The following is a 57,671-nucleotide window of genomic DNA, read 5'->3' as shown; positions in this document are numbered from 1 at the left end:
ATCAGCTCCATTCCCAGCTGGCGGATGCCGGAGCCGGCATCGAGGATAATTTCCGAATGATCCCCTGTTACCTCCACACAGGAGGTGTTGCCTCCGGTGGTGCTGCGCTGGAGGTAGGGCAGATTCTGCACATAGCGGACCACTTCCTCGTGGCTCGACAGCGACATATCTTTGGCGCCCACCAATGCCCTGATAATCTTGTCTTCGATATCTTGTGGTTGGATGGGAGCTGGGATAGACCCGCGAACTCCCCAGAATTTCACTCTCATCTGCGCTCCGCAAACAACAAGGAACCTTGCTGCCGCACTTCACAATTAAAAACCGTGGTAGTTTAACACATATCTTTTTTTTGAATCAATTTAAAAAAACTTGCCAACAAGTTGCCGAGTTCGTCGCTGTTATGCTGGCATCCCATTGAAAAAAGGCCTCAAGAATGTCCAATCAATATTTCATTAGACAGACTGGCAAAATAGTACCAGCAGCATCTTTGCCTCAAGCTGTCATCCACCCGAAGATTGCCAGTATGTCTCTTTCGATCCCCAGGCTTCTGTTTTGACGGCAATGAGCAAAGTCTGCTATGGCAGTAATTGTCTACCGGTTGGAGCACCAGGCTGGGGCGCCAAGGCTGTACACAGCTACCAGAGAGGCAAACAGTAAATTGTCAACCAGTGTTGAATCCGGAGATGCTCTGGTCCCTGGGGGGGACTTGTCGGCGGATTGGCAGGAGCTCGAGGCCCTTTCGCAGACGCTGGCCAGGAGAGTCAGCAGCTGTTGTGGTTCTGTGCCCGTGGCTCAGGGTATGGAGTGGCCGGGCATTCGGCCGCTCCAGGGAAAGATGTTCAAATTAATCAGTTCATGTTTGTTATTTACGCCGGCCAAGAAATCTGAGCAGTTCTTCACCGAATAATTCCTGCCCCTGTGCTCTGGGGGGTTGTTTTGGAGGAACCCTTTGCGTGCTGCGACTACGGACTGCCTGATCGTCCCTTGCCTTCTTCAGGAGGCGCTCCTTGCGGCCAAATAGTTCTTGCAATTCTCGATCAATTTTTTTCCGTTCTCTGGCCATTGTTTCCTTGAGAGTTTCTGGGGTGAAACTGGCAGATTCTCCTAGGGGCCGAATCTTCGGTTTCAATACGGCTGCTTCTGGTTTGCCTGCCGCAGGACGCTTGCGTTTGCGTATGAATAGAATAAAGAGCAAGGGAAGGGCAAGGTAGAAAATATTTCCCAGCAACTCACGCCGCTTGGGGTCTGAAAGCCATTCAGCCACCTTCTGCAAGAATTTTTCTGTGTCCATCCGTAATTGCCTTCCGTCCTGACTATGGCAAACTCCTACACACCAGCCTGGAGCTACTCGGAGATCCAGGTTCTCTCAGGCAGACGCATCAGGAGTTTGCCACCAGCCAGAGTCAGGAGAGTACAACAAAATCTACGTTGCCGATCTGCTTTCAATTCTAGGCCCTGGCGAACAGACTGTCAAGTTGAAGAGGACTGAACTGGCCTGGTCCTGTAAACACTGCAGTCTGGGCTGTCGGCTGATGTGGAGCTATTCAAGGTTGTGCAACAAATAGTTCAGCACATTCTCAGTTGTCGGGAAGGGCCTTCTTTTCTGGACTAGGTCCAGCTTCTTCGTGTACAAGTTGGACTCCAGGGGGAATACGCAGAGTGAATAGAGAGGGGTCGGTGAGGTTGTTCAATTTGATGTTGCTGAAAGTCATATCATTGTTGTTTCCCAGATGGTCCTCTGTATGTATCCGCATGATCAAGTAGGAGTTGGGGTCGATCCAGGTTTTCACCAGCGATACCGGAAGATCTTTTCTGGATGGCCGCAGTTCCAGCACATAGTAGTTGCCGTTGCTTGCCTGAGGGAGCAGCGATATGTGAAAGGTCTCAGCCACTTTGTCGAAGCCGGAAAAGAAGTTGAGCAGCACAGGAGAACGAATAAGGCGCTCATAGATGGAGCCGTCTTCGGGAACATAATGCCAGGTATGGTCACCCACCACCAGAAACCACTGTTCCGGTTCCTGGTATTGCCAGCGCATCGACCGAGGCTTCATGAAATAGAATCGCCCTCGTGCCGTAGTGCCCAGGCTGGTGGCGCTCGATCTGGTCTCCTGGACAAAATCGGCTTGCAGGGAGGCAATGCTCTGGTATCGGCTCTGAACAGCAGCGACGATTTCGGCGGCCGATCTGGCTGCTACAGACCCACTGGGCAACAAAAAGAAAAGCAGCCATAGAACAATGCCCCAGAGAAAGTTGGCTGAAGTGGAGCTCTTTGTACACTTCATTTGTCGAATCCCATGCGTAGAACAAGGCTGTGGCAAAGCAGATCAACCCGGTGGCAAGACTTCGCGGGGTTTACTGCCGTCTGGGGGGGATACCAGTCCTTCTCGCTCCATCATTTCGATCATGCGGGCGGCCCGGTTGTAGCCAACTCGCAAACGCCTCTGGATCATAGAGATGGAGGCCTGCCGGGTTTTTAAAACCAGCTGCACTGCCTCTTCATATTTCTCATCACGGTCCTCTTCCTCTGGTCCATTTTGATAATCTTCTCGATATTCCAGAATAGAATCATCGTAGTCAGGCTTCCGTTGTTTTCGCAAGAAGTCAGTAATCCTCCTCACCTCGGGCTCAGACACATAGGCTCCGTGGATACGCTGCAGTTTTGCAGTTCCGGGAGGCAGCAAGAGCATATCGCCGGCCCCCAGGAGTGATTCGGCGCCATTGGCATCCAGGATGGTGCGCGAATCGGTGCGAGAGGAAACCTGGAAAGAAATCCTGGCCGGTATATTTGCTTTGATTATTCCCGTCAACACATCCACCGACGGACGTTGGGTGGCAAGAATAAGGTGTATGCCGGCGGCTCGGGCCATCTGGGCCAGGCGAATGATGGACTCTTCAACCTCGCGCGAGGCAATCATCATGAGATCGGCGAGCTCATCAATAATGAGGACCAGATAGGGAAGTATTTCAGCCTCCTGTTCATCGGGCTGGTCGCGCAGCGCTCGCCCCAGGGCTTTGTAGCGCCGCCGCTGTTCCCTTTCCACCAGCTGATTGTATCTTTGGATACTGCGCACTCCTTTGAGCTTGAGCAGTTCGTAGCGCCTTTCCATTTCGCCCACAGCCCACTTGAGAGCAATGTTTGCCTTCTTGGGATCAGTAACCACCGGGTGGAGTAAGTGGGGAATACCCTCGTATGAAGAAAGCTCGATCCTCTTTGGATCAATGAGAAGAAGCCGCACATCGTCAGGCGTTGCCCTGTAGAGTAAACTCACTATGATGGCATTGAGACAGACACTCTTGCCCGTACCAGTGGCGCCGGCAATGAGCAAGTGCGGCATCCTGGCCAGATTGGTCACCACCGGGTTGCCGGTAATATCTTTGCCAAGGGCTATTACCAGTTTTCCTTTGGCTTCACTGAATTCGCGGCTTACCACAACCTCACGAATGCTCACCGGCACCCTGCTCAGATTGGGGATCTCTATGCCGAGAGTGCCTTTTCCCGGGATGGGGGCAACGACACGGATGCTCGGTGCCCGCAGGGCCATTGCCAGGTCATCGGAGAGCCCCACTATTTTGCTGATTTTCACACCGGGGGCTGGCTCGAATTCATACATGGTGATTACCGGACCCGGACAGACCTCCGTTACTTTGCCATCTACACCGAAGTCTGAGAGTTTCTTTTCCAGTATCCTGGAGTTCATCAAGAGGCTGCCGTGGTCCGGTGTTACAGCTTCTTCGTCAATCTTGTCCAATAGGGCAATGCTGGGAAGTCGGAACTCGCCCTGTTCGGCCATAAAGTTGAACTGTTCCTGCTGCGGTGGTTCAACAGGTTTAGGCTTGTCTTCTACTTTGACAATGGCGGGTTCTCGCTTGGGTGCTCGTGGCCGCTTTCGCTGTGCTCTAGGCCTTTTCGAGGCAGTTCTCAACAGGCTTGTGGCAGCCTGGAGAGCGGCCAGCGACAACTGACCCAGCCGCCTCAAAGACAGAGAAGTAACCATGAGCAGGGATGCCGCCACCAGAAAACACAACAGAAGATAAGCGCCTGCCGGTTTGAAATAATAGAGCAGAGAAGACTTGAGCAGCAAGCCAACCATGCCGCCGCTTCCTGGCAATACCTCATGCCAGAGCCGCAACACTGGCCAATGGAGCGCCGCCAAACCGCTGGTACCGATAATGAGAAGCAGGCTGCCTACGGTGAAAAGTATGGGATGCGACCATGGTTGTTTGCGCAGCAGTCCTATGGCCGCCAGCACTAGAAACAATGGCAGCCAGTAAGCGCTGATCCCCACTGCCACCAGGAGCAGAGCTGCCAGATTGGCTCCGACAATACCCACGCTGTTGTGCACCGCTTGCTGGTTGCCGGAGCTGGTAAGCAAAGTGGGGTCGCCGCTGTCGTAGCTTACTAGACTCAGAATAAACAACAGGGCGAGAGCCAACAGGCAGAGGGCGGCAATTTCTTTGCCCACCCGTCGAACACCTGAATCTTGCTTCTTCATGGCCACACTCCATGCAGGCGCTGCCGCCCTGTTCCGGGCAAGATTTGCTGGATGCCAGACAGTAGTCTGGACAGGAACCTCAGGCCATACATGTTTTTGGAAAGAACACTGCCCTGTGGCTTTCCTACATACTAAAGGCGGCAGGGGGTGTCAACTTCAAGATCATTATAATCATGCCGATCTCGACGAAACCGCCGAAAAGTATGGTTCTTGTCGCTCCTAGCTTCGTTTTTTCCTGCCTTCATGTGGTCTCTGGGGCTGCTTCTGGTTGCACTTCGACTGGTGGTTCTGGCTCTCCCTGTTCATCTAGCGGAAGATTTTCCTGGATGCGCCGGCGGATCTCTGGTATGAGCCATTCCCTGTCCTGCGGGTTGAGAGATGCGGTGGCAATAGGTTTGCCTATTTTGATGGTAATGGTGCCGCTGTGGACCCGAAAACTGCCCTTGGCCAGTATCTTGTGGCTGCCGCTTATACTGATGGGTACGATGGGACGCTTCGATTTGATTGCCAGGAAAAATCCCCCCTTCTTGAAGGACCTGAGCTTACCGTCCACGCTCCGCGTGCCCTCCGGGAATATCACAATGGAAGTTCCGCGGCGCACCTGAGCTGCCGCAACATCAATACTCTTGAAAGCGGCCTTGCGGTCACTGCGGTCGATTGGTATGTAGCCTGCTCCCTTCATGGCGCTGCCAAAGATCGGGATGCGGAACAGCTCTGCCTTGGCAAGCCATCTGAATTGCACCGGCAAGGAGACCAGCAGGGCGAAAATGTCAAATTGACTCTGATGATTCGCTGCAAATACATAAGATTGCTGCGGATCAATGTTTTCCAGCCCCTCGACTTCTAGCCGTATGCCGCTGGCCAGGAGGAGACAGCGGCTCCAGAATCTGGCAATGAGATGGGGTATTCGGCCACTTTTGGTCACAAAGGCAATGGGAATAGTGATGAGACTCAAACTTGGGGTGAGCACTATCAGTGAGATGTAAAAAAGAAGAGTTCGCAGCATTCGTTACCTGAAGTTTAGGAAAAAATCGAGATGCTATTTTAGAGGCAACAAGGTTGTCAGTCAAGGTAAACTCTGATTCTTTCCTTGATTTGCCGCCATAGAATTGCTAGTCTGAAATGACTTGCGAAAGAGGCGGAAGGGTGCGCTATTATCCAGTTTTTCTCAGAGTAGAGAACCGTTCGTGTTTGGTAGTAGGTGGCGGACAGGTGGGGGCGAGAAAAGTGCAGACCCTGGTGGATGCCGGTGCCAGGGTCAGCCTGATATCTGCGGAGCTCGTTCCCGAACTCGAGCAGAGAGTACGCAATGGTGAGGTGAAGCTTCTGGGCAGCCGCTACGAGTCCCACCATTTGCAGGGTTGCCTGCTTGTCATTGCAGCAACCAATGACAACAATCTCAACAAGAGAATAGCACGCGATGCAGAACAGCGAGGAGTTCTCTGCAATGTGGTGGACCTTCCTGAACATTGCAGCTTTATACTTCCTGCTTTCGTGCAAAGAGGCTCTCTGACTTTGGCTGTGTCTACGGCAGGCCAGAGCCCTGCGCTGGCTCGCAAGATCCGCCTGGAACTCGAGGAGAAATTCGGTGAGGAATATGGCTTCTTTCTGGAACTGATGGGAGCGGTCAGGCAGAAGCTGCTTGCTGTCAGCAGCGATTCGGCCGCCAACAAGAAGACTTTTGAAGACCTTGTGAACTCTGAACTCCTGCAGCTTGTCAAACGCAAAGAATGGCGCAGCGTCGATGCCCTGCTCAGATCAATCCTGGGAGAGCAATACTCGCTCAAAGAGCTGGAGATTGACTGGTGACGAACTCGGTGATCCTCCTGACTTTTCTTGCTGTTCTTCTTTATGCAATAGGCACTGTGGGCTATCTCATTTACGTGGTCAGACCGCTGACCACGGTGCACCGGGCTGCGACGATATTTCTGCTGCTTGGATTTGCAGTTCATTCTATTGAATTGTTTCTGACCGTAAGTCAAACAGGTCTTATGCCGGTGAGCACGCTCCAACAAACATTTTCCCTGTTTTCCTGGGCGATTGTCGGCAGTTATCTTCTCTTTCAATTGCGCTTTTCTATTATGATCTTGGGTAGTTTTGTCTCGCCTCTGGCGGTGATCTTTCTATTGATAGGCTCCGCTCTTCCCACGCACATTGTGGCAAGCGGTAAATTATTGAAAAGTTTCTGGTTGACTCTGCACATCAGTGCCATGTTTGTGGGCAATGCCATATTTGCCCTGGCATTCTGCGGCGGCATCATGTACCTGCTGCAAGAACACCAGATAAAGAAAAAAAGATTTGGCCTGCTCTACCGTCGCCTTCCCTCTTTGCAGCTGCTCGATTCTTTGAACCACGTCTGCGTTACCTTGGGGTTTCCTCTGATAACGATCGGTCTCATCTCTGGATTCGTCTATGCCGGAGCGGTCTGGCGTTCTTACTGGAACTGGGACCCGAAGGAAATTCTCTCGGTTATTACCTGGCTCATCTATGCAGTACTCCTCCATGAACGTCTGGCTGTGGGCTGGCGCGGCAGAAGAGCCGCCATTATGGCTATTGTCGGCTTTAGCGCCATTCTGATAACATTTGTAGGGGCAAATCTCGGCCTCAAGAGCCATCACAGTTTTCTGGTGGACTGAGTCAAGGAATTATGGCTGGCTTCCCCTGGCAATAATGGAATTGTTATGGATCGGATCGTTCTCATAGGCTTGAATCACACAACGGCACCTGTAGAAATCAGGGAAAAATTCGCCGCTGTCTGTCTGGACCGCCAGACTCCTCTCCAGGGACTGGCCAGACTGCCTCAGATCAAAGAGGCCTTTTACCTTTCCACCTGCAACCGAATGGAAGTGCTCTTTACAACTCCTAATTTTGATCAAGGCACAGCAGCGGTGGTGGGTTTGCTGGCAGATATTTATGGTCAGACCAGTGGCGCTCTCAAGCCGTATCTCTACACTTACATAGACCAGGAAGCGGTGAAGCACCTTTTCCGGGTAACATGCAGCCTCGATTCCATGGTGGTGGGAGAACCGCAGATTCTGGGGCAGGTGAAACAGGCATACAGGGAAGCGGTGACAGCCAAGACAACGGGCGTTATCCTCAACCGGCTCCTTCACAAGTCTTTTTCGGTGGCGAAGCAGGTGCGTACTGAGACCAGGATAGGCAGGAGTGCGGTCTCCATAAGTTACGCTGCGGTGGAACTTGCCAAGAAGATATTCAATGAGCTTGCCGGCAAGAAGGTCTTGCTCATTGGTGCAGGCGAGATGGCGGAACTGGCGGCAGAACACCTGCTCACCAATGGAGTAGAACAGGTGGTGGTGGCCAACCGCACTCTGGAAAGAGCATTAGCTCTAGCCCGGAGATTTGGCGGAACCACTGTGGCACTCGAGGAAGTGGTCGAGCAACTGCAGCGGGTAGATATAATTATCAGCTCTACTGGCTCTCTGGAGCCCATTCTTACCGCAGAACAAGTAAAGAGCAGGATGAGGGGGCGGCGCAACCGACCGTTGTTTTTCATAGATATTGCGGTGCCAAGAGACATTGACCCAGCGATAAACGATCTTGACAATGTCTATCTCTACAATATTGATGATTTACAGGGCATAGTGGAGCTGAACAAAGCTGACCGCTTGAAAGAAGCGGGCAGGGCCGAGCACATCATTGCCGCGGAAGCGTTGAAATTCGAAGGGTGGCTGCGAACTCTCGAAGTGGTGCCGACTATAGTGTCGCTGAGAAATAAAGCTGAACAGATCAGGGAGTGCGAACTCCAGAAAACCCTGCATCACTTTGGCGCCCTGTCCCAGGAGCAGATTAATTCTCTCGAAGTCCTTACGCGGGCTATCGTCAACAAGGTACTTCATGATCCTATTTTGTTTCTGAAGCGAACCAGCCACCGAACGCACAAGGATATCTATATTGATATGGCGCGCAAAATATTCAACCTCGACGGTGACCTGTCGGCCTCCTTCGAAGAGGATGAAGTCTCTCTTGATTCGGAGAAAACGCTGTGCTAGGGTGAAATCAACAATGACATTGGCGTGCACCATGGTTTTCAACACATATGGAGGACAGGAGTGGCGGAGATCATAGATCTGGAAAAGAGACGTCAGCACTCCATGAGTGGGGACGATAGAACCGGCCGCCAAGAGAAGATAGAGGTGCTCAGGAGGGTGCTACATTGTTCGCGTTGCGCCATGAGATGTGCACGGTGCGGAGTGCAGATAGAGGAATTCGGCAGCAAGACAGCAAACCAGTGCCCATATCCCCTGTGCTCGGGCTGCCGACAGGAGTATGAGATTTATCTCAAGAGGAGCGATGGCAAGCCGACAAGCGGGAACTACTGGTACAATGATGCCTGGATGGCTGTCTGGCGAACATGGCTGGAGCATCAGCAGGCACTTGATCGATACCGCTCTTCCGAGGAATTTCTCAAGCTGTTAGAAGAATTCGACGAGTTGTGCTAGCAGCCTGCCGCCAGTTTTTCTGACGATGACACGTGGCAGCAACGAGATCTTTTGGTTGGTGGTGTTGCGGGCGTTGGCCTAAAGACCTCAAGGTCATGCGAGGTGAAAGTTATGTTTGGAATAGGCATGCCGGAATTGCTGGTGATTCTGGTAATTATCCTGATTATTTTTGGTGCGGGCAAGCTGCCGGAAATAGGTTCAGGACTCGGCAAAGGAATCAGGAACTTCAAGAAGGCTACTTCTGACGAAGCCGACGAGCTGGAAACTGATCAGGAGAAGAAGAAAATCGAAGAGAAGCAAGAAAGTTAAGGCTAATAGGCATACTGCCCGGAAAATTTTCTATAGCCAGGCACTACTCACCGCTTTACTCCAGGATTGACCAACAATAATAACAGCCGCCTTATTGCCGACTAGCAGCAAGCTTACCAGCCAATGTGAGGCGGCGCCAGCCACACAGAAGCCTGTCTGTCGCACACCAGGCAAAAGCCCTGTCCGTTGTTGGCAGGCCAATTCCGCCCTGTAGCCCCGGTGGTTTATTATGCGGCCGGCTAAAAAGGGATGTCGTCTTCCGGTGGCGGCGCGTCTTCTACGGCATCATCCACCGGAGGCACAGCTGAGTCATCCTGGCTCTGACGAGGACTGCCCAACATCTGCATACCGGAGGCAACTATTTCGGTTATCCAGCGCCTGTTGCCTTCTCGATCTTCCCATGAACGGGTTTGCAATCGCCCTTCGATGAAAACCTGGCGGCCTTTGGCAAGATACTGGCCGCAAATCTCTGCCAGTCTTCCCCACGCCACCACGCGATGCCACTCGGTACGTTCGCCTTTTTCACCTTCTCTGTTGGTCCACGTCTCATGAGTGGCCAATCTCATGGTAGCCTTTGCTGTTCCATTTGGGGTATAGGTAAGTTCTGGATCAGCGCCGAGATTTCCGATGAGCATTACCTTGTTGAGTGCTGCCATGGTCCCCCTCCAAGAAAGATATGGAGGGCATTGTATCACAGCCAGCCGCAAGCACAAGGTGCTTTTTTCTGGATAGCTATTTTGCTAGGGGAGTCTCAGTCTTATGGCTGTTGGCATGACTTCGAATGTAGCGGGTAGCATGCCTATAGTTTCTCCGTCGACTTCCACGGGCACCGACTGCAGGGGTACTGACAGGCGGCTGCTAGCCTGGATGGTGGCTGCCCTGAACAGGTTGACTCTGGGGTGTTCCAGATGCCTGCCTTTATAGAAGCGGGATCCCCACACAAGAAAGTCTAACAACCCCACCTTGCCAATCACTACAATGTCCAACAAGCCGTCATCCAGGCTCGCCTGGGGCGCAACCTGCATGCCCCCGCCGAAAAAACGTCCGTTGGCAACTGCAATAGTCTTGACGAACTGGTCAAGACGTTCTTTTCTGTCAATCTCGAGGCGCACTGGTACGTGTTTTGAGAACAGCAATGCTTGCACGGTGGCCAGGAGGAATCTGCCAGTACCGCCCAAGAAAGAAGGCTGCTTCGATAGCAGACGATTTACCTCGGCCGGCACGCCTATGCTGGCCACATTGACAAAGAACCTCTGGGCTCGAGTAGCGGGGTCAGGGTGATAGTGTATGCTGCCGAGGTCTATGTCGATTACCTTATCAGATGTTACTGCTGCCAGGGCATCCAGGGGGCAGGCGCCAATTTCCAGGGATCTGCGGAAGTCTCCTCCTGAGCCACAGGCAACTACCACGAGGCTGGCGCTGGGATTTATTGCGCTGTTATGCCAGAAAAAACCGTTGACCACCTCGTTGAGGGTACCGTCACCCCCGACACAGATGATGAGGTTGTGGTCCTGTTTCAGGGCGCGGCGCACAAGTCGACATGCCTCCATTGGTTCCCTGGTCCAATCCCATGGGAAGGGACCGATTCGCCGCTGGAGACGTTCGACAAGGGAGAGCCACATTCTCCGCGTTTCACCGAGAGCGGCGGCCGGGTTCACAACAGCGTATGGACGGTGACGGTGATTTGCCAAGGTCTTCGTTATCTTCCTGTTCAGATTTTCTTTGAGCTTCTACCATAAAGATGGCATTACAATCAACGCAGCCGGAGCACTGGCAAAAATCTTGCTTGCCTAATACCTGGACATTCAGTAAATATCCTTTTTGAGCGCAAGACATGGACTAGGATCCTTAAATGTTTGTTCGTCTCAAGAAATTTTTCAGCAATGATCTCTGGCTGCTCGAAGAAGATTCTTCTTCCAGGCTGAGAGCAGGTTTATACCGTCAGCTGCAACTCACTGTCTATGTCTGGCGGGAATTTTGGCGCGACAACTGTTTGCTGCGCGCCTCCGGTCTCACTTACACAACCCTTTTGACTCTGGTGCCGCTTCTAGCCCTCATGTTTGCCATCTTGAAAGGTCTGGGAATTCAGAGAGCGTTGCAGCCATTTATACTCGAGCGCTTGACTGGAGGTTCCCATGCCATTGCTGAACGTATTCTCGTCTACGTGGACCGCATCAATGTAGGTTCTCTGGGTACTCTGGGCATTACCTTTCTCTTTATTACTATGATCCTGGTGCTTACCAATGTGGAAATGGCCTTCAATCAAATTTGGAAGGTGGGGCGAGGTAGACCATGGCTGCGCAAATGCAGCGATTATCTGGGCCTCCTGGTGATCCTGCCCGTGTCGATCTTTGCTACCATGAGCTTGACCACCTTTGTCAAGAATCACTCTGTGACGCGGGAACTCATAAGCATAGGCGTCTTCGGTCATCTATATGTCTATTTGTTGAAGTTTGCTCCCTTTCTGGTCATGTGGCTTGCCTTTTCATTCATCTATCTTTTTATGCCAAACACCAGGGTAAACCCGGTGTCCGCCTCTACTGGCGGCATCATTGGCGGCACCCTCTGGCAGTTGTCTCAATGGGCCTATATCCACTACCAGTTTGCTTTTCACAATTGGAGTGCCGTTTATGGAGCCCTGTCGCAGCTGCCTATGCTGCTCATCTGGATTTTCTTGAGCTGGGTGATCCTGCTGCTAGGTGCTGAGGTAGCGTTTGCCCATCAAAACTTTGCTACCTTCAGACTGCAGCAGCGTTGGAGTTCCGAACCCTTGACGAATAAGACCTACTGGGGCCTGAGACTACTGTTGTGTGTGGGAGAAAGATTTCAACAGGGCAAAAGTCCGCTCACCGATCTAGAACTGGCTGAAACTCTTCATCTGCCGCCACAAGAGGCCCGCTCTCTGGTGGAGACCCTGGAGCATCTGGGAGCCTTGAGTTGTAGCGGAGAAAATGGCAGGGTGGTGCTGCCGGCGAAAGATATGAGACATTTGAAACTCTTTGAACTGGTGGAAGGACTGGAGGGCAAAGGTGGCAGTCCTGCTCCAGCAGCAGCGGACGGTCATGGCAAGGTGGTGGCAGATATTCTCAACCGTATTCGTGATCAAGGCAGGAGAGGGGTGGAGGGTTTGTCCGTGGCAGACTTGTTGGATTTGCGCAACAGTTCCGCAGAAAGGGAAGGCCTGGCAGCAAAGAAGACCCCCCTCTGAGTTAAACCGGCCATCTCCAGCATAGCATCACAGGGTGAGTGGCACCATGGACATGGCAGTGGCATCATGGCTCGCCGATTTGCAGGCAAACTCCTGCTTTTTCGCCAGCAACTGGCTCCTTTCCCCCGTTTTTCCCAGCAGCTGCGAACTTGCCTGAACACTGTGGTTAACTGGTTCATCCCCCCTCAAGCCAGTCAATAGGAAAAGCTGCCATCTGGGACAGCCTGATATAGTGCTTCGCTGTTATCTCCAGGCATCCTCCATTGAGGCAAACAATAGCAAAACTCTTGCTGAGCGGATTGTCCTTTGACAGACAGGGAGGTGGATGATACTTTACATCTTTTCTGAAAAGGAAACCTGGAGAATTCTGTTTGTGAAACAGTAATGGCAAATAAGATGAAGGCCTTTGATTTATTGGGAGACAAGCTCCAGCAGCGGATCACTCTGGTGGCCAGTGTTGCGGTGCTGTTGTTGCTGGAGGTATTGATTTATCTGGTTGCGGCCAGTCAGGCAGGCGACAGTACCAGGCTGATTGTCTCTGATGCCCAGGGAAGAGTGGTATACGAGGCTCCAGGAAATGCCCTGACCAGATATGAAAAGATGCTGTTCGAGGAAACTCACGGGCCTCTGGCAAACTACCAGATTCATGTTCAGCGTGAGTCGCGGCCATTCCCGACGAGAATCTGGTTGGCAGCCGCCGTGGGCATACCCATAGGTCTCATACTGCTCCTTGCCTTTCTCATCCGAGTGTATCTGGCTCTGATCTATGGGGAGTCGAGCACAGGAGATTCCAGGGAAGAAGAAGGCAGCAGAACTGGACGGTTGAGTTCCTTGCAACTGTCTCTGCAGCGCTTTTCGATATTTCACCTGGGAGCACTGCTTGTGGCAGGAGCAGTCCTTTTCTGGCTGGTGCCGGACTTTCTTGTGAATGCGGGAAAAGTGGTGCTGGCAATGATGAAGGAGTTCCCGTGGCTGCTGCCAGCACTGGCGATCTTTTTTGCGCTGCTGGTTGTCTGGGTCATCTATTTGCGTTATCGTCTATCACAGCAGATGCTCAAAAACCAGTTCGATCTGGAAAAGTATCGTCTGGACAGGGAACTGCTGGAACATAAAGATTCTTTGCTGTTGACAGATCACTGCGAGACAGCAGCGGCAGAGGCAGATGAGGGAAGGAATCGATCTGATGTGGAAAGGTCGGATATTGAGGGGTAGGAAGAGTGCAGTGAACTCGGGCGGGGGCCGCGAGACAACCATAGGCAAAGGGATATTCTATTTCCACCTGATTGTGGTAGCGCAAGTTTTGCTACTTCTTGGCATCATTGGCACTATTGTGGTAATGGGCACAGTGTTGACGACTCCGCTTTGGCTGCTGTTGGTTATGTTTGTGCTGTCAGCCAGCGGCCTGGTGTTCGTCTACCGCAAAATCAGAGAACAAGTCAGGGATCTACGGCACACTGTGGGACAGCTGAATCTTGCTGAACGCAATCACGAGATAAGCATCCTGGGGGGTGTCTTTACCATGCGCGTCGGAGACAACCCCAAAAAAATGCTGGGCTCATCTTCGCAAGGTAATTCGGAACAGCTGGACGAATGAGAGGCCAGAGCCTGCCGGCTGCCTCGAACCAGCAGGCTCAGGGCAGCGAAACATGCAGACCCTGAATTATTGAACAGCCTCTATTCCTCTTGCAGTTTGAAATAAGAGCGCACCTCCTGTAGATCTGCCAATGGCGCAGGATGCAAGTAGGATTCCCTGAGCAGTTCCAGCCTTTGCAGTGACTTCTGAAGCTCCTCGTAGGAGAGAGTCCCTTTCCTGAGTGCCTCACTAATTGCTGCTGCAACAACTCTCATTTTAGCGAGATCATTGCACACCAGCAGCAGATCAGCACCGGCTCGAAGAGCAGCTACAGCTGCCTCCTTCAGAGAATATTGGCCGCCGACTGCCCCCATTTCCAGGTCATCTGTGATTACCACCCCGGCAAAACCAAGCTCCTGGCGAAGCAGCACCTTGAGTATGGTCGGGGAAAACGTTCCTGGAAACCTGGCATCGACTGAAGGGTAGAGGGCATGGGAAGTCATGATGCAAGCCACCGAGCATTGCACAGCTGCCAGAAAAGGTTTTATGTGATTAGAGCGCAGATCTCTGCTGCTGGCAGCCACCGCAGGCAGCACATGATGTGGATCTTGCTGGGCAGCGCCGAGTCCAGGAAAATGTTTTGCGGTGGCAATGATTCCACTACTCTGGGTGGCCTCGATGGCAGCGACGCCGCACTTGGTTACCAACTCAGGATCGTTGCCGTATGAACGGCGGTACATGAAACCGGTGTCGTCACTGATGTCAAGGACTGGTGCCAGATTCGTGTTCAACCCCACGAGACGCAGTTCAGTGGCTGTGAGCTGGGCATATTTGCTCACCTCGTGCACCCCCTTCCTGCCAAGCGCCACAGCATCCGGCAAGCGGGCAAAAGGGGAAGGCAGCCGGCTCACTGGCCCTCCTTCCTGGTCGATGGCAAGCAGCAGTGGCCGGCCAAGCTCCTCCAGAGCCAGATTCTGGATGCTGCACGTGAGTCGAGCCAGCTGCAAGGGAGAAATCACATTTCTCTTGAAAAAGATCAGACCAGCTGGCCTGAACTCCCGGATGTGGGCAACCAGGGCCTCGTCCAGTTGCTGCCCGAAAAATCCGACCATCAACAGTTCACCCAGGCGATCTTCAGTGATCATTGTTGCCTCGTCCTGTTGGGGAGTCGTCCTATATTCAGGCAGAATAATTGCCCGACCGCACAACTTCTGCTAAAAGATAATCGACTGTACGGGGGGTGAATGCTGGGGCATTGTCTCCGCTTGGGCTGCCTGCGGTTGTGAAAGTTTATTCCCTAAATATTGGCCCGCGGCAGCCCTCGCTGTCCCGCCACAGCGGGACTTCGACAATGTCCCAGCATTCACAATGCCTAACTAGCGGATGAGACCAGTTACATAAAAGATCTTGATACAGGATGCGACTTTTGTCCAGTGGAGATGTGGCTGGCAGTGTTGTTGGCCAATGATTTGCAGAATAGCTGACATGATATAGGCAAATATGTTGTGCTTTAGCAGGCGGGGAAAATGCTGCTCGATGCCAGGGCAAACGTCTTCTAGAAGAGGGCTCATTAAAGGTGACAGATGACTCCTTTCAAAGCGATGATTCTTTGTGCTGGTCTGGGGACTCGACTTCGGCCGCTTACTTTCAGCCGGCCAAAGGTGCTGGTGCCAGTTTGCAACAGACCACTTCTCCATACATTGCTTGATTATCTCGAGGATTGGGGCGCCGAGTCAGTGATCCTCAATGCTTATCATCTCAGCGAAGTGCTCTGCAGACACCTGAGTCGCCATGACTTCGGTATTCCTGTGGAGGTCCGAGTGGAAAAAAAGCTGCTTGGCACAGGAGGCGGTATTCGCAATGTGAAAGACTTTTGGGATGAGCGTCCCTTCGTGGTCATCAACGGCGACATTCTCAGTTGCATCGATCTCCAGGAAGTACTGCGATACCATAAAGACTCTGGCGCCAGCGTTACTATGGTACTTGTTGATGAGCCGAAGTTCAACAATGTAGCTGTTGGTGCTGACGGGCGAATTGTTGCCTTCAGGCGCGAGGCAGGCAGCAAGAATCTAGCTTTTACTGGCATACAGGTAATAGATCCCCAGATCCTTGCTCATATCCCGGATGGCGCTGTTTCTATAATCGATTGCTACCGCAGTCTTATCTCGACGGGTGAGAGAATTATCGGCCTGGTAGTAGACAAACGTTGCTGGCGCGAATTGGGCAGCCTGGCAGCCTATGTGCAGGTGCACAGGGAGTTCGCCAATGGCACAGCAGACCAAGAGTTGACCGGGAGGCACTGCCGCACTGCCGCGGTAGACAGCACCGCGAAGCTGGGAGCTGGAGTAGAGTTGCGGGGTATGGTCTGGATAGGAAAAGGTTGTCGAATAGAGGACCGGGTGACTATTGTGGACAGCATACTATGGGACGGGGTCCAGGTGAAGGTGGGCTGTACAGTAAGGCGCAGTATCGTTGCCGATGGGGTGGCGGTAAACCAGTCGGTTGTCGGGGCGGTCCTGGCGCAAGGCATTAGTTCAGATGGAGCTGAGCAGGGAAAGACGCGGGAGGCATTGCAGGAGAAGCTGCCGGGGCAATGAATATCGAGCAGCTGAGGAGTACTCTGCCGCAAACAGGGTAACACTCAGGAGAAGCCAGTGGCTGCAGAGGTCAAACTGCCAGAAAAGAAGGCCGAAGCCTGGATCCGAAAGAAAACGAAGCTGACAGGGATTCTCCGCTGGCAGGCCCTGCACGGAGATGGTTCAGATCGGCTCTTCTACCGGGTTGCCGACGGCAGACACACCGTGGTTCTGTGTTGGTGCCCTTCCCGGGATCAGACATTCCCGAACGAGAATGATTCCTTTGTTTACATGGGGAACCATCTCTTGGCGAAAGGCATTCCTGTGCCCCGCATACTGTTTTATGCCCAGGCAGACCGCATGATACTCCTCGAAGATCTGGGCTCACTTCATTTACAGGAGGCAGTTGCCGCCGGCCGCCGAGACATGGCGCTCTATTATGAGCAGGCCGTGGAGCTCCTGGTGAAGATGCAAGTTTTGGCCGCCCACAACCTCGATACAACATACTGCTTTGATACTCCCAGCTACGACAGGCACTTCATTGTTGAACGGGAGCTGAAATATTTTCACAACAGCTGCCTTTGCAAGGTGCTCGGCATGAAGGTCCCCTGGGAAGAGGTGGCTCCTGAATATACGCTTCTGGCCTCACGCGCAGGAGACGAGAGGCTCGGGAGATTTTTCCTCCATCGGGATTTTCAGTCGCGCAATCTGATGATCAACAGAGGCCGCGTATACGTCATTGATTTTCAAGGCGGTCGTTTGGGGCCGCCTCAATATGATCTGGCTGCACTGCTCGAAGATGCCTATGTCGAGATTCCAGAAGATCTCAAAGCTAGCCTGTTAAGAAAGTATACCGAACACTTTGCCGAGTTTACCGGCACCAGTCAGAGAAAATATCTTCGGGGATACCCCCACGTGGCACTATGCCGGATCTTGCAAATGCTGGCCGCTTTTTCCTTTCTCAGTCTGGTCAAAGGGAAAACACATTTCGCTGCTTCCCTGCCAGTCGCCTGGCAGCGGTTCTCAGAAATTGCCAGCAGGCGTTCCTGCGAGGAGTACGTCTTTTTGAGAAGTCTGACCAAAACATATCACCAGGGAGACATTGCCGCCATCGCCGAGGGTCTTACCCACAGGTCGCGATATAGGTCCTGACAAGGGGATTGATTGGTGCTCTACTGGTCTTTGGAACTCCAGGATGACGATAATAGAAGATGACAACTACAGGGGTGTGCCTATTGTAGCCATTGTTGGTCGTCCCAATGTGGGCAAATCGACCCTGTTCAATCGACTGTGCCGCCAGCGCCGGGCGCTGGTAGACGAAGCTCCCGGTGTCACTAGGGATCGGATCATTGCGCAGACAACCTGGGAGGATCGGACATTTTGCCTGGTGGATACAGGGGGCATAGAAGAGATCGAGGCAGAAGATTCTGTACAGGCCCAGGTCCGTCAGCAGGCCCAGGCAGCGGTAGAAGAGGCGGATCTCATTATCTTTCTCGCCGACGGCAAGCAGGGATTTCATCCGGGAGACAGTCAAGTGGTGGACTTGCTTCGCCGTTCCGGCAAGCCAGTTCTCTACGCGGTCAACAAGATAGACGGCGTTGAGAAAGAGGCCAATGTTCTGGAGTTCTATCAGTTGGGGGTGGAAAAGCTTTTCCCTATATCCGCTGCACATGGCTATGGGGTTCGAGATTTTATGGACTCCCTGGTAGCATCGCTTCCGCAGCTACCCGAGGAGGAACATGGCACTGGAAAGGACATCAGGGTGGCCATACTTGGACGTCCCAACGTGGGAAAGTCATCTTTGTTGAACAGAATATTGGGAACGGATCGCGTGGTGGTGAGTGAAGTTCCCGGCACCACCAGAGACATCATCGATGTGGTTGTGGAGGCGGAGAGCGAACAGTTCGTCTTGATTGATACCCCCGGTATTCGCCGACGAAGCAAGACCCGTGAAAAGTTAGAAAAATTCAGTGTCATAAAGGCATTGAGAAGTATTCAGCGCTGCGATGTAGCTGTGTTGCTCATTGATGCGACCCAGGGACTGGCAGCACAGGATATTCGCATTGCAGGGTATGTCCATGAAAACCGCAGAGGCGCGGTACTGGTTATCAACAAATGGGACATGATCCACAACCGCGAGCAGCAGCAGCAAGTGTGTGGCCGGGTCAAAGAGGGCCTGAGATTCATGCCCTATGCGCCAATTCTTCGACTGTCCGCTCTCACGGGCAAGGGTGTTTCAAGGCTGCTGCCTGCGATTGCCTCGGTTTTTCAGCAATATTCCTTGCGGGTACCCACTGCCGCGCTCAACGAGGTTCTTGCCACGGCGTTGAAGAAACATCAGCCTCCCAGATACAAGGGCACTCGCTTAAAAATTTATTATGGGACTCAGGCTGCCATCAGGCCGCCCACATTTGTGCTTTTCGTCAATCGTCCGGAAGGGATCCACTTTTCCTACCGGAGATATCTCACCAATCAGATTCGGCAGGCTTTCAAAATGGATCGAACTCCCATAAGGTTGGTATTCCGCGGCAGGCAGGAGAGCCGAGGTCAGTAGTTGAAGAGGAAGGCCGGCAAGAGCTGATTTTTCCAGGAAAAGGAAAAAGCTTCCAGACTATTCAATTGACATCAGAACTGCTCTTGTGATAGCGTTGGCAAACTCGAAGTCCATACAAAAAGGGTCCTCCCCTAAACCATTTCTTTCAGGCCATACACATTGGGTAAGGGATATTCAAACTTTGGGCGAGTGAGGAATGTCTTGAGAGGATTCGGCTGCTGCTGCCGAAATTCTCCAATGTAAGGAAGTCTTTATCAAAAAACGGAGGGATAGAGCATGAAGAGAGTGATGACAGTTCTACTGGTGATGGCAATGGTCTGTGTGCTCGGGGCGCCGGCGATGTCTGCTGAGCCGATTCGCATTGGCGTCTACCTGCCGATGACAGGTGCTGTGGCAGCCTATGGCCAGATGGAATGGGACGGCATCAAGGCGGCCCATGACATGATGCCGAAGGTGCTCGGACGAGAAGTCAAGCTATTCCTGGTTGATACCAAGAGTGACAAAATCGAAGCTGCCAATGCCGTGGACAGACTGATCAAAAAGGAAAAGGTGGTGGGAATTATTGGTGAGGCCATCAGCGGCAATACCCTGGCTGGCGGGCCCATTGCTGAAAAGAACCAGATACCGATGATTTCTCCCACAGCCACAAATCCCCTGGTAACACAGGGGAAAAAGTATGTGTTCCGGGCCTGCTTTATCGATCCCTTCCAGGGTGAAGTGGCGGCCAAGCTGGCCATGAACACTCTTCATGCAAAGACTGCGGCAGTGATCATCGATATTGCCCAGGACTATTGTGTTGGCCTGGCAAATTTCTTTGTCAAAGCGTTTGTCAAGATGGGTGGGAAAATACTGACCACCACCTATATCCAGACTGGCGATCAGGATTTCAGCGCCCAGCTTTCCGCAGTACAGGCAACAAATCCAGATATTATCTATGCTCCCAACTATTACACCGAGGATGCCTTGATGGCCAAACAAGCGCGAGATCTCGGCATCAATGTACCGATTCTTACCGGGGATGGCGCCCAGGCTGACGAGATCATCCAGATTGGTGGCAAGGCAGTCGAAGACACCTATTTTACCGCCCATTTCAACGTGGAAGCGGTAACCACCAAGCTGGGCCGCGACTTTGTCGCCTACTATCAGAAAAAATACAACAAGGAAGCCGATGCCTTCGGAGCCCTCGGCGCTGATGCCTACTTTATTCTTCTGGATGCCATCAAGAGAGCGGGTACCACTGATGGCCCCAAGGTTCGCGCAACGCTGGCAAGCACCAAGAACTTCCAGGGGGTATCCGGCAACATCAATATTGGTGAAGACGGCAATGCGGTAAAAAGTGTGGTGATCAACAAGGTGAAAAACGGCAAGTTCACCTATGTGACCACCATCAATCCATAGCTGCCCGGGTTCCGGGATACTGCAGAGCCCCTCGCTCGAGAAGATGGTGGCCCGACTTCTGCCTGCCCAGGGAAGACATTGCCGACTCGTGTTCGGTAAGTGTCCCCGGCTGGGCAGGAATTCCACACCCTATGCTCTTTCACTTGCTTTTAGACAGGGAAGAGCAGGGTAAGGACGCTGGCCACATCTTCCTGGCAGGGGTTTTTTTGGGCTGTGCCTGTTTATGGCAGGATGCTGGAATGGTATATGAGGACAAGAGCGCCCCTGTTGTAAAAATTTCTGGAATTGACTTTGGTGCTCTTTCATGTTAGCTGAATTCTCTTAAATTGAGCATATCGAGACAACAATATTTGCAGCTGCCTGCAAGTGGGTGATAGGTGAACTTCCAACTATTCTGTCAGCAGCTCATCAACGGCATCTCCCTCGGGAGCCTCTACGGCCTGATTGCTGTGGGCTACACCATGGTCTACGGCATCATACGGCTCATCAATTTTGCCCATGGGGACGTGGTCATGATGAGCTGTTACTTCGCCTACTTTGGCATTCTGATGTTCAGAATGCCCTGGTGGCTGTCTTTTCTGGTAGCAACGATATTGACCACCTTGCTTGGCGTGGTCATTGATCGTGGTGCCTATCGTCCCGTTCGCAACGCTCCGCGAATTTCTGCACTCATTACTGCAATTGGCGTCTCTTTTCTGCTCGAAAATCTTGCCCTGGTGATGTGGGGAGGGCGGCCCAAACCTTTTACCAGGCCAGAAATGTTCGCCAAAGTTTATACGGTGGGCGATGTGCGCATTCTGGCCCTGAGCATCTGGACGCCGGCTATTACGCTGCTGCTGCTGTTGGGCATGCTTTTTGTCATTCATCGTACCAGGGCAGGCTTGGCCATGCGCTCGGTATCACGGGATATGGAGACCACCCGACTCATGGGAATAAATGTGGATCGCATTATCGCTCTGACCTTTGCGCTGGGCTCCACTTTGGCGGCTGCGGGAGGCATGATGTGGGCTATGAAGTATCCGCAGGTCAATCCATTTCTCGGGGTAATTCCTGGCCTGAAGGCCTTTGTGGCAGCAGTACTCGGGGGCATTGGCAATGTGGTGGGCGCGGTGCTCGGCGGCTTTATTCTGGGGGTAGCCGAGATTCTGCTGGTAGCGATTGCCCCACAACTGGCAGGTTATAGAGATGCCATAGCCTTCGTCATCCTAATCGGCATACTCATATTCAGGCCAACGGGCATAATGGGCGAGCCTTTGCCAGAATAGACTGTGCCTGACCCGCTGACTCCTGGGCCTACAGAGACGAAGCATGGAAAAGCATCATCGCAGAAATCAACTGCTCACCCTGGCTGCAGTGGCACTGCTTTTTACTCTGCTCTATCTGGCAAGCAGATACCTGAGCGACTATCAGGTCCGCATTCTCAATAACACCGCCATATTTGTTGTTTTGGCAGTCAGCTACAATCTGATCAATGGCATCACCGGGCAGTTCTCTTTGGAGCCCAATGCCTTTGTGGCCATTGGCGCCTACACCTCAGCGCTCTTGACGCTGAGTCCTGCCGAAAAGCAGCTCTCTTTCATTATTGAGCCAATCATCTGGCCACTGAGTGTCATTCAGGTGTCGTTCATCTGGTCTCTTTTGGCTGCCGGCATTGTCACGGCCTTTTTTGGCTTTCTCATGGGATTTCCTGTCTTCCGGGTTCGCGGTGACTATCTGGCCATTGTCACCCTGGGATTTGGAGAAGTGGTGCGGGTGGTAGCCAACAATCTGCAGCGCATTACCAATGGTCCACTGGGTCTGAAGGCTTTGCACAACTACACCAATTTGTGGTGGGCCTGGGGTTTTGCCGTGGTTACCCTCTTCTTTATCATCCGACTGGTGGCCAGTTCCTATGGCCTAGCCATGAAGGCAGTGAGAGAAGACGAGGTGGCTGCGGAAGCCATGGGCATAAATGCTTTCCGAACCAAACTGCTTGCCTTTACCACCAGTGCTTTTTTTGAAGGGGTTGCCGGCGGCCTGCTGGCCCATCTCATCACCACTATTTCTCCCACACTTTTTACTTTTTTCCTGACCTTCAACTTGTTGATCATTATCGTGGCTGGTGGTCTCGGCAGCACCACGGGGGCGGTAATTGGCGCCGCTCTTTTCTCTTTCGGGGGCGAATGGCTTCGTGCTGTCGAGGAGCCAATGACTATCGGTTCTCTGCATATTCCCGGAATTCCCGGGATGCGTATGGTTGTGTTTTCCATCATTCTGATTCTACTCATGATATTTGCTAGAAACGGTATCATGGGCAGAAAAGAGTTTTCCTGGGACTGGCTCATTGACCGCTGCAGACTGGCGCGGGTCATTAGGGGTGGTGGCAAGTGAGTGGGCTGCTGGTTATCGACAACCTCACCATGGAATTTGGCGGACTTACCGCGGTCAATGAATTTTCCCTCGCACTGACTCCTGGTGAGCTTGTGGGGCTAATCGGGCCCAATGGTGCAGGCAAGACAACCGTCTTCAACATGATTACCGGCAGTCTCGTTCCCACCCGAGGCAAGGTCCTCTTCGACGGCCATGATATCACTGGCCGCAAAGCCCACCAGATAACAGCTCGAGGGATAGCACGAACGTTCCAGAACATCCGACTTTTCAATGACCTGACGGTATTTGAAAACCTGATGGTAAGTTTTCATTTTCAGACCAAATCCTCCTTTCTGGGAGCTGTATTCAGATTGCCGCGTTACAGGAGGGAGACTGAGGCGGCTCGCAGTATGGCAAGCCATCTTCTCGAGGAAGTTGGCTTGCAGGAGTTGACCTGGGAGAAGGCAGGGGCACTGGCTTACGGCCAACAAAGACGTCTCGAAATCGCCCGCGCCCTGGCTACCCGGCCCAAGCTAATCCTGTTAGACGAACCTGCAGCAGGCATGAACCCGCGAGAAACAGAAGCCCTGATGGATCTGATTCAAAAAATCAGAAGAGACTACAATCTCACTGTCCTTCTCATTGAACACGACATGACCTTTGTTATGGGCATCTGTGAACGACTCAAGGTACTCGATTATGGCATCACTATTGCTGAAGGGTTGCCAGAGGAAATCCAGAATAATGAACGGGTAATTCAGGCGTATTTGGGAGAGCGGCGTTTTGCTTGAAATAGAAAATCTGCATATATATTACGGCGGCATCCACGCTCTCAAAGGTATATCCCTTACCGTCCCCGAGAAGAGCATCGTGACTCTGGTCGGCTCCAACGGAGCTGGCAAGAGTACCACCCTGCGAACAGTGTGCGGCCTGGTCAGGGCAAAAACAGGCAAGATTACTTTCCTGGGGCAAGACATTACCCGAGCCGCGGTCAACGATGTGGTGCGCAGCGGCGTGGTTATGGTTCCCGAAGGCAGGCGAGTGTTTGTCAATCTGACGGTGTGGGAGAACCTGCGTATTGGAGCCTATAACCGCAAGAATATGCGGGAGATAAAGAAAGACATCGAATGGGTCTATTCGATTTTTCCTCGCCTGGAAGAGCGTCACAAGCAGCTGGCAGGAACTCTCTCTGGGGGGGAGCAACAGATGCTGGCCCTTGGGCGGGCCCTCATGTCGCGGCCCAAGTTGATAATGATGGATGAACCGTCTCTAGGATTGGCTCCCATACTTATCGAGGAGGTTTTTCGCATCATAGCAGAAATTCATGGCCAGGGAACTACTATTCTTCTGGTTGAACAGAACGCCATGGCAGCGCTGGAGATTGCCGATTATGGCTATGTTTTGGAGACAGGAAAGATAACACTTGAAGGCAAGGGCTCTGAACTATTGGAAAACGAACAGATCAAAGATGCCTATCTCGGCCAGGCTGTTGGCCGTCGGCTGAACCACTGAAATCACAGGATTTTACACTCTTTGCCTGTAATAGCCGTGCAGGCCCCACAAGCAAGCAATAGAGCGAACCCTCCCTGCGCACTTCGAGCGAACACCTGGAACTTGCAACTCTTGAAGTGATGAGAGTTGCCACCAACGTCATCTTCATGTTGCCAATCTGTGACACTCCTGTGAAAGAGTCTGTCTGCTACACCTCACACCTTGCTTGCTGGAGAGATGTTGACTCAGGCCGAATTGACAAACTCCGGGCCTTCAGGTAGAGTTTTGCTGAAAAATCCCGAAATTAGCGGTTGTACCTGGAATGGATCACTTGAAGCAGACAAATCTTTTTCCTCCCAGTTCAGAAAAAATCAGAGCGCCTCTGGCTGAGCGGCTGCGGCCCCAGCGGCTGGCAGACTTCATGGGCCAGAATCATATTCTAGCCCCAGACAAGCTCATCGGCAGATTGCTCAGACACCGACATCTCCAATCTCTGATATTGTGGGGGCCGCCAGGATGCGGCAAGACTACTCTGGCGCGGCTTATGGCCAGTGAAACTGGCGCCCATTTCATCTCCCTTTCAGCAGTGAGTGCTGGAGTCAAAGAAGTCAGGAGCGCGGTGGCCGAAGCTGCCCAGCAGTGGAACGCCCACCAGAGGCGCACCATCCTGTTCATTGACGAGATTCATCGTTTCAACAAAGCTCAGCAGGATCTGTTGCTGCCCTATGTGGAGGCAGGTACTCTTGTGTTTATCGGTGCTACTACTGAAAATCCCTCATTCGAAGTAATTGCTCCCCTGTTGTCGCGAGCGCCGGTGGTGGTGCTCGAACCCTTGTCTACGGAAGAGCTGAAAAACATAGTCAGACGAGCTCTGCAGGATGAGGAGAGAGGGTTGGGAAGCATACCGACCAACATGGATGAGGATGTCCTCCACTATCTGGTAGAAGCGGCAAAAGGGGATGCCAGGCTGGCGCTCAGCAGTCTGGAGGCAGCAGTAATGACCACGCCTCCCAGTGCAGACGGCAAACGTTATATCACCAAGGAAATTGTCAGCTCTACGGTTCAGAACAAACCCCTGCTGTACGACAAGAATGGGGAGGAGCACTACAATCTCATCTCGGCTCTCCATAAGAGCCTGCGGGGGAGTGACCCTGACGCAGCGCTTTACTGGCTTGCCCGCATGCTGGCGGCAGGTGAGGATCCTCTATTCCTGGCCCGCCGAATGGTCCGCTTTGCTGCTGAAGATGTTGGCCTGGCAGATCCCAGAGCACTGATAGTGGCTGTTGCAGCCCAGCAGGCCTTCCAACTGGTAGGTCATCCCGAAGGAGAACTGGCGCTGGCCGAGGCTGCCGTCTATCTCGCCACTGCTCCCAAGAGCAATGCACTGTATCGGGCCTATGGAGAAGCCCACAAGGCGGCAGTAGAAAAGGGCAGTTTGCCAGTGCCTTTGAAGCTGCGAAACGCCCCCACCGCCCTCATGGAAAAACTTGGCTATGGCAGGGACTACCAGTATCCCCACGATTTCCCGGGAGCATTTGTAGAGGACAATTATTTGCCCGAAGCACTGGAGAAAATACAATTTTATCGACCCACAGAGCGAGGCTACGAAGCAACAATTGCTGAGAGATTAAGGCAGTGGCGGCAGCAGCTGCGGGCAAGAGAGAGACGTTGAAACAGGAGGACGGCAATGGTCCATAGCCGGGCAGCAAATGCTGCTGACAACTGGGGTCTGCTCGGATTGCTGTTGCACAAAAAAGGAGTCTGACAACTCGCTGGCGCAGGGCGGCACTCGCTTCGACTGTGTTCGATCCCGAGCTCTGATCGAAGGGATGACTTCGAGTGAGACTCCCTTCGAGCCGGACTCCTCTCGTTGCAGGCGGCAGCCGCCAAACGAACTGGGCCTATTCGGCTGAATGTGAACGCAAGAGCTACAGGACAGGCGGAAAATTGAAGCAGATAGCTTTGCTCAGGGCTGTACGCTTGCTGTTGGGTGATCACGGTTTAGCTGTTGATTTCTGCATGTCACTACTCCTTTTGTTCACAGTGCTCCAGCCGCAGTCGGCATTCTCTCAGGAGAGCGCCGATGAGATGTGGCGATTTGCCGAGCATCTTTTTCAGAGCAAAGAATACTATCGGGCCCTGGGAGAGTATGAACGCTTCATATTCATGTTCCCCCAGAATCCCAGGGTTAATGAGGCTGAGTTGCAGGCGGCCCGCTGTTACCGCTACGGTGGCAAAGCTGACAAGGCATTCGACCTTTTTCTGAAAATTTTCAATCAGAAAGCTGCCGAAGCCGCTGGCAGGTCAGCCCTGAAGGAAATGATTGCAGTACGACTAGACCAGGGGCTTTATGCGGAGGCTATCTACTGGGCCCAGAGATACTTGCAGCTTTATCCAGAATCTCCTGAAAAAGAGGAAATAAGGCGTCAGCTCAGCTGGTTATACATAGAGGTTGGCAACTATCCCCAGGCGGCGGCAACTTTGAAAGAAATTGTCGGAGATTATGACAACGGTGCTGAGCTTCGAGCTCTTATAGAGGCCTTGCAGGAAGGAGCACCACCGCCAGTGAAATCGCCGCGAGTGGCAGGTACATTAGCTGCTATTCTGCCTGGAGCTGGTCACTTCTACGTGGGCCAACCAGGCCGGGGGGTCACCTCCTTTCTGCTCAATGGTCTGTTCATTGGGGCAGCTGTGCTGGCGTTCAAGAATGACAGTCCTGTGCTCGGCAGCATCCTTGTCTTTCTGGAGTTGGGCTGGTACCAGGGTGGGATTCGGAGCGCTTCGGTTGCGGCCCGCAAAGTGAATGCCAGAGAGCAGATGAAGTTTCGTCGTCATTTGAAAGAAAACTTCAAGGTGTCGTTTGGCCTGGCGCCCGGGCCGTTGTTGGCCGTGCAGCTTGCCTTCTAGCTGGACCACTGACGTGCTATACTGATCTTTAATATGCCTGCTGCGAGTAGCCTCCCGGGGGAGAGCTCTCGAGGCAAGATTATCGGCAAGTATTCTGCTTATTGACTTGTATTGATGCCACTTCAGGTTAGATGACATAGGACAATTCCAGGATGAAACTCCAGAAAGGAGAGCCCATTGTTCCCTTCAGACTGGTCAAGTTTTTCTCTCTGACCAGTCTCGTGGTGATTCTTGTCTCGACCCTGATTCTCATTGTTTTCATTTCTAACAGGGCCAAGACAGAGCTATTGCGCAAGAGCGAACAGTATGCCAGGCTGGTGGCCGACAACCTGAACCACCAGGTTTTTCTCCAGTTTGTCCTGCCCACTTTGATTCAATTCGAGAAAATCCAGCTCAGCAATCCAGTGCAGTTCGAACGAATGGACAAGGTGATCCGCAACACCATTCATGGCTTCAAGATTGACAAGGTAGATGTCTATGACAACAAAGGAATAATTGCCTACAGTACAGACCGCTCCCTTGTGGGTCTCAAAGGACATGCTGGGAGAAATTTCCAGCTGGCTCTGCAAGGGAAATCGTCTTCTGCTCTATTTTCTCGGGGTAATTTTCTGGGATTCGAGTTGAGCGGTCTGGCCAAACAGCGGACGCTGAAAACCTATATTCCTTTGCGCCTGGAAAAACCTCTGTCATCAGAATATGGTCCTATTCTGGGGGTTTTTGAGATCACCCAGGACATATCTGATGACTATGAGGCTATTACCCGACTGCAGTATATTATTATCGGCAGTTCCGTGGGCATCATGAGTCTGCTTTTTGTTATTCTCAGACTCATCGTCAAGAGGGCTGAACGGATCATTGTCAGGCGCACAGAGGAACGTCGGCGTCTGGAGGAACAGCTGCACCAGGCAGAGCGCATGGCCTCACTGGGAGAGATGGTGGCAGCTGTCAGTCATGAAATTCGTAATCCCCTTGGCATTATTCACTCCACCTCTGAACTTCTTTTGCAAAAGATGGATGACCAGGACCCCAAGAAGCGTCTGGGGAGCATCATCATGGAGGAGACCTCCCGTCTTGCTACCATTGTTACGGATTTTCTCGACTTTGCACGTCCGATGAAGCCGAATCTGTCTGACTGTCAAGTTGATGAAATAATAGAAAAAAATCTTACCTTTCTGGAAGTAGAGTTCAGCCGGCGGAGAATTCGAGTGGAGAGACAATTGGCAACCAACGGTACGGTTGTTCAGGCCGATGCGGATCTGTTGTACCGCGCCTTTCTCAACGTATTCGTCAATGCCATGGAGGCTGTGCCCGACGGAGGCCTGATACGGGTGGTCACCCACTATGGGAGCTCGGCTGAAAACAATCTGGAGGTAGTCATCAGCGACAATGGACCGGGGATCCCGGAAGAGTTGCAGAGGAAAGTGTTTGACCCCTTTTTTACCACACGCGTGAAAGGATCCGGGCTGGGTCTGAGTATTGTTCGTAATATCGTGGAGACGCACGGTGGCAGCGTGCGCCTGGAGAGCCCCGTACAGGGCAACAGTGAAGGAAACGGGCCGGGGGGCACTGCTGTGATCATTGCCTTGCCGCTGCCAACAACCAAATCCAGATGATGCCCGGGCCTCAGGAGTCTAGCTTTGATAATCTGATAATAAGAGGATCGTATGGAGACAATTCTCATAGTTGATGATGAAAAGAACTACCTGCAGGTTCTGGAAGCCCTGCTATTGGATGAGGGTTATGAAGTACATACTGCAGAGAGTGCCGAGGGGGGGCTGGACATTGTTGCCAGCCACGATCTTGATGTGGTGATCACTGATATGAAAATGCCTGGTATAGACGGTATAGAATTTCTCTCGGAGGTGCGAACTCGACAGCCCGATTTGCCGGTCATCATGATGACAGCTTATGCCACTGTGGAAAAGGCAGTGGAGGCCATGAAGAAAGGGGCCTTCGATTACATTACCAAACCATTCAAGAACGAAGAGCTCAAAGTCACCATCAGGAAAGCTCTGGACATGCATCGTCTTGCCCGTGAAAAGCGTTTTCTCAGCCGGGAACTCGAAGAACGTTTCAAATTTGGCAACATAATCGGCAAAAGCAAAGCCATGCGGCAGGTCTATGACATAATAGAAAAGGTTGGCCAGACTCGCGCTACAGTCCTCATTACCGGAGAGTCGGGCACTGGCAAGGAACTCATTGCCAGAGCAATCCATTTCAACAGCCCTCGTAAAGACAAGCCCTTTATTTCAATAAACTGTTCCGCCTTGCCAGAGACCTTGCTGGAAAGTGAACTTTTTGGACATGAACGTGGGGCCTTTACCGGGGCATACACGCAGAGAAAGGGTCGTTTCGAACTGGCCCACGGCGGCACCCTGTTTCTAGACGAAGTGGGCGAGATGACCAAAGCGCTGCAGGTGAAACTTCTGAGAGTTCTCCAAGAAATGTCCTTCGAGCGAGTGGGAGGCACCAGAACGTTGCGGGTAGACGTGAGAATACTTGCTGCCTCGAACCGAAACCTGGAAGAAGAAGTAATGAGCGGTCGGTTCAGAGAGGATCTGTTCTACCGTCTCAAGGTGGTGCACATCAAGGTCCCACCATTGAGGGAACGACGCGATGACATACCGTTGCTCGTGCAGCACTTTCTGAAAAAGACCGCTAGAGAGCACGGGGTAAACAGAAAGCGGTTGAGCCAGGAGGCGCTTCGTCATCTGTACAATTATAAGTGGGCAGGAAATGTTCGAGAATTGGAAAATGTCATAGAGCGGGCTGTAATTCTTTCAGACAGCGAGGTAATCAACCCTGAAGATCTCCCTGAGGAGATATTGCACCAGGCCATCTCGGGAACGTATGAAAAAGTCGACGAGCAAGCTTCTCCAGAACCCCAGTTCCGGCACGGGAGCCTGAATAATCGGCAGGTGCGTGCCCTGAATTTCATGCGAGAAAATGGCTACATCACCAATGAGTATTACAGCCAGATAAACAGCATCTCAGGCAGGCATGCCCGCAGAGATCTGGGACAGTTGATAGAAATGGGACTGGTGCGGAGAATAGGGGGAGGACGAAGCATTCGCTATGTGCTCAAGTAGGCCGGTTTGTGTCCGGTATATGTCCTGTTTATGTCCGGAAAAAAACAAAAGGCACTAGATTTCGCCTGCGGCTCGAAAGTCTATTACCAAATATATCCTTACATTTTAAGCAGTTGAAAAAAGTTCCAGAATAACCTTCTCCTTGGCAAAGTAATTGCACAACAAAGAATTGAAGTCAGAATGAGCCTGTGCAATACACGCCACCCTGCCTTCTTGTTTTTAACTCTTTTCTCCTTTTTCTGACCGACTAGAACCGGCCCCTCTAGTCGGTCTTTAGTTTTTTCAAACTTTAGACACGGACAATAGTCTGCCCATCCCACCGAGGCCTGCATCAAGATTCCTCCAGGCTCCAGATAAATGCTGTAACTAGTAGCTGGTTAATGGCAGAATGAAAGTACGCCTGATAGTCAATATCGTCAACCGGGCGTGACGGGGGATTGGAGGCACGGCAGCCAGTTGGCAGCCGCTGGCTCTGCTTCCAGGTTAGCCGCCAGCAATCGGGCGGTGAAACGGGCGCTTTCATTTTGCCATAAACCAGTAGCGATTAGGCTCTTGACAATTTACTCAGCGATTGCTACTTTCTTTAGCACTCATTAGTATTGAGTGCTAATAGGGGCGGCATCATGGAAGAACTCCTGCATGGAGAGAGAACAAGGCAGGTACTCGAGGCTGTCATTATCGAGTACATCAAGACCGGAACCCCTGTGGGTTCCAGGGCCATAGCCAAGAAATATGGTCTCAATGTCAGTCCGGCTACCATTCGCAATGTGATGTCTGACCTGGAGGATCTGGGCCTTTTATCTCAGCCGCATACATCTGCAGGGCGGGTTCCCACTGAGCTTGGCCTGCGCATATATGTGGACTCCATTGTCAAGGTCAAAGCACTCAGTAGTTCAGAAAGAGAGCGAATCAAACGTTCCTACACTGGTAAAGTAAGGAAGGTAGAAAGTTTGCTCAAGGATACCTCTCGAGTGCTGTCCTCCTTTAGCAAACAGACCAGTATGGTGCTCACTCCTCGCCTTTCTACCACCGTATTCAAGAGAATAGAATTCATCAGGCTCAGGCCCAATGTCGTCCTGGTAATACTCGTTTCCACAGCAGGCACTGTGCATAACACGGTGATAGAGACAGAAGAGGACATCCCCCAGAATGAACTGGAACGCTACACTCGTTTTCTCAATGATATGCTCAAGAATCTGACTCTGCAGCAGGTAAAAGAGCGGTTGCTGTCAGAAATGAAGCGAGAGAAAACGCTCTTTGACAACCTTCTTGCTCAGGCGGTCAAATTGAGCAAGCAGGTTCTGGAAAAAGATCTCGCCAGCAGTGAACTCATCATTGATGGCAGGATGAATCTGCTGGAATATCCAGAGCTTGCTGATCTGGAACAGATGCGGAGAATATTTGCTGCCTTTGAGGAGAAGGGCAAGATTATTGAACTCCTGGACAAGAGTACTGCTGCTGAGGGGGTCCACATCTTCATCGGTTCGGAAAGCGAATTGCAGGACATGGAAAGAGTGAGCTTTGTCACCTCCCCCTACACCAGCGGCGAGGACGTTCTCGGCACTCTGGGTGTGGTCGGTCCTATTCGGATGGATTATGCCCGAATTATTCCTCTGGTGGATTACACAGCAAAACTCCTGAGCAAGATGTTGGAGGAGACTTTCTGATTTAACTATTTGCTGCGACTGCTGAAAAAAATGATCACATGCCAGTACTTGTTCTGCATGTGTTTTTTTGTGAGAAATGACAGGGAAATTAAGCCAACTGAGGGGCTGGGGTCTTGACTAGCTGACAATCGGTATTAATTAAAAAGAATAAAAAGGGTAGGGGAGGCTGGTAGTGGAATCCAGAGAAGAGGAGAAACTAGAGAGCCAGAGTGACGAAAAAATGAGCCCCGAGACAAACTCTGCCGAACCACACAGTGACGGCAGGTCTGCAACTGCCGATCAGCAGCCTTTCGATCCAGAGACGGCTGATCGGGAGGCGCTTCTCCGTCACTACAGGGAGCTGGAAGAGAAACTGCAGGGAGCAGAAGAAAAAGTTTTGCGGGTAGCAGCCGATGCGGAAAACTTCAAAAAGAGACTGGAGCGCGAGAAGCAAGAGTATGCTCGCTACGCCAACGAGAAGTTTATCCGGGAGTTGCTGCCGGTGCTGGACAATCTGGAGCGTGCCCTTGAACACGCCACCGCTGGCGCCAACCAGGAGGGACTGGTGCAAGGCCTGCAGATGACAATCAAGGCCTTCACTGAAGCTTTAGAGAGATTTGGTTGTACTGTGGTCGAGGCGTTGGGAAAGAGTTTCGATCCCAATTTCCACGAAGCAGTGTGTCAGGAGGAAAGCACGGAACACCCGGCCAATACCGTACTGCGGGAGTTGCAGAAAGGCTACATGCTCAATGATCGTCTACTGCGACCGGCAATGGTAGCGGTGGCAAGATCGCCAGACAAGGATTCTACGACTGGCGAAGACAAAAGTACAACCGATGCCGAAAGAAAAAGTAACAACACAGTTAAGGTCAAAGTGAGCCAGGCTTGAGACTTTGTGCATCATGTTCCTGTTTGACAAATAAATATCGTAACATAGCGGGAAAAAGGAGGAAAGTATGGCAAAGGTCATCGGCATTGACTTGGGGACCACAAACTCCGTCGTTGCAGTGATGGAGGGCAAGGAACCCAAGGTTTTGACAAATAGTGAAGGAAGCCGAACAACACCTTCAATCGTGGCCTTTACGGAAAGTGGAGAGCGACTGGTGGGCCAGGTGGCGAAAAGGCAGGCCATCACCAATCCAGAAAACACCGTTTACGCTGTGAAGCGACTCATAGGCCGCAAGTTTGATGATCCCGAGGTTCAAAAGGATGTGACTATCTGCCCGTTTAAAATCGTCAAAGCAGCCAATGGCGACGCTCACGTGCTGGTAAGGGGGAAAGAGTACAGCCCGGCGGAGATTTCTGCCATGGTTTTGCAGAAAATGAAGCAGACTGCCGAGGATTATCTGGGAGAAAAAGTGGAGGAGGCTGTAATCACAGTGCCCGCCTATTTCAACGACAGTCAGCGACAGGCTACCAAGGATGCAGGCCGGATAGCGGGACTCAAGGTGTTGCGGATTATCAACGAGCCAACTGCAGCCTCGCTTGCCTACGGGTTGGATAAGAAAAAGGACGAGAAAATAGCGGTCTTTGATCTTGGCGGCGGCACCTATGACATTTCCATTCTGGAGATCGGCGATGGAGTGTTTGAGGTGAAGGCCACCAATGGTGACACTCACCTGGGTGGCGAAGACTTTGATCAGCGGATCATAGATTGGCTGGCCGACGAGTTCAAAAAGGATCAGGGAATCGACTTGCGCACGGACAAAATGGCCCTGCAGCGTTTGAAGGAGGCTGCAGAAAAGGCCAAAATGGAGCTGTCAACCTCCATGGAGACGGATATCAATCTGCCTTTCATTACTGCTGACGCCACTGGGCCCAAACATCTCAACATCAAGTTGAGCAGGGCCAAAATGGAGAGTTTAGTGGCAGACCTCATTGACAAGCTGGTGCCCCCCGTTCATACAGCGTTGAGAGATGCCGGCATCAGTGCAACAGACGTGGATGAGGTTATTCTTGTTGGCGGGATGACCCGCATGCCTCGCGTGCAGGAAAAGGTAAAGGAGATCTTCCAGAAAGATCCCCATCGCGGTGTTAATCCGGATGAGGTGGTAGGCATTGGTGCTGCCATTCAGGCCGGTGTGCTCAAAGGTGATGTGAAGGATGTGCTCCTGCTGGATGTGACACCTCTCTCTCTGGGCATCGAGACCCTTGGCGGCGTCATGACCAAACTCATTGAAAAGAACACCACCATACCGACGCGCAAGAGCCAGATATTCTCGACTGCAGCGGACAATCAGCCGGCGGTCTCCATACATGTGCTTCAGGGTGAACGAGAGATGGCGGCTGACAACAAGACCCTGGGTCGTTTTGAACTGGTCGGCATTCCCCCGGCGCCCCGGGGAGTGCCGCAGATAGAGGTCACCTTTGACATAGACGCCAACGGCATAGTGAATGTCTCGGCAAAGGACCTGGGCACTGGCAAGGAGCAGTCAATTAGGATCACTGCTTCCAGCGGCCTGAGTGAAGAGGAAATTCAACAGGCCATCAAAGACGCGGAAATGCACGCAGAAGAAGACAGGAAGAGACGTGAGTTGGTCGAGGCCAGAAATAATGCTGATTCGCTCATCTATCAGACCGAGAAGACTCTTGGAGAGATGGGCGACAAGGTGGATGCTGAAACCAGGAAAAACATCGAAGATCACATCCAGCAACTCAAACAGGCCATGGAAGGCAATGACAAGGATGCCATTAACAAGGCTGCCGAGGAGCTCATGCAGGCGTCTCACAAACTGGCGGAAACCATGTACAAATCTGCCTCTGAGCAACAAGCCGCTGCCGGAGGTGCTGCTGACCAGCAAGGCGCCTCCACAGGTGCGGCAGGTGGAGACGAAGAGGTGGTGGAAGCGGAGTTTGAAGAGGTGAGTGACGACAAGAAGTAACTATTATTGCCGCTTGCGACATGAAGAGAAGGGTGCTACAAGTAAGGCCTTCAAGGTCTGAACTAGCACCCTGTTTTTTTGTTGATTGGCTTCTGTGAGGAGGGGCCAGTTTTTCCATGAAAAGGGAAGATTGCCCTGTTTCAGGACGTTGGACCTTGCAAAAGGATGGCGGCTGCAAACTGCCAAAACCATAAAGTGGAGAAAAGAAATCATGGTGACAAGGCGAATCGCTGCTTTGCTGGCAGTGGTTTTTCTGGTTGGATGCGCTGTTGCTCCGGAGAGGCGAAAGGAAGGCGAACGACTTCCAGCTGAAGTTAGCAGACAGGCTGAAGCTGCCCGCCAGCTGGCTCAGGCAGAAGAGGCCTACAAACAGGGGGATCTTGCCGAGGCCAGTACGCGCTACCAGCAGTTGGCCATGTCTTTTCCCCACACTCCTGAAGCTGTAAAGGCCCTCCTGCGCCAGGGTCAAATAGCTTTCCAGCAAAGCCGCTATTCAGAGGCCCTCGCTCAGTTCAAGAAAGTTATCGAGCTGGCGCCGCCAGGAGAAGAAAGCAAAGAGGCCCGTTTGGGTGCCCTCCGGTGCTACCTGAAACTCGAGCGGTTTGAAGAGGCCAGACAGGTGGGCAAGCCTCTCTTCGACCATCTGGTAGAGACTACCAGGAGGGAGGAGGTTGCAGAATCGATGGGGGACGCCAGCGCAGCCCTCGATGACCCTGAGGCTGCAGTGTCCTGGTACGGCAAGGCCTACGATCTTGCCGATGAAGAGATACGGACTGAGCTGGCAGAAAATACCAAGACACAGGTGGAAAAACTCAGCAGTGATTCACTGCAAGCATTGCTCGAAGAGTATCCAGCACAGTTTCCCAGCCTGCTCCTGCAGACCAGGCTGGCGAGAGTGGAGATGGAAAGTGGCGAACTCGGCAGGGCCCGGGACAGATTAGAGCAGCTGATGAAAGACAACCCCCAGGAAGCAATGCTGCCAGAATGGCAGGGAATGCTGGCGACGATTCAGGAGTGGCTGCAAGTGGATATGCACAGGGTGGGATGCCTGCTTCCCCTCAGTGGACCATACCAGAGCTATGGTGATCAGGTGCTCAGGGGCATCAGTATGGCTTACCAGGAAGTAAACTCTTCGGCGGCTGCTGACCACCAGGGCATCGAGGTGGTGGTGTACGACAGCGGCCGTGATGCCTCTGCAGTGGCTGCGGCTGTGCACGAACTGGTCATGACCCACAGGGTTGCCGCTATATTGGGTCCACTTAGCAGAAAATCGGCGGAAACAGCTGCTGAAGAAGCGCAGCGTCTTAAAGTTCCCATTATTACTCTGACTCAGAAGGAAGGCATAAGCAAGATAGGTGAATATGTATTCAGAGATGCCCTCACCAATGAGGATCAGGCCAGAGCCCTGGCCCGCTATGCTATACTGGGACTGGGATATAAACGTTTTGCCATTCTCTATCCCCGCGACAATTACGGCAACCGTCTGATGAATTTGTTTTGGGATGAACTCGATAACCTGGGCGCCGAGGTGAGGGGGGTCGAGTCCTACGAGCCCTCCCAGACGGACTTTGCCGACCAGATAAAAAAATTGGTGGGCCTCTATTATCCTCGCCCGGAAATTGAAGCGACGGAGCCTGATGCCGTACTCCAGGAAAAAACAATTGCTGGAGAAGCTGAAAAAGCAAAGTCTGAGGGGGAGCAGGCAGAAGAGCCCCTGCCAATTGTCGACTTTGAAGCCGTTTTTATTCCGGACAGCTATGACAAAGTCGGTCTTATCGCACCCCAGCTGGTCTATTATGACGTAACTGGCGTGAAATTGCTTGGCACCAATCTGTGGAACTCACCGAAGTTGCTGGAGATGGCCGGGCCGTACGTCCAGGGGGCGGTTTTTGTAGACGGCTTTTTTGCAGACAGCAGATTGCCACTCAGCCGTGAATTCAGTAAGAATTATCAAGAAATCTTTGGTGTCAAACCTGGCTATCCAGCAGCCCAGGGCTATGATGCCTTCCGCTTGCTGATGGAGGCCCTCAACAGACCCGGCGTGGTTTCTCGGCCACAGCTGCGCAATAGTATTGCCTCCATACGAGGCTTCTTTGGAGTGGAGGGAAATGGTTCAGTATCTCCTTCAGGTGTGGTGGAAAAACCGCCCACTTTTATTACCATAAAGAAAAATCATATGGAGCAGCTGCCGGTAGACATTGATGCCCTGAGCAAAGTGCCCCTGTCCCAGCCAACGGCGGGCACTCTGGCACCAGAGAATTCTGTGGCAGATATCTCCCCTAGCATGGAATGAGGCACCCCTTTGCGGCCATGAATGGCTCCAGATGGTGTCCGGAGCATATGCAGGAGTGGTCCTGCTGGAAGCGCCTTTTTGGAACAATGCTGATCTGCTTGGTAGGTGGAGGAAGAGAATGAAGATTAGCCGGGAAGAGATCGAGCATATCGCAGAACTGGCCAGACTGGAGATAAGCGATAGAGAGAAGGATGAGCTGACCGGCCAGATGAACCGAATTCTGCAGTACATGGAAAAACTGAATGAATTGGATACCACTGGAGTGGCGGCCACCTCTCATGCCATTGATCTCCAGAATGCCTTCAGGGAGGATACAGTGCAGCAGTCTCTTCCCAGGGAGGAGTGCCTGGCAAATGCCCCGGAGTCAAATGGGGTGGAATTTGTGGTGCCGAGAGTTATCTGAGCCTGAATGGTGGCCAGGCAGCCCTCTGAACGAGGATGATGACCACAAAGAGTGCAAGCCTGCAAGATGGCCTTGTTTATGACAGTTTCCCTGTGGGTATGAGCAGCGAATGAGGAGAGGTAGTCCATGGAACCATTTGCCCTTACCATTCACCAGTTGCGCGGCCTGTTGGATCGAGGGGAGATAACTTCTGAAGAGGTGACCGCTTCCATCTTTGCCAGAATTCGGACCTTGGAGCCCAAGATTGCCGCCTATATTACCCTGTTTGAAGAAGAAGCCCTGGAGCAAGCTCGCGAGCAAGACCGCCTGGGATACCACCAAGCAGGAATTCTGGCCGGTATACCTCTGGCACTCAAGGACGTGCTGTGCACCAGAGGTGCAAGAACCACCTGTGGTTCAAAGATCCTGAATAACTACATCCCTCCCTTTGATGCCACTGTAGTGGAGCGAATAAGACTGGCGGGTGGCATACTTCTGGGCAAAACAAATATGGATGAATTCGCCATGGGCTCTTCCAATGAGAACTCGGCCTTTTATGCAACCCACAATCCCTGGAACACTCAGATGATTCCCGGCGGTTCCAGCGGCGGCTCAGCTGCCGCCGTGGCAGCTGACGAATGCATTGCTGCCCTCGGCTCGGACACGGGCGGCTCTATTCGGCAGCCAGCTTCACATTGCGGCGTTGTGGGTCTGAAGCCTACCTACGGCAGGGTGTCGCGCTATGGCCTTGTTGCCTTTGCCTCCTCACTAGATCAGATTGGTCCTTTGACCAAGAGTGTTACTGATGCTGCCATTATGATGAATGTCATAGCCGGGTATGATCAAAGGGATTCTACCTCTGTTCCCGTAGAAGTTCCCGATTATCGGCAGTATCTTGTGGAAGACCTCGAGGGCATCACGGTGGGTATTCCGCAACAGTACTTCGTGGGGGGGCTGGATGCAGAGGTAGAGCAGGTGGTTCGGCAGGCTGTTGCCCTGCTGGCTGATCTTGGGGCTCGATGTGTAGAGGTCTCTCTGCCCCATACCGAATACGGCGTTGCGGCATACTACATTATTGCAGCTGCGGAGGCCAGTTCCAACCTGGCTCGTTACGATGGGGTCAAGTACGGCTATCGCGATCGCAGTGGCAGCAGCCTCATGGCCATGTATCGGAAGAGTAGATCACACGGTTTTGGTGTGGAGGTAAAAAGAAGAATTATGTTGGGTACCTATGCTCTCTCTGCTGGCTACTATGAAGCATACTACAAGAAGGCTTCCCAGGTACGCACCTTGATTCGCCGAGATTTTCAACAGGTTTTCGACAGCTGTGACGTGTTGGCCACACCGGTTGCTCCCAGCCCGCCATTTGCTCTGGGTGACAAGGTAGACGATCCACTGCAGATGTACCTTTCCGATGTCTTTACTCTGCCGGCCAGTCTGGCAGGGATACCAGGGCTGTCAGTGCCTTGCGGCTTCAGCAGCAAAGGATTGCCCATAGGAGTGCAGCTGCTGGCGCCCCATTTTCAGGAGGGCTCCATCCTGAGGGTAGGGTACAACCTCGAGAAAAATACCGACTTTCATCTGCAGCGGCCTGCCTTGTAATAATGATGCAGGTCGCTCTTTGCCTTTCGAGATTAACTCAACTTTGAGCAGTCTCATCCTCCTCCTGGAAGTAGCCCTTGGGAATTACTACGATGCCCCGGGGAGTGACAGTGAACTGTGTTCGGTCCTTGCGAGGGTTGTAACCTATCTCAGTATGAGGCGGAATCACATTCTCTTTGTCTATGATGGCTTTCTTTATCTTGCAGTGCCGCCCCACCACCACTCCATCCATAATCACTGACTCATCCACGGTTGCCCAACTGCGCACCACCACGTTGCAGGAAAGGACGGAATTTCGCACTATACCGCTGATAATGCAGCCGGGGGACACCAGGGAATCCAGGGCCTTGCCCACCCGAAAACCTTCAGGACGTTCGTTGGCAAAGACAAATTTTGCCGGCGGCACTGGAGGTTGATGTGTGTGGATAGGCCACCTCCGGCCGTAGAGGTTGAAGTAGGGATCGACCCCGGTCAGATCCATATTGGCATTCCAGTATGCGTCCAGAGTGCCCACATCCCGCCAATAGGAGGAATCCCTGGTGCGGGACTCCAACTGCAGCTTCCGTTCGCCGCTTTCCAGGGTCACATAAACGTAGTCCTCGATTCTGTTCATCTGTCGATAGGGATAGGCATAAACACGATGGTTTTTCAGGAGCTGTGGAATTATGTCGCCGCCAAAGTCCATTTCACTGGAAGACTCCAGGGCTTCAATGAGCGTTTCAGCGCGGAAGAGATATATACCCATGGAGGCAAGAATGTGATCAGGATCATTGGGAATGGTCCGGGCTCCTGCGGCGGGTTTTTCCTGAAAACCGAGTATGCGGAAGTCGTCATTTACTTCTGCCACACCCACCTGGGGAGCGAGCTCCTTGTCGAGTTCCAGGAGGGAGATGGTGACATCAGCACCTTTTTCCTGGTGGTAGTTGAGAAACAGGTTGTAGTCCATCTTATAGATATGGTCTCCAGACAGGATGAGCACATGCCGTGGTCTCGTTCTTTTCAACAGATAAAGGTTCTGCCGTATGGAATCTGCTGTGCCTCGATACCAGTCGAGACCTATACGCTGTTGAGGGGGCACGATTTTCAGAAAATGTCCCAGCTTGGGACTAAAGATGTTCCAACCTGACTCGAGGTGATCCGTGAGGGACTGGGACTTGTATTGCGGCAGGACGATAATCTTGTAAATCTGGGAATTGACACAGTTGCTCAGGGGGAGATCGATCAAGCGGTAGATGCCTCCAAAAGGCACTCCTGGTTTGGCCCGATCCCGGGTGAGCGGCATGAGCCTCTCACCTCTACCGCCGGCCATAATAAAAGCTAGTGTATCTCTCATGATGCTCCAAGACCTCTTGATGCAAGAATGAGGTGCATTTTCTTTCTTTTAATGCTCACCTGGAAAAAGCTGAATGTCAAACTGATTTTGCTTCAGAAGAGGGCGGCGACAAATCTCTCAGCCTCGAAGGGTTGCAGGTCCTCGAGAGCCTCACCCAGCCCTATAAATCGGATAGGCAGCTTGAGCTCCTGACAGATGCCAATGACAATGCCTCCCTTGGCGGTGCCGTCCAGTTTTGTCAGGGCCAGGCCCGTTACTCCCAGTTCCTGGTGGAACAGGCGAGCTTGAGAAAGAGCATTTTGTCCGGTGGTGGCATCTAGAATGAGCAGCACCTCATGAGGGGCTGCAGCCATCTGTTTGGCGATGACTCTCTTGACTTTCTTCAACTCCTCCATGAGATTGACTTTGGTGTGCAGCCTGCCTGCAGTATCTATGAGCACCACATCAGTACCCCTGGCCTGCGCTGCAGTGAGGGCATCGAATACGACTGCGCCTGGATCGGCGCCGCTGTGCTGCTTGACAAGATCCACCGCCAGACGGTCGGCCCATTGTTCCAATTGTTCCACAGCAGCGGCGCGAAAGGTGTCTGCAGCCACCAGCATCACCTTCATGCCGCGGCTCTTGTAATAGTGGCCGAGTTTTGCCAGAGTCGTGGTCTTGCCAACCCCATTGACACCTATAGCCATGAGCACGAAGGGTTTGTATTGGCCCACATCCAGTTCTGCTGCCTCCACTTGCAGGAGATGGCATATTTCGTCCTTGAGGTGAGCCAGTAATCTATCCGGATCGGTCAATTCACGTCGATGAACTTTCGCTTCGATTGCTTCGATGAGCTTGCGGGTGGTGCTGACGCCCATGTCGGCAGTGATGAGCACTTCTTCCAGTTCTTCCAGTATTTCCTCGTCGATCTCCTTTTTGCCCAGAATGAGGCGGTCCAGGCCGCCCAGCAATTTTTGCCGCGTTTTTCGTAATCTCTGGCGCATGTGCTGGAAAAGTTTCGGTCCTTCCCTGGCAGTATCCTGATCGTCTGGGCAAGGCGCCGTAGCCTCCGGGGCAACTTTCTCCACAGGCACACGATTGCCAGTCTCTTCCTGCTCCTCTTGGTGGGCAGGCTGCTTAGGTGTGCGTCTGAACCAGCGTACCATGATTTTCTGAAATCCCCTTGAAATTGACTGAAATGATCTTTGAAATGCCGGGTTCTTCCATGGTAACCCCCAGGAGGACATCGCAGATCTCCATGGTCCGCTTGTTGTGAGTTACCATGATGATCTGAGAGTCGCGGCTTATTCTGGTTACCAGCTGATTGAATCGATCAATATTGGCCTCGTCGAGTGGTGCGTCTACTTCGTCCATAATGCAGAAAGGACTCGGCCTTATCATATAAAGAGAAAAGAGCAGGGCGACCGCAGCCAGGGCTTTTTCGCCTCCAGAAAGGAGGCTCATGGTGGTGAGCCGTTTGCCCGGAGGATGAACCAGGATTTCCACCCCTGATTCGAGAGGATCCTGCTCATCAAGGAGTTGCAGTCTGCCGGTGCCGCCATTGAAAAGCAGGGGAAAGACTTCTGCCAGCTTGCTGTTTACGGCCTCGATAGTTCCCAGAAAGCGGTTCCTGGTGGTTCTGTTGATTCGAGAGATGGCCTTTTTCAAGGCTTGCAGGGACTGCTGCAGATCATCCCTTTGGCTGCTGAGAAAATCGAGCCTCTTTTTCTGCTCCTCATATTCCTGGATGGCTGTCAAGTTTACTTCGCCAATCCGGGCGACGCGGTTGCGGAGCCGGATTATTTTGCTGGCTATTTTGTCTATGTCCAGCGGCGCTGAAATATTGGCGCTGGTTTCTTTGCTCAGGTCGATGCGATAGCGCTCCTGTATTTCGTGCAGTAGATATTGCACTTTGAGATTCAGCTCAGTGATCTGCTGCCGGAGTTCCTGCAGCTCTTTCTGCTGGTTTCTTTCTTGCGCAAGCAGTTCACGCTTTTGCTGCTCCAATTCAAGTGAGCGAGATTCCGCCTGCTGCCAGTAGTGCTCCTCTTGCTGCAGCAGAGCTTTTTGTTCAAGGTATTTTTCATGGGCAAGTTTGAGTCGCTGTTCCGTGTCTACTTTTTGCTGAGCCAGGCTTGCCAACTGGCGTTTGCACGAGTCCAGCTCCTGCTGCAGTTGGCTGCTTCTCATCTCGGTTTCCGCATAATATTCCTGGAGACGCAGGTGGCTGGTGCGGGCTGCTTCTCTCTTTTCAACCAGCTTTCCGAGAGCAACTTGCTGGCAGGTAACCTTCTCTCTCAGCGACTCAACCGTCTGTTCAAGCTGGCGCCGCTCCTGGAGCGACTGGCTGATCTGCTGCTCCACCTCCTTCTGGCGTTGCTCCATCTCTGCAGCCGTTTCCTGCAGCTCGAGGAGTTTTTCCTGCAGGCGACTCCTCTCCTCCGCATCATGCTCCTGCTCCACCTGGACCATGGTGAAGTACTCTTCGATTTTTTCCAGATCCGCCACCACCCGGTAGAGGTCATTCTCCTGGTGAAGCAGACGTTCCTCGAGGTGTTTGCGCTCGCTCTCTGCTTCTTGCCTCGCCCTCCTCGTTTGCAGCATTCTCTCTTCTAATGCGGCAAGCTCGCTGCGGCTCTTCTCTAGCAGTCGGCCAGTTTCTTCTACCTGTCGCTGCAAGTTCCTGACTTCATCCTGTTTCAATAGAATGCTGAGCTGGCGGTCTTCGCTGCCGCCGGCCAGGGTACCGTCCCGGTCCAACAGATCACCGTCAGCGGTAACCAGGGTGCAGGTGTGCGGATTGGCCTGCCACCATTGCAGAGCATTTTCCAGGTCAGGACAAAACAGTACTCGGCCCAGCAAATGGTGCACAATGTCCTCATACCCGGGTCGAGGTCTCACCAGCTCTACCAGGGGAACGGGATCTTCGCTGCTGGTCACTGGCGGAGGCACCGTATCAGTGACAAAGGAAGATGGCAGGAAATGGCCTCGACCTACAGCCTTATCTTTGAGCAGGTCCATGGCGCGACAGGCATCCCCAGGGGATGCTACCACCATGGCCTGCAGGCGATCGCCGAGTACTGCCTCAACCGCCTGCCGGTGCTGGCTGTCTACCTCAATCATTTCCGCTACTATCCCCTGGAGATCGCAGTCTATCTCATTTTTTTCTTTTGCCTGCAGAATGGTCTTGACCGCATCGCTAAACCAGCCATGTGTTCGCTGCATCTCTGTGAGGACTGCCAATCTTGACTGATGGCGGTGGAAGGTGCTTTCGAGCGCCCGGAGATCAGCACCCTTGGCAGTGCGCTCCTTTTCGAGATCAGCAGCCTGTTGTTGCAGCAGTTGAACTTTTTCTGTCACCTCTGTGATCTTTTCACGACTGGCAGCAACCCTGGCCTCCAACTGTTCTTTTTCCGAATGCAGCCGGGCGATATCTTGCTGAGAATCCTCCAGTTCGTCCTTTCTGCGGTGCTGTTTATGGTGGAGCTCTTGAAGATGTCTCTCTACAGCGGCTCTGTCATTGCGAGTTCCAGCAAGCTCACTCAAGAGATTGATCAATTCGTTCTTGCTGGCATCGATTGCTTGCTCCAATTGACTCAACTGACTCTTTCGCAGGCTCAGTTCCTCGTGCAGCTGGCTGCTGAGTTGTTCAGCTCGCAGGCACTCGCTGGCAAGCTCTTCTTGTTCTGCAGCAAGACGATCTCTTTCAGTGCTGCGTTGCTGCAAGCGTTCATGCAGCTCCTCTATTTCACGGCCGAGGTGTTGCTGGCGTTGCTGCAGTTCCCCTGAGCGCTCACGGATGTGTTGTAGCTGATTTTCGTCTTTGCTTATGGAGCTTTTCAGGCGAAAGAGTTCGTCCCGTTTCTGGCGCAGAAGCTCTTCCTGTTGTTGTACCTTCAAGGAGTGCTCAGTGAGTTCAGCCTCCACTTTGCTCAGCTGGGCAGCCCTGGCGAATTCTGAGTCCTCCAGGATCTGCTGTTGCTTTTTCAGGCCATCTAGCTGCTGCAGCCAGGCTGAGTAATGATGGCTGGCTCGCCTGATTTCCAACCGCTTTATTTCCTGCTTGAGGGTGCGATAGCGATTCGCCCGCTGAGCCTGGCGTTTCAAGCTGGATAACTGTCTCGAAACTTCAGCAATGATGTCTCCCAGGCGAAGCAGATTCTGACTGGTCAGGTCGATCTTGCGGAGTGCTGCTTTTTTCTTCAGTTTGAAGGCAGTAATACCTGCGGCCTCTTCAATGAGTGTTCGGATGTCTTCCGGCCTAGACTCGACAATATTGCCGATGCGTCCCTGTTCGATGATGGCGTAGTGCCGATGTCCTATGCCTGCTTCCAGGAAAAGCCTGGTTATATCCATGCGCCTGCAGGGAATCTTGTTGATGAGGTACTCGCTGTCGCCCGAGCGAAAGAGCCGGCGGGTTACCATGATTTCGCTGCAGTCCTGGTAGGGCGGCGGGGCTTTTCCTTGCTCATTATTGATGACCAGCGAAACCTCGGTGAAGTTGAGCATGGGGCGGCCATTGGTGCCGCTGAAGATGATCTGCTCCATGACTTTGCCGCGCAGCTGCTTGGCGCTCTGCTCCCCCAGGACCCAGCGAATTGCATCTACAATATTGCTCTTGCCGCAGCCGTTCGGGCCTACCACGGCGCAGATGCCCGTGGGGAAGGAGATGACGGTCTTGTCTACAAAGGACTTGAAGCCGTAAAGTTCGAGCTGTTTGATGTGCATCTGGTTCCGGCGAGAACCCCAAATGTTTCTGGGGGGAGTTCACTCAACCCAGGTTATATTCTGGGTCGGCATGTGTGAGCGAGGATTTTCAGAATTTCCACAAACAGTGCCAGACAGCCGTCAAACCACAATCCTGGAAAAGTCAGCAAGTTCCCTGTAAAGACCGGCAATGCGGGTAAGGAGTGCCAGGCGGTTTCTTCTAAGCTTTTCATCCTTGTCCAACACCATCACATCATCAAAAAAGCGATCTATGGGTGGTTTCAGTTCTGCCAGCTTTGCCAGAGCAGCATCGTAGTCCTGGGCAGCAATGTGGTCGGCGAACTCTTTTTCGGCTTTCTCGAGGTGCTCTACGAGTTCCTTTTCAGCCTGGCTCACCAGCAGTTCCGGCTCAACTTCTGCTTGGACTTCTTCCTTGAGGATGTTAACCACCCTCTTGGCTGTGGCCACCAGGGGTTCGAATTCGGTGCGTGCCTTGAAGGAGGTCAGGGTGCGTATCTTGGCTGCTGTGTTCACAAAAGGATCGAGATGATAGGCCAGCACCGCTTCCACCACGTCTGTAGAGAATCCCTGGCCAATGAGAAAATTCTGAAATCTCACCTTGAAAAACTCCATGACGCCCTGGCGCGTTTCCTCAGCAGGTTCAGTAATCTTGCTTTCCAGACCCATAAGAGCTTGCTCAATGAGGTCTGCAAGTTTGAGTGGCAGATTCTTGTCCAGTATTATGCGGATGATGCCAAGCGCCTGCCGGCGAAGAGCAAAAGGGTCAGCAGTACCTGATGGAATCTGGCCAATGCCGAAACAGCCAACTATAGTGTCCAATTTGTCGGCAATGCTGATCAGTGCTCCAGGCAGCCCCTGCGGCAGTTCGCCGCCGGCATGTGTGGGCAGGTAGTGTTCGTAAATGGCCTGAGCCACGGCCTCGTTTTCTCCACTCAAACGGGCGTAGGCCCGGCCCATCACACCCTGGAGTTCAGGAAATTCGCCCACTGTGCCTGTAACCAGATCTGCCTTGCAGAGGAATGCTGCTCTGCTTATTATATCTTTTTCTTCTGCTGCCACCTGCTCCGCCATGTACTCGGCCAGAGATTTGAACCTTGCCATTTTTTCGTACGAGGTGCCGAGCTGAGAATGAAACACCACTTCCTTGAGTTCCTCGACCCTGTCTTCCAGGGGCACCTTCTGATCTTCCAGATAATAAAAACGCGCATCTTCCAGACGAGCCCGCAGCACCCGTTCATTGCCTCGAGCAACCACCTCGGGATCTCTGGTAAGGGTGTTGTTCACTGTGACGAAGTGGGGCATGAGTTCACCACGGTCGTCAACCACGGCAAAGTAGCGCTGGTGAGAGCGCATGGCAGTAATGAGCACTTCCCTGGGAAGTTCCAGGTAATGTTGATCGAAGCTGCCGATAACCGCAGTGGGGTACTCCACCAGCTGGGTTACTTCGTCCAGCAGAACCTCATCCTCGAGGATCTTGCCGCCCTTGCTCTCGGCACACGCAGATATGGCATGGCGGATCCTCTCTTTCCTGTCGGCAATATCCACAATAACGAAGCGCTCCTGGAGCATGGCGGGGTAGGCGTCAATATCGTCCACCTCGAAGGATTCAGGGCTCATGAATCGATGGCCGTACGAAGTCGAGCCGCTGGCAACGTTGCCAAAGGTAAATGGCACTACCTCTTTTCCCAGAAGAGCGACAATCCAGTGGACAGGACGAGCAAAGTGAACTTTCAAGGTGCCCCAGCGCATCGACTTGGGAAAGGGAATGTGCTGGATGCAATCGGGCAGCACCTGGCTCAATAATTCCCTGGTGGCCATTCCAGGCTGGTGCCGGCGTACCATCAGATACTCACCGCGGTCGGTCTTTTTAACCTGCAGCTCGTCCAGGCTTACTCCCTGTGCTTTGGCAAATCCCAGGGCTGCTTTGGTGGGCTTGCCCTCATCGTCATAAGCTACCTGTTTGGGTGGTCCGGTAATCTCTACAGTTTGCGACTCCTGCTTGTCCGCCACTGCAGAGATTCGCCAGACGAGGCGCCTGGGTGTGGCCATTGTCTGGATGGTTCCATGGGCAATGCGTCGATCATCCAGAATCTTGCGCAGCATGGCTGCCATTGCCTCAAGAGCAGGCTCGATGTAACTCGCAGGGATCTCCTCTGTGCCAATCTCCAACAAGAAGTCGCTTGCCATAAAATCTCCCATCTATTTGGCTAATGCTAGAGTGCCACCAGCAGACTCACTAGCGGTTCAACAGGGGATAGCCCATCTCCTCCCTCTGCTCCAGATAGCGTTGCGCTGCCAATCTGGCAAGGTTTCGGACGCGGGCGATGTAGTTTGTTCTTTCGGCCACGCTGATGGCGCCGCGGGCGTCCAACAGATTGAAGGTGTGCGAGCACTTCAAACAGTAATCATAGGTTGGCAGCACCAGTTTGCGTTCAGCCATGCGGATAGCCTCAGCTTCGTACATCTCGAAGAGCTTGAAGAGCATGTCCACATCCGCTTCCTCAAAATTATAATAGGAGAACTCCACTTCCCAGCGGTGATGCACGTCGCCGTAGGTCACCTTGTCGTTCCAGGCAAGATCGAATACATTGTCCACCCCCTGGAGGTACATGGCAATCCGTTCGAGACCGTAGGTGAGTTCGCCGGAAATGGGATCGAGGGTAACACCTCCAGCAGTCTGGAAATAGGTGAACTGGGTGATTTCCATACCATCCAGCCACACTTCCCAGCCGAGCCCTGAAGCGCCCAGGGTCGGCGATTCCCAGTCGTCCTCCACGAAACGAATATCGTGTTCCAGAGGATCGATGCCGAAACTCTTGAGGCTTTCCAGATAGAGCTCCTGGATATCCATGGGCGAGGGCTTCAATATTACCTGATACTGGTAGTAATGTTGCAGGCGATTGGGGTTTTCGCCATAGCGCCCATCAGTGGGTCGCCTCGACGGTTCCACGTAGGCCACGTTCCAAGGTTCAGGACCGAGACATCTGAGAAGGGTGGCAGGGTTGAAGGTCCCGGCTCCCACCTCGATATCATATGGCTGCTGGATAACGCAGCCATAATCGGCCCAGTATTTTTCAATGGCAAGTACGAGTTCTTGAAATGTCATGAAAAGCTCCTTGGGCTGGCGAAGTAAATACCTGAGTTAAATCGCTAAACTACCGTGTGATCACAGCATTGTCAAGCCAAATCTATCTCCAGAATAGCGCCTTGCTGCCCGCCTCACAATAGAGTTGCAAGATGGCACAGGCAATTCTATAATACATTTATTGCTGTCGCGCTTGCTGCCAGAAGGAAAGTTGGCTTGACTACTCAGATATTCTTTCTGCCCTGCTCCGTTCCCACCTCCCATGGCAATAGCCGCCTCTGATTCCTCCTGTCAGTTGCCAACCGCTGAAGCTGATTCTTTCAGACACCTTTGCCTGCTGAGAGCAGACGTTTTCTTGTTTGCCACTGCAAGAGCAGGCAGTGAGTGAGGCAATTGCCTGCTGTTCTTTGAGCGGCAGAGCAGCTGGGAAAAATGCTTTATCAAGACTTTTTCTCAGGCAAGGAGGCATCACAATGGAAGTTGTTCTAACAGGAGTTGCCCAGATATCTATGCAGGCCGTGCGTCTTCAAGGAGCACTGCTGCTGGTTGCTGTCACTGCCGCACTCCTTTTCAGACTACGATTTCCTTTGCCCAGAAAGCATGAGTGAGCAGAGGCAGCTAGTTGGCTGGCACATGTCAGCGGCTGACGCTCGGATGAGAACCTGGCGTAAAATCCGAGGCTGAACTGCGGCTCATTTTATTGGCTGGCAGAAGTGGTCAGTTTTTTCGCCAGGGATGCGGCTGCCCGCTGCTCTCTCGGTATGCTCACTACAAAAGTGGCTCCTTTTCCCAAGGTGCTTGTCACCGTTATGTTTCCCCCAAGGTCCCGCAGGATCTTTTTACAGGCGGCCAGACCAAGTCCGGTTCCCTTCGCTTTGGTGGTAAAAAAAGGTGTAAAAATTTTGCCAACATGCTCAGGCCGTATTCCCTGACCCTGGTCCTCGATTTCCACGCGACAATGACTGCCGCCCCGATGAGAGCGAATCCAGATGGTTTGCCCGGGCTCTGACACTTCGAGGGCGTTCTTGATAAGGGTGTCGAGCACCCAACCGATGCGGTTGGCATCCACCATGGAAGGACAGCCGCTGTCGTCCAGTACACTCTCCAGACGCACGTCGGCCTCGCGGGCAGCATCCAGATGCTGCTCCAGCCGTTGGCGGATTATTTCATTGAGATCATGTGAGATGGTCTCGATTCTTTCCTGCGGTGCAAAAGAGGAAAGTGTGGTCACCATTCGTTCCAGTCGAGCCATTTCCTGATAGAAATCGCGGTCAACTTCAGTGCATTGCAGTCCCTCGGGTTCTTTGAACATCTTGTTGAGAGCTCCGAGAACGTCTTTCATCTCGTATCCCACAGCAACTGCTGCTCGACCCAGCACCGCCAGGTTTTCCGCCTGTAGAATCTCCTCCTGCTGCCGTTTCTGCCGATCGGACAGCCATCCCAGTACCACTGCCACCAGGATAAAGACTATCACCTGACTGGCCACGGTTACAAAGTAGCCGTGAGGATCACTGTATATGAATATATGGGGGGCATAGATGAGACTGACTACCACAGCCGTCAGCACACCAGGTCTGAGGCCGAACCAGAAGCTCGCCAACAGAATAGGAATGAAGTAGAGCTCCCGATGCAGGATGTGGAGGCCAAGATTGCCGTGAAGCGCACCATAGTGCAAAATGCTGATTACAGCGACCAGAGCAGCAATGACAGCTACTTTCATCTGTTTTCTTGCTTTGAACATTAATCTATCTCCTGTTGCTTTTTGCGAACTGCCATTTGTCTTGCTCCTGAAGCACTATTTTGGCAGCTTCCACCCCTTCCAAAGTCCATAGATGACGGGAACCACGATCAGGGTGAGGAGAGTGGCACTCACCAACCCCCCTACCATTGGGGCGGCTATGCGTTTCATTACCTGAGAACCGGTGCCGTGGCCCCAGAGGATGGGCATAAGGCCGGCTGTAGTAGTGATCACGGTCATCATTATGGGGCGCACTCGCAGGGTTGAGCCATCAATGATAGCCTCATGGAGATGCCGGCGGTTGAATTTTTCGCCATAGGTGTCCCTGCACTTTTCATAGGAGACATCCAGATATACCAGCATTATCACTCCCGTCTCGGCGGCAACGCCGGCAAGGGCAATGAATCCTACGCCGACGGCAACGCTCATGTTGTAGCCCAACAGATACATGAGCCACAGACCACCGGTGAGAGCAAAAGGCACACTGAGCATGACGATGAGGCTTTCAGTTATATTCTTGAAGTTGAAATAAAGAAGCAGAAAAATGATGATGAGGGTCACCGGCACCACAACCATCAGCCGCTTTTGTGCCCGTACCATGTATTCATACTGACCGCTCCAAACAAGGCTGTAGCCGGCAGGCAACTTGACCTTTTCTTTTACTGCCTGCTGGGCCATCTTCACGTAGGTGCCCACGTCGATTCCGGTAAGATCCACATAGATCCAGGCACTGTTGCGGGCGTTCTCGCTTTTTATCGAAGGCGGTCCCTTGACGATTCGTATGTCTGCCACCTGGGTAATAGGTACCTGGGCGCCTGTGGCTGTGGGAATCAAAATTCTTCGGAGTTTTTCCGGCGTATCTCGCAACTCTGAGCCATAGCGAAGGTTCACTGGATAACGCTCCAGACCTTCCACGGTCTGGGTTACATTCATGCCGCCAATGGCGGTCATGATAATGTCCTGAACATCTCCCACGGTAAGACCATAGCGCGCTGCTTCTGCACGTTTAATACGATAGTCCAGAAAGTTGCCTCCGGTGACCCGCTCTGAATAGACGCTCAAGGTATTGGGCACTTCTCTGATCACGGCCTCCACCTTTTCGCCCAGGTCACTCAATACCTGCAGATCTTCGCCCATGAGCTTGATGCCCACCGGTGTCTTGATCCCTGTAGAGAGCATGTCCACCCTTGTTTTAATGGGCATGGTCCAGGCATTGGTGAGTCCGGGGAACTGGATAGCGCTGTCCATCTCCTGCACCAGCTTTTTGATGGTCATGCCGGGCCGCCATTCGGACTCCGGCTTGAGCATGATGGTGGTCTCCATCATGGAAAGGGGGGCGGGATCCGTGGCAGTTTCGGCCCGGCCGATCTTGCCGAAGACGTGATGCACTTCCGGGAAGGAGGCGATAATGCGATCTGTCTGCTGCAATAGCTCCTTGGCCTTGGTAACGGAGATGCCGGGCAGAGTGGTGGGCATGTAGAGCAGATCGCCTTCATTCAGGGGCGGCATGAACTCCGAACCGATTCTTTTCCAGGGAATGTAGGTCACTGCCAAAACCACTACAGCCAGCAAGACCACCAGCACCTTGGCTTTCAATGCCAACTTGATGACAGGGCTGTAGATCCACATTAAAAAGCGATTTACCGGGTTCTTGTGCTCTGGTCGGATCTTGCCTCGCACCAGGTAGCCCATGAGCACAGGTACAATGGTGACTGCCAGGAAAGCGGCACCTGCCATGGCGTAGGTCTTGGTGAAGGCCAGGGGCGTAAAAAGGCGTCCTTCCTGGGCTTGCAGGGTGAAGACCGGAAGGAAGCTGATGGCGATTATAAGCAGTGAGAAAAACAGGGCCGGTCCCACCTCCTTGGAAGCGTTGAGAATGAGCTCCCAGTGGGGCTTTTTCCCCCCTTCATGCTCGATGTGTTTGTGGGCATTTTCGATCATGACGATGGCCGCGTCCACCATGGCTCCCACGGCGATGGCAATGCCTCCCAGACTCATAATGTTGGCATTGATCCCCTGTCTCTGCATGATAATGAAGCTAATGAGAACCGCTACTGGCAGGGTGAAGATAATTACAAAAGCACTGCGGAGGTGGAGCAGAAAAATGATGCAGACCAGCGCCACCACTGCGCTCTCTTCGATCAGAGTCTTCTTGAGATTACTGACAGCGCGCAGGATCAGAGCCGAGCGGTCGTAAACGGTCTTGATCTGCACCCCTTCCGGAAGACCCGCTTTGAGTTGTTCGAGCCTATTCTTGACGTTCTTGATGACCTCGAGAGCATTTTCACCGTAGCGCATCACTATTATGCCGCCTACGACTTCCCCGGTGCCGTTATAGTCGGCAATGCCGCGCCTGAGCTCGGGCCCGATCTTGATGACAGCCACGTTGCGGATCATAATAGGAGTGCCGCGCTTGTCTATGCCCAGGGGTATGTTCTTGATGTCATCTACGCTTTTTATGTAACCCAGACCCCTGACCATGAACTCGGTTTCACCCATCTCTATCAATTTGCCGCCCACGTCATTGTTGCTGCGTTGGATCGCCATTCTGACCTTCTGCAGAGGAATATTGAAGGCTAGCAGCTTGTTGGGGTCGACGATCACCTGATACTGTTTGACGTAGCCTCCTATAGAGGCCACCTCGGCCACTCCCGACACACTGGCAAGCTCGTAACGTAGAAACCAGTCCTGGATGGAACGCAGTTGAGAGAGGTCGTGACGGTCACTTTCCAGGATGTACTCGTATACCCAGCCCACACCAGTGGCGTCCGGACCGAGCGTGGGTGTTATACCCTGAGGCAGACGACCGGATACATAATTCAGATATTCCAGGACCCGACTCCTGGCCCAGTACATATCAGTGCCATCCTCGAAGATGATATAGACAAAGGAGTAGCCGAAGAAAGAGTAGCCCCGCACCACTTTGGCGAAGGGCACCGCCAACATGGCAGTGGTAAGAGGATAGGTGACCTGGTCCTCCACCACCTGGGGCGCCTGGCCCGGGAATTCAGTAAAAATGATTACCTGGACATCAGAAAGATCTGGAATAGCGTCCAGGGGTGTCTGAAGCACAGCATAAATTCCTGCAGCTATTATAAACAGCGTCATCAGAATCATCAGGAACTTGTTCTTGATTGAATATTCTATGATTTTTTCGATCATTTCAGCTAGCTCCAGTCAGCTCACAGCTCGTCAGAATAGACTCTGAGGTTGCTCTAGCAGGTAGCTTCCTTTATGGGAAAAGGCAACAACCTCCTCTATGGTCTCTGCCACGCTCCAATACCCTATTGCTTGACTGAGACCGGCGGTTTGGACCCCTTGTCCATGTTCATTCCAGTCATATCCTTTTTGTCCTTGATCTGCTCGTCTGCGGCAGGTGCAGGAGATGCGGCCACTACCGAGCCTCTTTTCCTTACCTCTAACATCTTCTGGATGGCCTCGCGAAGTCTGCTCTCGGAGTCGAGCATGAACTGGGCCGAGATCACGATTATTTCACCCTCTTTCAGCCCAGCCAGCACCTGAAATTCGTTGTCATTGCCTTCCACGCCCAGTTTCACCTCTCGGGGTTGAAATTTCCCTTTGCCCAGGGAGACAAAGACCACCTTGCGCACACCACTGTCGATTACTGCCTCCTGCGGGATCACCAGGGTGTCGCCGGCAAGGGTAGACTTCAGATAGACGTTGGCATACATGTCTGGTTTCAGCTGATAATCTGGATTGACAAATTGCAATCTTATTCTAGCTGTTCTGGTTTTGGCCTGCAGGTATGGGTAAATGTAGAGCACCTTGCCGTGATAACGCTTGCCAGGGATGTAGGGCAGCTCCATTTCTGCTGACATGCCCTGGCGCACCCAGGGCAGTTCATACTCGTAAATATCCACATCCACCCAGACTCGGGAAAGATCGGCAATCTCGTACTGATGCTCGCCAGCCTTGACGTAGTGGCCTTCGAAGGCGGTTTTCTTGATGACTACACCTGTTGCCGGGGAGTAAATGGTCAGGGTTTTTCTGGTCCTGCCAGTGCGTTCTATCTGCTTGATCTGACCTTCAGTGAGATCCCAGTAACGCAGCCGTGTGCGGGAAGCCTCCAGCAACCTCTGAGCTCCTTCTCGGATGCTGGGATAGGGACTGGTGGAGAGGCTGGTATACTGCTGCAAGGCCAGCAAATATTCTTCCTGAGCGCTCAGCAGCTCCGGGCTGTAAATGTCGAAAAGGGGCTGCCCCTTTGTCACTTTTTCGCCAACAAAATTGACATAGAGCTTTTCGATCCAGCCGTTGAACTTGATGTTCACCGCATAGATCTTGGTCTCATCATATGTGATGTTGCCAAAGGTGCGGATGTATTTCACCAGCGGCTTGCGCTCAACCCGAGCAAAACGGACTCCCATGTTCTGTATGGTCACCGGGTCGATACGAATGGTGGAGGTCGGTTCTTTCTCTTCGCCCTCTTCCTCGTAAACTGGCACCAGGTCCATACCCATAGGTGATTTGCCGGGTTCGTCTCTAACATAAGTTGGGTCCATGGGCGACACCCAGTACTTGATCTTTTTGCCGGTCTTGGGATCAATCATGCCAGCCTTGAGGCCTTCTTTGGCGGCAGCTGCCTGCGATAGTTCTACCTTCAAGTTGTGGGTCGCGGGGGTCGGTCTGAAGCTCAGGCTGAGCATGGCGCTGAGAAGAGCAGCGGAGCTCAGCAGTATTAAGGTTCCTTTGCGAAAACGTTTCATATTCTTTTTACCTCTTACTTCATAATGTCTTTAGAAAGTGTGAATGAATTTGCTGTTTGATAAATTATCATATGGAGCTTTGCCTCCCGACGATAATCGTTGCTGATCACTGGGGCAATGGTCCTCCTAGAATTTCCTCGAGTTCGGCCCGCTTCTGATAGATCGAATAGAGAAAACGGTCGGCCTGAAGCTCGAAGCGCAGCAGACGAACCTGGGCGTTGATCATGGTGTTGAATTCCACCTTGCCTACTTCGTAGGCTGCCAGGGAGGAGCGAGCCCACTGGCCAGCCTGAAGGATGAGGGCATCTGCGTAAAGCTTGTAGTTTTCCTGGGTGTCCCGGATCTCGGTGGCAATGGCATCCACGCGGTGAGGCAGCGTTTGCACCAGGTTGTGGTATGAACTCAATGCCGCATCCTTGCTCTTTATGGTTGCATTCAATTTTGGCTTCTGCCGTTTGTGCTGCCACAGAGGCACATTGACAGTGACAGAAGCGCTGACGAAATCCGGCAAACTCCTGCCAGTGCGGTCCTCGTCCCGCTGGCCGTAAGCTACTTTGAAGTCGAAGTTCGGGTAGTAGTCTTTTTTGGCAAGTTGAATGTCCACCTCTTTTTCATCTATTTCGAATTGTTTGACCCGCAGCCACGGGTTGCCCTGCAGACTCTGGACGGCCAGGCTTTTCACATCGAGGCGCAGGTTGGGGTAGTCCAACTGTGCCGGCGGCGGCACCGGGGCGAATTCCGGCCTGTTGAGGAGTTCATTCAACCGATCTTCCAGGGTACGTCTTTTTTTCTGGAGCACGATTTTTTCATCCAACAGTTTGCTGGACTCCACCTGGGCTTGCAAGACGTCTTGCTGCAGCCCCTGGCCAGAGGCGTACTTGGTTTCTGCCACCCGCAATAACTGGTTCACCAATGAGGTGAGCCGTTCATTGATATGCAGGGCCCTGTCTATAAATATGAGTTCGTAGTAGGTACTGGCTATCTGCCTGGCAAGCTCCAGTTTCCTGGCTTCCAGCACTGCCTGCTGGCGGCTGGCCCTGAGGGCCTGCTTCTGGGAGCGCAAACTGAGCTTGCCGAACCAGGGTACCTTCTGGGCTATGAAGAGTTGCTTCTGGGTCATTGGCTCCCGATCAAAACGGAAGCTGTCAACCGGCAGGTTCACAATGGCAACTCCCAGTCGGGGATCCTCCAGTGAGCCTGCGAAAGGCACCTCCTCTTTCAGGCTGGCCACTTGGGCCTCCAGGCCCTGAATATCCTGGTTCTGAGTCAAGCCTTCCTCAATCAGTTCTGAGAGTTGGTCTGGAGCCCAGATGAGCGTTTCAGCCAGAACTGGTCTGGCAGCAATGATTGCCAGCCAGAGTGTGCCACTGACAAATGCCAGCAATTTTTTTCTTGTCAACGCCATGTCTCCTCCTTTTGCTGCGTGTGATCGGACAAGTTGGCAAAGATGGTGCCATAATCATATCCTTTTGGAATTATGAAGGTTTTTCTAGAAGATCCTAGAAAAGAAGTGGTCTACTGTGCAATTTCTACGCATACCGCCGAGAAATATGCTATTCAGTGCGAAAGAAATTTGCACCTTTCTCCTGAGCATGATAAGAAAAGTCTAATAAAAATAGTAACCGTCTGAGAAAATTGCGATCTTGCCTCTGGCGGCACAACTGTTGCGAGGTAGCAATGACAAGATTTCCATTTTGTCACTTTAGGAGACCCATGCAGGTATTGCAACAGAAAAAAATGTACCTGCCGGCACTTTCTATTGTTGCTGTCGCAGTGCTCCTGCTCGTGCTCATTGGCGTATCCACCTACCGCAACCTGGACCGCCAGCAAAGGATATCCCTTGTTTTCTTGCATCGGCAGGCAGCAGCGCTGCTGCGCTTCCTGGAGGCCGGGGCCCGCGCCGGCATGATGATGCCCATGTGGAGAGAGGATGCTGTCGGCAAGCTAATTCAGGAAACTGCCAAGGATGAGGACATAGCTTACATATATCTGGAAACACCAGAAGGAATCGTCATCCATCATTCCGACCCGAGGCTTGTGGGGACGCGAGCTGACTGGCAGGTGGCACTCAGCAGCAGCGAGGTAAAAAGCAGGACCAGGAGACTGCCGGATGGCAGCAAGGTGTATGAGATTGTCAAGCAGTTCCTGCCCCTCGAAGGTGAAGGCGGCAAGAGCGTTGGCCAGTCCTTGTTGGGCCGGGACCACAGCCACGCCGGTACTGTAGTGGTAATGGGCCTGAAGATGACCGCCTACGATGAGGCCAGACGAGCTGATTTGCATCATGCCGTCATGATGGCCGCCATTCTGCTGATACTCGGTACTGCTGCCATTTTTTTTGTCTTTGTCATCCAGAACTACTACCTGGTGGACAGAACCCTGCGCGAGACCCAGGATTACACCTCCCAGGTTGTTGCCAGCATGGCCAATGGTTTGCTGGCTGTGAACCCCGAAGGCCGGGTTACTTCTTACAACAAGCTGGCCCTTGAGCTTCTTGGCCTGGAAGAGTCGAGCATCAGAACGATGGATCTCAGAGAGGTGCTCGATTTTGAGGTCAGCGGTATTCAGGATACCCTGAGGCATTGCAGCAGCGTGCTGGAAAAGGAAATGCTTCTTTCGCGACCTGGTGGGGAGCCTGTCCCTGTCTCTATAAGCGTTACTCCCATCAAGAGTGAGGAGGGCGTCTGCACCTCTGCGGTGATTATTCTCAGAGATCTTCGCCAGATCAGAGAACTCGAGGAACAGGTCCGCCGCTCTGCAAAGCTGGCAGCTACCGGCAAGCTGGCTGCAGGGATAGCGCACGAGATACGCAATCCCCTCAGTTCGGTGCGAGGTTTTGCCCATTTTCTCAAACACTCCCTTGCAGACGACC

At 52.7% G+C, this 57,671-nt stretch carries 44 protein-coding genes (1 of these 44 running past the window's edge); 27 read left to right on the top strand and 17 right to left on the bottom strand.

Annotated features, from left to right (window positions below; translation table 11 throughout):
- The 5 genes from JRI89_02885 to JRI89_02865 form a co-directional block, all read right to left on the bottom strand.
- Positions 1–269 carry the beginning of an MBL fold metallo-hydrolase gene (locus JRI89_02885; GenBank protein ID MBW2070179.1) on the bottom strand. The gene continues 682 nt to the left of window position 1, outside the view, so 269 of the gene's 951 nt are visible here — the first part of the coding sequence; its start codon is at positions 267–269; the stop codon falls past the left edge of the window.
- A 593-nt stretch (positions 270–862) separates the two neighbouring features.
- Positions 863–1,291 (bottom strand): hypothetical protein, encoded by a 429-nt coding sequence (locus JRI89_02880; protein ID MBW2070178.1) that lies wholly within the window; start codon positions 1,289–1,291, stop codon positions 863–865.
- Positions 1,292–1,577: 286 nt separating this feature from the next.
- Positions 1,578–2,282: an outer membrane lipoprotein carrier protein LolA gene (locus JRI89_02875; GenBank protein ID MBW2070177.1), complete on the bottom strand. Its 705-nt coding sequence runs from the start codon at positions 2,280–2,282 to the stop codon at positions 1,578–1,580.
- A 42-nt stretch (positions 2,283–2,324) separates the two neighbouring features.
- A complete protein-coding gene (locus tag JRI89_02870; GenBank protein MBW2070176.1) occupies positions 2,325–4,493 on the bottom strand; it encodes a DNA translocase FtsK in 2,169 nt (722 codons plus the stop codon).
- A 241-nt stretch (positions 4,494–4,734) separates the two neighbouring features.
- On the bottom strand, positions 4,735–5,499 hold the full coding sequence (locus JRI89_02865; GenBank protein ID MBW2070175.1) for a 1-acyl-sn-glycerol-3-phosphate acyltransferase: 765 nt from the start codon (positions 5,497–5,499) through the stop codon (positions 4,735–4,737).
- Between the two features lie 140 nt (positions 5,500–5,639).
- Here JRI89_02865 and JRI89_02860 point away from each other — a divergent pair, with 140 nt between their 5' ends.
- From JRI89_02860 to JRI89_02840, 5 genes are all read left to right on the top strand, one after another.
- Positions 5,640–6,302, top strand: a complete 663-nt coding sequence (locus tag JRI89_02860; GenBank protein ID MBW2070174.1) for a bifunctional precorrin-2 dehydrogenase/sirohydrochlorin ferrochelatase — start codon at positions 5,640–5,642, stop codon at positions 6,300–6,302.
- The gene (gene ccsB / locus JRI89_02855; GenBank protein MBW2070173.1) at positions 6,299–7,129 is read left to right on the top strand and encodes a c-type cytochrome biogenesis protein CcsB; all 831 of its coding nucleotides are present in this window, start codon (positions 6,299–6,301) and stop codon (positions 7,127–7,129) included. Before JRI89_02860 ends, ccsB begins: the two co-directional genes overlap by 4 nt.
- Before the next feature lie 45 nt (positions 7,130–7,174).
- Positions 7,175–8,503 carry a glutamyl-tRNA reductase gene (locus JRI89_02850; protein MBW2070172.1) on the top strand — a complete coding sequence of 443 codons (1,329 nt, stop codon included), beginning with the start codon at positions 7,175–7,177 and terminating at the stop codon, positions 8,501–8,503.
- 60 nt (positions 8,504–8,563) lie between these two features.
- Positions 8,564–8,953: a hypothetical protein gene (locus tag JRI89_02845; protein ID MBW2070171.1), complete on the top strand. Its 390-nt coding sequence runs from the start codon at positions 8,564–8,566 to the stop codon at positions 8,951–8,953.
- Between the two features lie 111 nt (positions 8,954–9,064).
- On the top strand, positions 9,065–9,262 hold the full coding sequence (locus JRI89_02840) for a twin-arginine translocase TatA/TatE family subunit (GenBank protein MBW2070170.1): 198 nt from the start codon (positions 9,065–9,067) through the stop codon (positions 9,260–9,262).
- A gap of 239 nt (positions 9,263–9,501) precedes the next feature.
- Here JRI89_02840 and JRI89_02835 read toward each other — a convergent pair whose 3' ends face one another.
- A complete protein-coding gene (locus JRI89_02835) occupies positions 9,502–9,918 on the bottom strand; it encodes a single-stranded DNA-binding protein (protein ID MBW2070169.1) in 417 nt (138 codons plus the stop codon).
- 84 nt (positions 9,919–10,002) lie between these two features.
- Positions 10,003–10,953 carry a diacylglycerol kinase family lipid kinase gene (locus JRI89_02830; GenBank protein MBW2070168.1) on the bottom strand — a complete coding sequence of 317 codons (951 nt, stop codon included), beginning with the start codon at positions 10,951–10,953 and terminating at the stop codon, positions 10,003–10,005.
- Positions 10,954–11,114: 161 nt separating this feature from the next.
- Here JRI89_02830 and JRI89_02825 point away from each other — a divergent pair, with 161 nt between their 5' ends.
- The 3 genes from JRI89_02825 (at position 11,115) to JRI89_02815 (ending at position 14,064) form a co-directional block, all read left to right on the top strand.
- Positions 11,115–12,470 (top strand): YihY/virulence factor BrkB family protein, encoded by a 1,356-nt coding sequence (locus JRI89_02825; GenBank protein ID MBW2070167.1) that lies wholly within the window; start codon positions 11,115–11,117, stop codon positions 12,468–12,470.
- A gap of 384 nt (positions 12,471–12,854) precedes the next feature.
- On the top strand, positions 12,855–13,682 hold the full coding sequence (locus JRI89_02820; protein MBW2070166.1) for a hypothetical protein: 828 nt from the start codon (positions 12,855–12,857) through the stop codon (positions 13,680–13,682).
- A gap of 10 nt (positions 13,683–13,692) precedes the next feature.
- Positions 13,693–14,064 (top strand): hypothetical protein, encoded by a 372-nt coding sequence (locus JRI89_02815; GenBank protein ID MBW2070165.1) that lies wholly within the window; start codon positions 13,693–13,695, stop codon positions 14,062–14,064.
- 80 nt (positions 14,065–14,144) lie between these two features.
- On the opposite strand, the gene nagZ is transcribed toward JRI89_02815, so the two are convergent.
- Positions 14,145–15,188 carry a beta-N-acetylhexosaminidase gene (gene nagZ, locus JRI89_02810; GenBank protein MBW2070164.1) on the bottom strand — a complete coding sequence of 348 codons (1,044 nt, stop codon included), beginning with the start codon at positions 15,186–15,188 and terminating at the stop codon, positions 14,145–14,147.
- 438 nt (positions 15,189–15,626) lie between these two features.
- Between nagZ and JRI89_02805 the strand changes: the two genes are divergently transcribed.
- The 18 genes from JRI89_02805 (at position 15,627) to gatA (ending at position 39,212) form a co-directional block, all read left to right on the top strand.
- The gene (locus JRI89_02805) at positions 15,627–16,640 is read left to right on the top strand and encodes an NDP-sugar synthase (protein ID MBW2070163.1); all 1,014 of its coding nucleotides are present in this window, start codon (positions 15,627–15,629) and stop codon (positions 16,638–16,640) included.
- 57 nt (positions 16,641–16,697) lie between these two features.
- The gene (locus JRI89_02800) at positions 16,698–17,771 is read left to right on the top strand and encodes a phosphotransferase (protein ID MBW2070162.1); all 1,074 of its coding nucleotides are present in this window, start codon (positions 16,698–16,700) and stop codon (positions 17,769–17,771) included.
- Positions 17,772–17,847: 76 nt separating this feature from the next.
- On the top strand, positions 17,848–19,173 hold the full coding sequence (gene der / locus JRI89_02795) for a ribosome biogenesis GTPase Der (GenBank protein MBW2070161.1): 1,326 nt from the start codon (positions 17,848–17,850) through the stop codon (positions 19,171–19,173).
- A 276-nt stretch (positions 19,174–19,449) separates the two neighbouring features.
- Positions 19,450–20,571, top strand: coding sequence for an ABC transporter substrate-binding protein (locus JRI89_02790; GenBank protein MBW2070160.1), 1,122 nt, complete (start codon positions 19,450–19,452; stop codon positions 20,569–20,571).
- 377 nt (positions 20,572–20,948) lie between these two features.
- Positions 20,949–21,836: a branched-chain amino acid ABC transporter permease gene (locus tag JRI89_02785; protein MBW2070159.1), complete on the top strand. Its 888-nt coding sequence runs from the start codon at positions 20,949–20,951 to the stop codon at positions 21,834–21,836.
- A 43-nt stretch (positions 21,837–21,879) separates the two neighbouring features.
- On the top strand, positions 21,880–22,941 hold the full coding sequence (locus JRI89_02780; GenBank protein ID MBW2070158.1) for a branched-chain amino acid ABC transporter permease: 1,062 nt from the start codon (positions 21,880–21,882) through the stop codon (positions 22,939–22,941).
- A 29-nt stretch (positions 22,942–22,970) separates the two neighbouring features.
- Positions 22,971–23,711, top strand: a complete 741-nt coding sequence (locus tag JRI89_02775) for an ABC transporter ATP-binding protein (protein MBW2070157.1) — start codon at positions 22,971–22,973, stop codon at positions 23,709–23,711.
- On the top strand, positions 23,704–24,432 hold the full coding sequence (locus tag JRI89_02770; protein ID MBW2070156.1) for an ABC transporter ATP-binding protein: 729 nt from the start codon (positions 23,704–23,706) through the stop codon (positions 24,430–24,432). The genes JRI89_02775 and JRI89_02770 overlap by 8 nt, the downstream gene beginning before the upstream one ends.
- Before the next feature lie 301 nt (positions 24,433–24,733).
- Positions 24,734–26,083, top strand: coding sequence for a replication-associated recombination protein A (locus JRI89_02765; protein MBW2070155.1), 1,350 nt, complete (start codon positions 24,734–24,736; stop codon positions 26,081–26,083).
- 416 nt (positions 26,084–26,499) lie between these two features.
- The gene (locus JRI89_02760) at positions 26,500–27,318 is read left to right on the top strand and encodes a tetratricopeptide repeat protein (protein MBW2070154.1); all 819 of its coding nucleotides are present in this window, start codon (positions 26,500–26,502) and stop codon (positions 27,316–27,318) included.
- A gap of 152 nt (positions 27,319–27,470) precedes the next feature.
- Positions 27,471–28,931 (top strand): two-component sensor histidine kinase, encoded by a 1,461-nt coding sequence (locus JRI89_02755; protein MBW2070153.1) that lies wholly within the window; start codon positions 27,471–27,473, stop codon positions 28,929–28,931.
- Positions 28,932–28,982: 51 nt separating this feature from the next.
- Positions 28,983–30,407 carry a sigma 54-interacting transcriptional regulator gene (locus JRI89_02750; GenBank protein ID MBW2070152.1) on the top strand — a complete coding sequence of 475 codons (1,425 nt, stop codon included), beginning with the start codon at positions 28,983–28,985 and terminating at the stop codon, positions 30,405–30,407.
- Positions 30,408–31,030: 623 nt separating this feature from the next.
- Positions 31,031–32,074: a heat-inducible transcription repressor HrcA gene (hrcA, locus tag JRI89_02745; GenBank protein MBW2070151.1), complete on the top strand. Its 1,044-nt coding sequence runs from the start codon at positions 31,031–31,033 to the stop codon at positions 32,072–32,074.
- A gap of 172 nt (positions 32,075–32,246) precedes the next feature.
- Entirely contained in the window at positions 32,247–32,942 is a 696-nt protein-coding gene (gene grpE / locus JRI89_02740; protein MBW2070150.1) for a nucleotide exchange factor GrpE, read from the top strand.
- Between the two features lie 67 nt (positions 32,943–33,009).
- A complete protein-coding gene (gene dnaK, locus JRI89_02735; GenBank protein MBW2070149.1) occupies positions 33,010–34,935 on the top strand; it encodes a molecular chaperone DnaK in 1,926 nt (641 codons plus the stop codon).
- A gap of 211 nt (positions 34,936–35,146) precedes the next feature.
- Complete coding sequence (locus JRI89_02730; protein MBW2070148.1) at positions 35,147–37,228, top strand: penicillin-binding protein activator; 2,082 nt, start codon at positions 35,147–35,149, stop codon at positions 37,226–37,228.
- 118 nt (positions 37,229–37,346) lie between these two features.
- On the top strand, positions 37,347–37,631 hold the full coding sequence (gatC, locus tag JRI89_02725; GenBank protein MBW2070147.1) for an Asp-tRNA(Asn)/Glu-tRNA(Gln) amidotransferase subunit GatC: 285 nt from the start codon (positions 37,347–37,349) through the stop codon (positions 37,629–37,631).
- Between the two features lie 126 nt (positions 37,632–37,757).
- Positions 37,758–39,212 carry an Asp-tRNA(Asn)/Glu-tRNA(Gln) amidotransferase subunit GatA gene (gatA, locus tag JRI89_02720; GenBank protein ID MBW2070146.1) on the top strand — a complete coding sequence of 485 codons (1,455 nt, stop codon included), beginning with the start codon at positions 37,758–37,760 and terminating at the stop codon, positions 39,210–39,212.
- Positions 39,213–39,249: 37 nt separating this feature from the next.
- Here gatA and glgC read toward each other — a convergent pair whose 3' ends face one another.
- From glgC to JRI89_02675, 9 genes are all read right to left on the bottom strand, one after another.
- Entirely contained in the window at positions 39,250–40,545 is a 1,296-nt protein-coding gene (gene glgC, locus JRI89_02715) for a glucose-1-phosphate adenylyltransferase (protein ID MBW2070145.1), read from the bottom strand.
- 92 nt (positions 40,546–40,637) lie between these two features.
- Positions 40,638–41,771 carry a signal recognition particle-docking protein FtsY gene (ftsY, locus tag JRI89_02710; protein MBW2070144.1) on the bottom strand — a complete coding sequence of 378 codons (1,134 nt, stop codon included), beginning with the start codon at positions 41,769–41,771 and terminating at the stop codon, positions 40,638–40,640.
- Positions 41,662–45,252 (bottom strand): chromosome segregation protein SMC, encoded by a 3,591-nt coding sequence (gene smc, locus JRI89_02705; protein MBW2070143.1) that lies wholly within the window; start codon positions 45,250–45,252, stop codon positions 41,662–41,664. The genes ftsY and smc overlap by 110 nt, the downstream gene beginning before the upstream one ends.
- 120 nt (positions 45,253–45,372) lie before the next feature.
- Positions 45,373–47,439: a glycine--tRNA ligase subunit beta gene (locus JRI89_02700; protein MBW2070142.1), complete on the bottom strand. Its 2,067-nt coding sequence runs from the start codon at positions 47,437–47,439 to the stop codon at positions 45,373–45,375.
- A 49-nt stretch (positions 47,440–47,488) separates the two neighbouring features.
- The gene (glyQ, locus tag JRI89_02695) at positions 47,489–48,358 is read right to left on the bottom strand and encodes a glycine--tRNA ligase subunit alpha (protein ID MBW2070141.1); all 870 of its coding nucleotides are present in this window, start codon (positions 48,356–48,358) and stop codon (positions 47,489–47,491) included.
- Positions 48,359–49,034: 676 nt separating this feature from the next.
- Positions 49,035–50,078 carry a histidine kinase gene (locus JRI89_02690; GenBank protein ID MBW2070140.1) on the bottom strand — a complete coding sequence of 348 codons (1,044 nt, stop codon included), beginning with the start codon at positions 50,076–50,078 and terminating at the stop codon, positions 49,035–49,037.
- A gap of 54 nt (positions 50,079–50,132) precedes the next feature.
- Complete coding sequence (locus JRI89_02685; protein MBW2070139.1) at positions 50,133–53,237, bottom strand: efflux RND transporter permease subunit; 3,105 nt, start codon at positions 53,235–53,237, stop codon at positions 50,133–50,135.
- A 122-nt stretch (positions 53,238–53,359) separates the two neighbouring features.
- A complete protein-coding gene (locus tag JRI89_02680) occupies positions 53,360–54,802 on the bottom strand; it encodes an efflux RND transporter periplasmic adaptor subunit (protein MBW2070138.1) in 1,443 nt (480 codons plus the stop codon).
- Between the two features lie 106 nt (positions 54,803–54,908).
- On the bottom strand, positions 54,909–56,207 hold the full coding sequence (locus JRI89_02675; protein ID MBW2070137.1) for a TolC family protein: 1,299 nt from the start codon (positions 56,205–56,207) through the stop codon (positions 54,909–54,911).
- 1,241 nt (positions 56,208–57,448) lie between these two features.
- On the opposite strand from JRI89_02675, the gene JRI89_02670 reads away from it, so the two are divergent.
- On the top strand, positions 57,449–57,671 hold a 223-nt coding region (locus JRI89_02670; protein MBW2070136.1), incomplete at its 3' end, for a histidine kinase.

This window comes from Deltaproteobacteria bacterium (genome assembly GCA_019309045.1).
In the GTDB taxonomy this organism is placed as follows: domain Bacteria; phylum Desulfobacterota; class Syntrophobacteria; order BM002; family BM002; genus JAFDGZ01.
This window is presented reverse-complemented; position numbering and strand designations above follow the sequence as displayed.

What these genes read in the sequence shown, in the direction of transcription:
- JRI89_02880 (MBW2070178.1), bottom strand. Translation starts at nt 1,291, where the DNA reads ATGGACACAGAAAAATTCTTGCAGAAGGTGGCTGAATGGCTTTCAGAC.
- JRI89_02875 (MBW2070177.1), bottom strand. Translation starts at nt 2,282, where the DNA reads ATGAAGTGTACAAAGAGCTCCACTTCAGCCAACTTTCTCTGGGGCATT.
- JRI89_02870 (MBW2070176.1), bottom strand. Translation starts at nt 4,493, where the DNA reads ATGAAGAAGCAAGATTCAGGTGTTCGACGGGTGGGCAAAGAAATTGCC.
- JRI89_02865 (MBW2070175.1), bottom strand. Translation starts at nt 5,499, where the DNA reads ATGCTGCGAACTCTTCTTTTTTACATCTCACTGATAGTGCTCACCCCA.
- JRI89_02850 (MBW2070172.1), top strand. Translation starts at nt 7,175, where the DNA reads ATGGATCGGATCGTTCTCATAGGCTTGAATCACACAACGGCACCTGTA.
- JRI89_02840 (MBW2070170.1), top strand. Translation starts at nt 9,065, where the DNA reads ATGTTTGGAATAGGCATGCCGGAATTGCTGGTGATTCTGGTAATTATC.
- JRI89_02835 (MBW2070169.1), bottom strand. Translation starts at nt 9,918, where the DNA reads ATGGCAGCACTCAACAAGGTAATGCTCATCGGAAATCTCGGCGCTGAT.
- JRI89_02825 (MBW2070167.1), top strand. Translation starts at nt 11,115, where the DNA reads ATGTTTGTTCGTCTCAAGAAATTTTTCAGCAATGATCTCTGGCTGCTC.
- JRI89_02820 (MBW2070166.1), top strand. Translation starts at nt 12,855, where the DNA reads ATGGCAAATAAGATGAAGGCCTTTGATTTATTGGGAGACAAGCTCCAG.
- nagZ (MBW2070164.1), bottom strand. Translation starts at nt 15,188, where the DNA reads ATGATCACTGAAGATCGCCTGGGTGAACTGTTGATGGTCGGATTTTTC.
- JRI89_02805 (MBW2070163.1), top strand. Translation starts at nt 15,627, where the DNA reads ATGACTCCTTTCAAAGCGATGATTCTTTGTGCTGGTCTGGGGACTCGA.
- JRI89_02790 (MBW2070160.1), top strand. Translation starts at nt 19,450, where the DNA reads ATGAAGAGAGTGATGACAGTTCTACTGGTGATGGCAATGGTCTGTGTG.
- JRI89_02780 (MBW2070158.1), top strand. Translation starts at nt 21,880, where the DNA reads ATGGAAAAGCATCATCGCAGAAATCAACTGCTCACCCTGGCTGCAGTG.
- JRI89_02775 (MBW2070157.1), top strand. Translation starts at nt 22,971, where the DNA reads ATGGAATTTGGCGGACTTACCGCGGTCAATGAATTTTCCCTCGCACTG.
- JRI89_02765 (MBW2070155.1), top strand. Translation starts at nt 24,734, where the DNA reads ATGGATCACTTGAAGCAGACAAATCTTTTTCCTCCCAGTTCAGAAAAA.
- JRI89_02760 (MBW2070154.1), top strand. Translation starts at nt 26,500, where the DNA reads ATGTGGCGATTTGCCGAGCATCTTTTTCAGAGCAAAGAATACTATCGG.
- JRI89_02755 (MBW2070153.1), top strand. Translation starts at nt 27,471, where the DNA reads ATGAAACTCCAGAAAGGAGAGCCCATTGTTCCCTTCAGACTGGTCAAG.
- JRI89_02750 (MBW2070152.1), top strand. Translation starts at nt 28,983, where the DNA reads ATGGAGACAATTCTCATAGTTGATGATGAAAAGAACTACCTGCAGGTT.
- hrcA (MBW2070151.1), top strand. Translation starts at nt 31,031, where the DNA reads ATGGAAGAACTCCTGCATGGAGAGAGAACAAGGCAGGTACTCGAGGCT.
- dnaK (MBW2070149.1), top strand. Translation starts at nt 33,010, where the DNA reads ATGGCAAAGGTCATCGGCATTGACTTGGGGACCACAAACTCCGTCGTT.
- JRI89_02730 (MBW2070148.1), top strand. Translation starts at nt 35,147, where the DNA reads ATGGTGACAAGGCGAATCGCTGCTTTGCTGGCAGTGGTTTTTCTGGTT.
- gatC (MBW2070147.1), top strand. Translation starts at nt 37,347, where the DNA reads ATGAAGATTAGCCGGGAAGAGATCGAGCATATCGCAGAACTGGCCAGA.
- gatA (MBW2070146.1), top strand. Translation starts at nt 37,758, where the DNA reads ATGGAACCATTTGCCCTTACCATTCACCAGTTGCGCGGCCTGTTGGAT.
- glgC (MBW2070145.1), bottom strand. Translation starts at nt 40,545, where the DNA reads ATGAGAGATACACTAGCTTTTATTATGGCCGGCGGTAGAGGTGAGAGG.
- ftsY (MBW2070144.1), bottom strand. Translation starts at nt 41,771, where the DNA reads ATGTCCTCCTGGGGGTTACCATGGAAGAACCCGGCATTTCAAAGATCA.
- smc (MBW2070143.1), bottom strand. Translation starts at nt 45,252, where the DNA reads ATGCACATCAAACAGCTCGAACTTTACGGCTTCAAGTCCTTTGTAGAC.
- JRI89_02700 (MBW2070142.1), bottom strand. Translation starts at nt 47,439, where the DNA reads ATGGCAAGCGACTTCTTGTTGGAGATTGGCACAGAGGAGATCCCTGCG.
- glyQ (MBW2070141.1), bottom strand. Translation starts at nt 48,358, where the DNA reads ATGACATTTCAAGAACTCGTACTTGCCATTGAAAAATACTGGGCCGAT.
- JRI89_02690 (MBW2070140.1), bottom strand. Translation starts at nt 50,078, where the DNA reads ATGTTCAAAGCAAGAAAACAGATGAAAGTAGCTGTCATTGCTGCTCTG.
- JRI89_02685 (MBW2070139.1), bottom strand. Translation starts at nt 53,237, where the DNA reads ATGATCGAAAAAATCATAGAATATTCAATCAAGAACAAGTTCCTGATG.
- JRI89_02680 (MBW2070138.1), bottom strand. Translation starts at nt 54,802, where the DNA reads ATGAAACGTTTTCGCAAAGGAACCTTAATACTGCTGAGCTCCGCTGCT.
- JRI89_02675 (MBW2070137.1), bottom strand. Translation starts at nt 56,207, where the DNA reads ATGGCGTTGACAAGAAAAAAATTGCTGGCATTTGTCAGTGGCACACTC.